General features: G+C 63.3%; 46 protein-coding genes and 1 tRNA gene (1 of these 47 cut by a window edge). 31 read left to right on the top strand and 16 right to left on the bottom strand.

What is annotated here, in order from left to right; all coding sequences use genetic code 11:
• Positions 1-76: 76 nt before the first annotated feature.
• Positions 77-838, top strand: coding sequence for a helix-turn-helix domain-containing protein (locus tag KTJ78_RS11090; RefSeq protein WP_217135739.1), 762 nt, complete (start codon positions 77-79; stop codon positions 836-838).
• 524 nt (positions 839-1362) lie between these two features.
• Positions 1363-2310, top strand: coding sequence for a helix-turn-helix transcriptional regulator (locus KTJ78_RS11085; RefSeq protein WP_217135736.1), 948 nt, complete (start codon positions 1363-1365; stop codon positions 2308-2310).
• Between the two features lie 284 nt (positions 2311-2594).
• On the opposite strand, the gene KTJ78_RS11080 is transcribed toward KTJ78_RS11085, so the two are convergent.
• The 6 genes from KTJ78_RS11080 to KTJ78_RS11055 all read right to left on the bottom strand — a co-directional run bounded on the left by KTJ78_RS11080 (position 2595) and on the right by KTJ78_RS11055 (position 9502).
• Positions 2595-3260, bottom strand: a complete 666-nt coding sequence (locus KTJ78_RS11080) for a response regulator transcription factor (RefSeq protein WP_369808077.1) — start codon at positions 3258-3260, stop codon at positions 2595-2597.
• Entirely contained in the window at positions 3257-4309 is a 1053-nt protein-coding gene (locus KTJ78_RS11075) for a sensor histidine kinase (protein ID WP_217135734.1), read from the bottom strand. Before KTJ78_RS11075 ends, KTJ78_RS11080 begins: the two co-directional genes overlap by 4 nt.
• Before the next feature lie 4 nt (positions 4310-4313).
• The gene (locus KTJ78_RS11070; RefSeq protein WP_217135732.1) at positions 4314-5498 is read right to left on the bottom strand and encodes an FtsW/RodA/SpoVE family cell cycle protein; all 1185 of its coding nucleotides are present in this window, start codon (positions 5496-5498) and stop codon (positions 4314-4316) included.
• A gap of 52 nt (positions 5499-5550) precedes the next feature.
• Positions 5551-6999, bottom strand: a complete 1449-nt coding sequence (locus KTJ78_RS11065) for an LCP family protein (protein WP_217135730.1) — start codon at positions 6997-6999, stop codon at positions 5551-5553.
• A gap of 391 nt (positions 7000-7390) precedes the next feature.
• Complete coding sequence (locus KTJ78_RS11060) at positions 7391-8287, bottom strand: DUF559 domain-containing protein (RefSeq protein ID WP_217135729.1); 897 nt, start codon at positions 8285-8287, stop codon at positions 7391-7393.
• Positions 8288-8497: 210 nt separating this feature from the next.
• Positions 8498-9502, bottom strand: a complete 1005-nt coding sequence (locus KTJ78_RS11055) for an Lrp/AsnC family transcriptional regulator (RefSeq protein ID WP_217135727.1) — start codon at positions 9500-9502, stop codon at positions 8498-8500.
• 159 nt (positions 9503-9661) lie between these two features.
• On the opposite strand from KTJ78_RS11055, the gene KTJ78_RS11050 reads away from it, so the two are divergent.
• The 7 genes from KTJ78_RS11050 to KTJ78_RS11020 all read left to right on the top strand — a co-directional run bounded on the left by KTJ78_RS11050 (position 9662) and on the right by KTJ78_RS11020 (position 17981).
• Positions 9662-11104, top strand: a complete 1443-nt coding sequence (locus KTJ78_RS11050) for an amidase (protein WP_217135725.1) — start codon at positions 9662-9664, stop codon at positions 11102-11104.
• A gap of 60 nt (positions 11105-11164) precedes the next feature.
• Positions 11165-12205 carry an ABC transporter ATP-binding protein gene (locus tag KTJ78_RS11045; protein ID WP_217135723.1) on the top strand — a complete coding sequence of 347 codons (1041 nt, stop codon included), beginning with the start codon at positions 11165-11167 and terminating at the stop codon, positions 12203-12205.
• The gene (locus KTJ78_RS11040; protein WP_217135721.1) at positions 12202-13167 is read left to right on the top strand and encodes an ABC transporter permease; all 966 of its coding nucleotides are present in this window, start codon (positions 12202-12204) and stop codon (positions 13165-13167) included. Before KTJ78_RS11045 ends, KTJ78_RS11040 begins: the two co-directional genes overlap by 4 nt.
• Positions 13164-13958 (top strand): ABC transporter permease, encoded by a 795-nt coding sequence (locus tag KTJ78_RS13650; RefSeq protein WP_217135719.1) that lies wholly within the window; start codon positions 13164-13166, stop codon positions 13956-13958. The genes KTJ78_RS11040 and KTJ78_RS13650 overlap by 4 nt, the downstream gene beginning before the upstream one ends.
• Before the next feature lie 3 nt (positions 13959-13961).
• A complete protein-coding gene (locus KTJ78_RS11030; protein ID WP_217135717.1) occupies positions 13962-15077 on the top strand; it encodes an ABC transporter substrate-binding protein in 1116 nt (371 codons plus the stop codon).
• Between the two features lie 100 nt (positions 15078-15177).
• Positions 15178-16431 (top strand): CaiB/BaiF CoA transferase family protein, encoded by a 1254-nt coding sequence (locus tag KTJ78_RS11025; RefSeq protein WP_369808076.1) that lies wholly within the window; start codon positions 15178-15180, stop codon positions 16429-16431.
• Between the two features lie 2 nt (positions 16432-16433).
• A complete protein-coding gene (locus KTJ78_RS11020; protein WP_217135715.1) occupies positions 16434-17981 on the top strand; it encodes a carboxyl transferase domain-containing protein in 1548 nt (515 codons plus the stop codon).
• Between the two features lie 108 nt (positions 17982-18089).
• On the opposite strand, the gene KTJ78_RS11015 is transcribed toward KTJ78_RS11020, so the two are convergent.
• On the bottom strand, positions 18090-19118 hold the full coding sequence (locus tag KTJ78_RS11015) for an o-succinylbenzoate synthase (protein WP_217135713.1): 1029 nt from the start codon (positions 19116-19118) through the stop codon (positions 18090-18092).
• A gap of 121 nt (positions 19119-19239) precedes the next feature.
• Positions 19240-21915, bottom strand: coding sequence for an aminotransferase class I/II-fold pyridoxal phosphate-dependent enzyme (locus KTJ78_RS11010; RefSeq protein WP_254259633.1), 2676 nt, complete (start codon positions 21913-21915; stop codon positions 19240-19242).
• A 269-nt stretch (positions 21916-22184) separates the two neighbouring features.
• On the opposite strand from KTJ78_RS11010, the gene KTJ78_RS11005 reads away from it, so the two are divergent.
• From KTJ78_RS11005 to KTJ78_RS10995, 3 genes are read left to right on the top strand one after another with little or no spacing between them, the layout of a single operon-like run.
• The gene (locus KTJ78_RS11005; protein WP_217135701.1) at positions 22185-23093 is read left to right on the top strand and encodes a 1,4-dihydroxy-2-naphthoyl-CoA synthase; all 909 of its coding nucleotides are present in this window, start codon (positions 22185-22187) and stop codon (positions 23091-23093) included.
• Positions 23094-23101: 8 nt separating this feature from the next.
• Positions 23102-24328 (top strand): AMP-binding protein, encoded by a 1227-nt coding sequence (locus KTJ78_RS11000; protein WP_217135699.1) that lies wholly within the window; start codon positions 23102-23104, stop codon positions 24326-24328.
• A complete protein-coding gene (locus KTJ78_RS10995; protein WP_369808075.1) occupies positions 24325-25278 on the top strand; it encodes a 1,4-dihydroxy-2-naphthoate polyprenyltransferase in 954 nt (317 codons plus the stop codon). Before KTJ78_RS11000 ends, KTJ78_RS10995 begins: the two co-directional genes overlap by 4 nt.
• A gap of 76 nt (positions 25279-25354) precedes the next feature.
• Here KTJ78_RS10995 and KTJ78_RS10990 read toward each other — a convergent pair whose 3' ends face one another.
• Positions 25355-25684, bottom strand: coding sequence for a DUF4229 domain-containing protein (locus KTJ78_RS10990; RefSeq protein WP_217135697.1), 330 nt, complete (start codon positions 25682-25684; stop codon positions 25355-25357).
• A gap of 74 nt (positions 25685-25758) precedes the next feature.
• Here KTJ78_RS10990 and KTJ78_RS10985 point away from each other — a divergent pair, with 74 nt between their 5' ends.
• The 5 genes from KTJ78_RS10985 to KTJ78_RS10965 all read left to right on the top strand — a co-directional run bounded on the left by KTJ78_RS10985 (position 25759) and on the right by KTJ78_RS10965 (position 31708).
• Positions 25759-26214 carry a PLD nuclease N-terminal domain-containing protein gene (locus KTJ78_RS10985; RefSeq protein ID WP_217135695.1) on the top strand — a complete coding sequence of 152 codons (456 nt, stop codon included), beginning with the start codon at positions 25759-25761 and terminating at the stop codon, positions 26212-26214.
• Positions 26211-28040 carry a 2-succinyl-5-enolpyruvyl-6-hydroxy-3-cyclohexene-1-carboxylic-acid synthase gene (gene menD / locus KTJ78_RS10980; protein WP_217135693.1) on the top strand — a complete coding sequence of 610 codons (1830 nt, stop codon included), beginning with the start codon at positions 26211-26213 and terminating at the stop codon, positions 28038-28040. Before KTJ78_RS10985 ends, menD begins: the two co-directional genes overlap by 4 nt.
• A gap of 487 nt (positions 28041-28527) precedes the next feature.
• Entirely contained in the window at positions 28528-28809 is a 282-nt protein-coding gene (locus tag KTJ78_RS10975; RefSeq protein WP_217135692.1) for a pyrophosphorylase, read from the top strand.
• A gap of 176 nt (positions 28810-28985) precedes the next feature.
• Positions 28986-30983 carry an alpha/beta hydrolase gene (locus KTJ78_RS10970; protein ID WP_217135689.1) on the top strand — a complete coding sequence of 666 codons (1998 nt, stop codon included), beginning with the start codon at positions 28986-28988 and terminating at the stop codon, positions 30981-30983.
• A complete protein-coding gene (locus KTJ78_RS10965) occupies positions 30980-31708 on the top strand; it encodes a hypothetical protein (protein ID WP_217135688.1) in 729 nt (242 codons plus the stop codon). The genes KTJ78_RS10970 and KTJ78_RS10965 overlap by 4 nt, the downstream gene beginning before the upstream one ends.
• 46 nt (positions 31709-31754) lie before the next feature.
• Here the strand turns inward: KTJ78_RS10965 and KTJ78_RS10960 are convergent, their stop codons facing one another.
• On the bottom strand, positions 31755-33059 hold the full coding sequence (locus tag KTJ78_RS10960; RefSeq protein ID WP_217135685.1) for an MFS transporter: 1305 nt from the start codon (positions 33057-33059) through the stop codon (positions 31755-31757).
• A gap of 57 nt (positions 33060-33116) precedes the next feature.
• Complete coding sequence (locus tag KTJ78_RS10955; RefSeq protein ID WP_217135683.1) at positions 33117-34439, bottom strand: isochorismate synthase; 1323 nt, start codon at positions 34437-34439, stop codon at positions 33117-33119.
• Between the two features lie 134 nt (positions 34440-34573).
• Between KTJ78_RS10955 and KTJ78_RS10950 the strand changes: the two genes are divergently transcribed.
• Positions 34574-35329: a class I SAM-dependent methyltransferase gene (locus KTJ78_RS10950; RefSeq protein ID WP_270909963.1), complete on the top strand. Its 756-nt coding sequence runs from the start codon at positions 34574-34576 to the stop codon at positions 35327-35329.
• On the top strand, positions 35326-36381 hold the full coding sequence (locus KTJ78_RS10945; RefSeq protein WP_217135681.1) for a polyprenyl synthetase family protein: 1056 nt from the start codon (positions 35326-35328) through the stop codon (positions 36379-36381). The genes KTJ78_RS10950 and KTJ78_RS10945 overlap by 4 nt, the downstream gene beginning before the upstream one ends.
• A gap of 2 nt (positions 36382-36383) precedes the next feature.
• On the opposite strand, the gene KTJ78_RS10940 is transcribed toward KTJ78_RS10945, so the two are convergent.
• Complete coding sequence (locus tag KTJ78_RS10940) at positions 36384-37175, bottom strand: alpha/beta fold hydrolase (RefSeq protein ID WP_217135679.1); 792 nt, start codon at positions 37173-37175, stop codon at positions 36384-36386.
• Positions 37176-37274: 99 nt separating this feature from the next.
• On the opposite strand from KTJ78_RS10940, the gene KTJ78_RS10935 reads away from it, so the two are divergent.
• From KTJ78_RS10935 to KTJ78_RS10920, 4 genes are all read left to right on the top strand, one after another.
• A complete protein-coding gene (locus tag KTJ78_RS10935; protein ID WP_217135677.1) occupies positions 37275-38666 on the top strand; it encodes an FAD-dependent oxidoreductase in 1392 nt (463 codons plus the stop codon).
• Positions 38667-38919: 253 nt separating this feature from the next.
• Positions 38920-39474 (top strand): orotate phosphoribosyltransferase, encoded by a 555-nt coding sequence (pyrE, locus tag KTJ78_RS10930; RefSeq protein WP_217135675.1) that lies wholly within the window; start codon positions 38920-38922, stop codon positions 39472-39474.
• Positions 39475-39482: 8 nt separating this feature from the next.
• Positions 39483-40280: a sulfite exporter TauE/SafE family protein gene (locus KTJ78_RS10925; RefSeq protein WP_217135673.1), complete on the top strand. Its 798-nt coding sequence runs from the start codon at positions 39483-39485 to the stop codon at positions 40278-40280.
• 52 nt (positions 40281-40332) lie between these two features.
• A complete protein-coding gene (locus KTJ78_RS10920) occupies positions 40333-40596 on the top strand; it encodes a hypothetical protein (RefSeq protein ID WP_217135672.1) in 264 nt (87 codons plus the stop codon).
• Between the two features lie 28 nt (positions 40597-40624).
• Here KTJ78_RS10920 and KTJ78_RS10915 read toward each other — a convergent pair whose 3' ends face one another.
• Positions 40625-41368, bottom strand: coding sequence for an HAD-IIA family hydrolase (locus tag KTJ78_RS10915; protein ID WP_254259630.1), 744 nt, complete (start codon positions 41366-41368; stop codon positions 40625-40627).
• 162 nt (positions 41369-41530) lie between these two features.
• Between KTJ78_RS10915 and KTJ78_RS10910 the strand changes: the two genes are divergently transcribed.
• Both KTJ78_RS10910 and pheA read left to right on the top strand, forming a co-directional pair.
• A complete protein-coding gene (locus KTJ78_RS10910) occupies positions 41531-43201 on the top strand; it encodes a phosphoglucomutase (RefSeq protein ID WP_217135670.1) in 1671 nt (556 codons plus the stop codon).
• Between the two features lie 34 nt (positions 43202-43235).
• A complete protein-coding gene (pheA, locus tag KTJ78_RS10905; RefSeq protein ID WP_217135669.1) occupies positions 43236-44189 on the top strand; it encodes a prephenate dehydratase in 954 nt (317 codons plus the stop codon).
• Here the strand turns inward: pheA and KTJ78_RS10900 are convergent.
• Both KTJ78_RS10900 and KTJ78_RS10895 read right to left on the bottom strand, forming a co-directional pair.
• Positions 44186-44362, bottom strand: coding sequence for a hypothetical protein (locus KTJ78_RS10900; RefSeq protein ID WP_217135667.1), 177 nt, complete (start codon positions 44360-44362; stop codon positions 44186-44188). The two genes, pheA and KTJ78_RS10900, sit on opposite strands and share 4 nt — an antisense overlap.
• A gap of 325 nt (positions 44363-44687) precedes the next feature.
• Entirely contained in the window at positions 44688-46205 is a 1518-nt protein-coding gene (locus tag KTJ78_RS10895; RefSeq protein ID WP_369808074.1) for a class I adenylate-forming enzyme family protein, read from the bottom strand.
• Positions 46206-46460: 255 nt separating this feature from the next.
• On the opposite strand from KTJ78_RS10895, the gene KTJ78_RS10890 reads away from it, so the two are divergent.
• Both KTJ78_RS10890 and KTJ78_RS10885 read left to right on the top strand, forming a co-directional pair.
• Positions 46461-47108 carry a TetR/AcrR family transcriptional regulator gene (locus KTJ78_RS10890; protein ID WP_217135666.1) on the top strand — a complete coding sequence of 216 codons (648 nt, stop codon included), beginning with the start codon at positions 46461-46463 and terminating at the stop codon, positions 47106-47108.
• The gene (locus KTJ78_RS10885) at positions 47105-48727 is read left to right on the top strand and encodes an acyl-CoA dehydrogenase family protein (protein ID WP_217135664.1); all 1623 of its coding nucleotides are present in this window, start codon (positions 47105-47107) and stop codon (positions 48725-48727) included. The genes KTJ78_RS10890 and KTJ78_RS10885 overlap by 4 nt, the downstream gene beginning before the upstream one ends.
• Positions 48728-48920: 193 nt before the next feature.
• On the opposite strand, the gene KTJ78_RS10880 is transcribed toward KTJ78_RS10885, so the two are convergent.
• On the bottom strand, positions 48921-49982 hold the full coding sequence (locus KTJ78_RS10880; protein ID WP_369808073.1) for a diacylglycerol/lipid kinase family protein: 1062 nt from the start codon (positions 49980-49982) through the stop codon (positions 48921-48923).
• A 99-nt stretch (positions 49983-50081) separates the two neighbouring features.
• On the opposite strand from KTJ78_RS10880, the gene serS reads away from it, so the two are divergent.
• The 4 genes from serS to KTJ78_RS10860 form a co-directional block, all read left to right on the top strand.
• Complete coding sequence (gene serS / locus KTJ78_RS10875) at positions 50082-51353, top strand: serine--tRNA ligase (protein WP_217135660.1); 1272 nt, start codon at positions 50082-50084, stop codon at positions 51351-51353.
• A 27-nt stretch (positions 51354-51380) separates the two neighbouring features.
• On the top strand, positions 51381-52226 hold the full coding sequence (locus tag KTJ78_RS10870) for an HAD family hydrolase (protein WP_217135658.1): 846 nt from the start codon (positions 51381-51383) through the stop codon (positions 52224-52226).
• A 60-nt stretch (positions 52227-52286) separates the two neighbouring features.
• Positions 52287-52372 (top strand) — tRNA-Ser (locus KTJ78_RS10865).
• A 225-nt stretch (positions 52373-52597) separates the two neighbouring features.
• Positions 52598-53295 carry the 5' portion of an LCP family protein gene (locus KTJ78_RS10860; protein ID WP_217135655.1) on the top strand. 580 nt of this gene lie beyond the right edge of the window, so the window shows 698 of its 1278 coding nt (coding positions 1-698); its start codon is at positions 52598-52600; the stop codon falls past the right edge of the window.

The following is a 53295-nucleotide window of genomic DNA, read 5'->3' as shown; positions in this document are numbered from 1 at the left end:
CCGGGCACGATAGACAAACCAGGGGCTCCTCTTCAATAGATGGGTGAGTGACTCACAACCAGCCTGGCAAAGAGGGATGACCGCTTTTCCGCACCTTTTCTTCTTTCACGTTTCAGAGCCACGATTTGAAGCGGAATGGGAGCGTGGTGCTATTCAACATCGCAGAGCCATTCTCGTATTGGCACTTGAGGGCGCGGTGTCTGTGAACGGTGAGCTGGTGGAACCGGGGCAGCTGTTCTTCGTGCCTCCAGAAGACGCCAAGCTTAGCGTGAGCGGTGGCAACGGTGCTAACGATTTTCTCTGCATTACTTTTGGGGTAAACACGCTCCCTGGTCTTCCCGCGCTCTCAAACATTGAGGGAGGTATCGTGCCCCATCTTGAGTCGCAGCAGCTGGCACCCTGCGTCGCTTTCATCCAAGCATTATGTACGCCAGAAAATAACGGCGACCTGACAGTTGGGCCTCTTGAAGGTGTTGCTCATGAGCTGGTGCGCGCTCTCATGCAAACGGTTGTTGATGTCCGCTCCGACGCTGACCCGCTGTATACGAAAGTGGTTCGTATTCTCGAAATGCGGTATGCAGAGCAGGGGTTGAATGCAGCACTCGTGGCGAATGAGATTGGTGTCTCTGTGCGTTCGCTACAGCTTGTTTTTGAAGAACGCGGTGAAACCGTTGCTACAACGCTGCGAGTTATTCGAGCGAGGGCCGCAACGGCGAATCGTCTGGTGAACCCCAAGATGACGAACGCTGAACTGGCGCTGCTCTCAGGATTTGGCTCTGAATCGTCAATGTATCGAGCGATGCGTGACTATCAAGCCGGGCAGTTTTGCGAAAGGTGACTGCCTGCTTTGAGAGCGTCAGTGTGTCGGGGGTTGAATCGAATCGGGTGTGACACAATCTGCGTGCGCTGAGAAAGCACTTAGGTTCGGTGCGATGCTACGTACCAACAGGGGATATTGCACGTAAATCTCCCGCAAAAGGGCTCATTTTTGCTTGAAGAAAAAGCCAAAATGCTAGCCTAGACGTAAGTTGAATTACATGCTAGGCAGGCAGTGAATGCTGGCTATCGTGAGCATGGGAGCTACTTTCTCGTTATCGCTATATTGCGATAACGCCCACGAGCCAACATGAGCGGGGAAGCAGGCGCGGGGGAGCTTTCTCGCGCCGTAAAGGGTGTGAGCGAAAAGGAGGAGAGGAGCAAAGGGAGGGCACACGGGCGCCGATATTCGCTTCGAACCGCTAGCAAATAGGGATGGTACTGGGCGGAGTTCGGAGTGTGGTTACGTTGCGTACTGCGCGACCCTGCCTAAGGCTTACCGCCGCGGTTGTGATGCCGCAAAAACCACAAGTGAGGAGTATCGACATGGCACGCACGATTCGACAGGCCCAGAAGCAAGCTTTGTTTCGTGACCGGGACGTGTTGCATACCGAGACCATTGTGACATCAGCGACTTTGCGTAAACGCCAAGGAGAGCTTTCGCATTACCTCGAAGCGAGCAACATACAGATTCGGTCGATGTCTGAGCAGGCTCCGGCACAAGTGCGTCTTACCGCGTTCCCGCATATGATGTTCATGCACTTGCGAGGGCCCGAGATGAACGCGGAATGGCCCCGCGACGCTGCCTCCGTTGGCCGTGCTGTTCTCGTTGTGGTGGCAAATGGCGCGGTTCGTATCGATGGAACCCGGGTGCAAGCTGGTGAGATTGCGCTGATAGGCCCAGGCGAAACTACGGTTGTCGCCGAGGCGTTGAACGGTCGGAACGAACTGCTTGCGGTGAGTTTCGGGGCGCACAAGCTTGAGGGGCTACCGTTCCTCGGTTCTTCGCTCGGCATCATTACGTTGGATGCGCTTGAAGGAAGCCCCCTCAAGCCGATGGTTGCCTTCATTGCTGCTCTCTGTGATCTAGATGTTGCCGAAGATGACGACACGCAAGTGCTGCAGAACACGGCGCAATCTATCGTGAGAACCTTGGCTCGCGCCATTGTCGATCAAGCGCCCGAGACTGCGCCTCTGTACGACCGAGCATGCCGTGTTCTTGAAACGCAGTACCTCGATCTCGCCCTCAACGCCAAAAGCGTTGCCCTAGGCCTAGGTGTCTCGGAGCGTACTTTGCAAACAGTATTTGCCAAGCGGGGCGAAACTTTCACTGGTGCGCTCCGTCTTATTCGAGCAAAGGCTGCAGCGAAAAACCGTGAGGCGAACCCCTTGACCGCTGCGGTCACGATTGCTCGCATGTCAGGGTTTGGTTCTGAGTCAACGATGTATCGCGCCATTCGTGAGCTTCACACTGAAGGGCGAAAAGTTGCATAGCGTGAGAGGTATGTGACGTTCAGTTTGCGCGAGATGGTCGTCAAAAACGGGCACGGGTAACTGGCGAGTAGTCTTCTGTCTACAATTGAAAGTATCCGGGCTCGTGCAGATGCCCCAGCGTCACAGCCCGGTACTGCAAAATATGCAGTGAGCGGTAGTGGCGCTTTCGTCTCTCAAGCGCCATACATGGGCGGGAAGTCTCGTGGTGACTGCGATCGATTTCCCGCCCTGCCTACCACTTGGAGGCATTCTCGTGCGAGACCACACGACCTTCCTATGCCGTATCAGAGGCGGTGTAGTGTGCCGAGCCGGTAACCGCGGCCCCGTACGGTGTGAATAAGATCGCGGTCGGTCTTTCTGCGCAGATAGTGCACGTACGTTTCGACCGTGGTCTCGCTCTCGCCCTGGGCGAATACGCGTTGCAGAAGCTGTTCTTTTGAGAAGGTGCGTGCCGGCTCGCGGGCAAAGACGGTGAGCAGCTCGGTCTCGGTCTCGGTGAGCACGATACGACCGCTGTAGGGCGACTCAATAACTCGGTCTTCGGGAGAGAACACCCAACCTCCCAGGTGAAACACCTCGGCTGATCCGAGATCGTAGCGCCGGGTGAGCGCACGCAAGCGTGCGTCAAGCTCTTCGAACTCGAAGGGTTTGACGAGGTAGTCGTTGGCGCCGGCGTCAAGGCCCTCGACCTTGTCATGGAGCTGGCTGAGTGCAGTGAGCATGAGCACCGGCATCGAGATGCGCCTGGCCCGTAGGGTGCGTACGAACTCCTCACCACTCATGCCGGGCAAACCACGATCGACGATAGCGACATCGAAAGTTGAAGCCTCGATGATGGGCAGCGCGAGTTCGGCGGTGGGCACGAGTTCGACCCGCCAGCTCGCGGCCAAAACATCACGCATGATGGGGCCGAGGCGGGCGTCGTCTTCGAGAATGAGCAGCCGTTTCACGGGTGATCCACCGGTTCATCATGGGGCGTACCGTCATGAACGAGCTCTGGCAACAGCACCTCGAACGTAGTGCCTGAAGCATCAGTTTGAGCGACCGCGATCGAACCGCCATAGCGTTCGCACAGCTCCTTTGCGAGTGCGAGCCCGATACCCCGATTGGTGCGGGCGGCGCGGCGCGGGCTTTCGGGAGCCTCGCCCGAGGCGAAACGGTCGAACACCCGCTTCGCATCAATGCCCCGAATGCCGGAGCCCTGGTCGGCAATGGTGATCCGCATGAATGGAATGTTGGCGGGGCGTGCGGGGGCAACTCGCTGCGCTTCTACGGCTATGACGCTACCGGCAGGTGCGTGGTCAAGCGCGTTATCGACGAGCGCGACCAAGCAACGGCGCAGTGCACGCTCCGGCATGGGCACAGCGGCCTGGGCAATGTCGGCGGCAAGAGCTTCGACGCGCAACGCAATACCGGCGGCTTCAGCGGCCGGGCCGATGTCTCGCGCGAGTGCGGTGAATACCTCGGTAAGCGATGCGCTGCCCTCGGGAACGGGTGCTCCGGTCGCTGCCTCGAGCATGTCGTTGACCACCTCAGACATGATGCGGGCGTCTTGCCTGAGGTCGGCGATGATCTCGCCGTGCGGGCCGTCGTCGGTCATGAGCGCCGCGAGCTGCTGGGTGCGGGCGTTCAGCACCGCCAGGGGAGTGCGCAGCTCATGGCTCGCGTCGGCCACAAAGCGGCGCTGCATCTGAAAGGCCTCGTCGAGTGGTTTGACCGCCCGGCGTGCAATGATGCGGGCCGCGAAGCCCGCGCTCAAGATCGCGCCAGTCGCGAGCAGAACAACGGCGAGCAACAGCTCACCGGGGTCGAGCCGCACCTCGATCTCGTCGGCGCGGGGCGGCTTGTTCGCCTCCCACGGTGTCGTCTGCCAGAACACGAAGGCGAGAATCACGGCGCCGCCAATGACGACGAGCGCGGCGCACACTGCCATGACCTGCCAGCCGATGGTCGCGACCGAGCGACGGTAGCCGTCTTCGTCGTACCGGTCTTGCGTCACGATGTCACCCCCTCGCCTCGAACTGAACTGTACCAGTCGCATCGGCGTTCACCTGCTCACGAATGCACGCAAACACGACGCCCATGGCGAGTAGGGCAGAGACGAGCGAGGTGCCGCCAGCCGAGATGAAGGGCAGTGGAACCCCCAGCACCGGAACAAAACCGAGCACAACCGCCACGTTGACGGTCATCTGCGCGGCGATCCAGGTGGCTGTTCCGCCGATGAGTGACCAGGCGAATGGATCATCGCAGTGGTGCATGATGCGCAGCAGCACCCACACGAGCGCAACAAACAGCCCGAGTAGTGCGACGCCGCCCAGGAGGCCCAGCTCTTCGCCGAGCACCGCAAAGATGAAGTCGTTGTCGGCCTCGGGCAACCAGAACCACTTGGCCCGAGAACCGCCGAGCCCCGTGCCCGTGACCCCGCCGTTTGCGAGCGCCCAAAAGCCGTTGAGCGACTGCCAGCACATGTCGTAGGCGTGCTCGGTGTCGACGAAACAGTCGACCTCGAGAAAGTGCATGACCCTGAACACGCGGTTCGGCTTGATGAGCGTCATGACGCCGATGCCCACGAGCGCGATGAGCGCGATCGACCCGAGAAAACGCAGCCGCACCTGCGCAAAAAAGAGGCAGCCGAACACGAGCGCCGTGATGATCATGAGGGTCCCGAGATCGCCACCCATAACGTTGATGAACATTGAGAGCGCGACCACCGGAATCACCGGAATCACCACGTGCACCCAACGCCCGAGCAGCTGCCGCTTCGTCGCGAGCACCGTCGAAACCCACACGACGAGCACAAACTTCATGAACTCGGCCGGCTGCAGCGACATCGGCCCTAGACGTAGCCAGTTGCGGTTGCCGCCAGCCTCATGCCCGAGCGGCGTGTACACGAGCAGCTGCAGCGCGAAACCGATCAAGAGCGCCACCCACGAATAGCGGCGGATCGTCGCCAGCCGCACCCGGCTCAAGATCGCCATGCCCACCAGCCCGACGACGGCAAAGCCGCCCTGCCGCATGAGCCCGCCATACGGGTTAGCGCCCGCAGCGATCGCGGTCACCTGCCCAGCCGACTGCACCATCGTGACCCCGACGATCACGAGCAATGCGACGATGCCGAGCAGCGCCCCGCGCAGCCGCGTGAGGGGCGACCGCTTTGGGGGCGCGTGCGCGACCCTGAACCGCTGCATATATGGGCGCGCGGTCTGCCGCTCTACAGTCTCGAACCCACTCACCTCCCGGCTAGTTCACGCACGGAATCGAGCCGGCCTGAATCGGCTCATCCCACGACTCGTACACCGTAAGGCCGTCATCGGGGCCCTCGCCCTCTTCAGCGCCTGCGCCACCGGCCTCGTCGGGGCGATCGGACGGGGCTGATCCGCCGGCCTCCTGACCCTCTTCGCCGGGCTCCGGGCCCCACGGGCTCTCGCTGCCCGCGGCCCCGCCTTCGCCCTGCTCACCGTTCTCTGCTTCGAGCGCTTCGAAGTAGCTGCCGTCGAAAATCGCCGAGACGACGCTCTGCACCTCATCGACGTCGACCGTGTTGACCCACGAGCCGTCGATCTTGTCGAACTCGATGATGGGCAGCGTCACGAAGCGAGCGCCGCTGCCGGCAACCTCGCGAAACACCTTGAGCAAGCTGAACACGTCGAAGTTCGAGTCGAGCGCCACGTGATCTTGCGTCACGCCCATGAGTGACGTGACCGTCTTGGGGTTCGTAAGCGTGCTCTGGTCGCGCAGCTTGTCTGCCAACGCAATGATAAACGCCTGCTGCCTGCGTGAGCGGTCAAGGTCGGTAAGCGACGGGCCATCGAAACCGGTGTCGCGGCGCTGCCTCACGAAACTGATCGCCTGCTCGGCGTCGATCTCTTGCACTCCAGCCTCAAAGTCGGCGCCCGAGTAGAAGTCTTCGGTCGCGTGGTTCAGGCACACCGTAATCGGCTGCACTGCCTGAGCCACGTGATAAAAGCCACCCATCGTCATCTCGACAAAGTGGTCGATCTTGACGTCGCCCAAGAAGTGCGAAACCGTCTCGATCTGCGCCTGGCGTCCCGCTGCCCGGGCTTCGTGGTAAGCCTCTTCGGCCGTGTAACTTTCGTCGAGGTACAGCTCGTTCATGCGCTCCTGCATCGCGAGCCCGTACGCCTCTTTGATTTTCGAGTGGCTGACCCCGAGCGGAGACCCGACGATCTCGACGTAGTCATCACGCGGAATCGAAATACCGACCGCCTGCGAGCGATCCTCGGGAATATGTAGCAGCATGAGCACGTTCGCGTTGTACCCGCCGTCGTCGGCGCCTCCCGCGTGCAGCGCGTCATACACCTCGCCAGGCAGCGGATCGCCGTTCAAATCAACACGCGTATCCATGCCCATCACGAGAATATTCTGCTCGCCCGTCTCTTCAACCGGGTTCTCGACCATGGGGAGCGAAAACTCTGACCGCACGATACTGTCGTCAAAGCTCCTGAGGCCCCAAGCCACCGCTGCGATGCCGATGATGAGCGCCGAGGCGAGTACGATCCCGATCATCGCGAACAATCGCTTGCGCCGTTTGCCGCTCATGCGCTTGCGGCTGGCGGCGTTGCTGTTTCCAGAGTCGCCGGTACTGCCGGCAGCTTGGCCGTTTACAGGGTTGCCCGTGCGACCTTGGGCGGGGAAGCGATCATGGTCAAAGCCTGAGGGACGTGGCATAGGCGACTCTTTCTGTCGGGAAGGGTTGGCCCTGGTCGCGGGCCTGGCGTAACGTGCCCGTGGGGCTGGCCCGTGCACGGTGTGCTTCGGGCTTGCGTTTTGGCTCGCGAGAAACCAGGTATCTAGCTTCTTCGGTGCACGCCAAGGAAGTTCCAAGAAAACTCAGGTTTGGTGCAGTTTTGGGCTGTTTGCGTGGTGCCCTTCGTGCTCGCTCTGCCGAGATGCCGTCGTCAAGCGCCGAAAGGTCAAAAAGTGTCGAAAAATCTGCAAATTTCGACACTTTTTGACCTTTCGACGGGCGCGTGGGCGCGTGGGCGCGTGGGCGCGTGGGCGCGTGGGCGCGTGGGCGCGTGGGCGCGTGGGCGCGTGGGCGGGTGCGCTGGCTGCGCCCCTAGCGCAAGCCAAATTGGGCGAGCTTGGCGTCGATTGCGAGCGAGCCCTCTGCGAAATCATCGAAGTGAAACCGGAGTACGCGATACCCGAGCAGACGTGCGCGGTCGAGTCGCTGCATATCAGTGATGTACTGTCGATGGTTCGTGCGATGCTGCTGCCCGTCATATTCGAAAATCGATGAATGCTTGCGGCTCACGAGGTCGAAGCGCCCCACGAAACCGGCGGCATCGTGAAGAACGAACTGCGGCTGAAGATCAGTGAACCCGCGGCGTACGAGCTCGAGTCGAAGGAGGGTCTCGTACCGGGACTCGGCGCCGAATCGAGCCTGATCGAGCGCACGCCGCAGCGTCTTAACTCCACGTGCCGATGTTGCACGAGCGAGACGTGTGAGGTGATCGAGCTTGACGGTCGTACCCCGGGTGGCCCGGTTAATGAGATGGTCTATTGCCACGATGAGCTCAAGTTCACTGAGCATTGGTGAGCTCTGCAGCAAGGCTGTGAACGGAGAAACAACCGGCAGTCCCTTGGCGGTATGTATCGAAAACTTGGCCTGTCGCCTATGCCCCACGACTCCCTGTTCGCGAGGGCGCGAGGCTTCAGCGCTGACGGTCACGTGCAGCACATCGTCGTGCAGAATAGGACACCCGTGCAGTGACAGTGCAGTCATATGGCTGAAAGCGCTGAATGGCTTTAACTTCGTGGCGAAGAACGTGGCCTGTTCGGCAAGGAGTTCGTCTCGGTGCAGATGGTCGCGCGGGCGCTCTAGAGGCATGGCCCGTAGCCCGTGAAACGGTGTCTCGATTGAACCGTGGTACATCGCGTATCGGCTGAGCCCGTACTTGCTGCGCTCACTCGCGAGAAACGCGGTGCGCGGGGTTGGGCTGTCGATAGGCATGCTCTGAGCGTATTTGCCATCCGATGGCGCCCGCATAAGTTATCCACAGTCGGTCGTCTCTCGTGGCCGGCCGTCAGGCAGCCGGTCGGCTCTCGTGCAGGCAGCCGGTCGGTCCTCCAGCCGGTCGGCCCTCGTGCAGGCAGCCGGTCTGCTCTCGATGCAGTCAGCGGATCGTGAGCCCTGTGCGCACTCGCGTCGTTCGCCGAGAGCCTATCTCGCTGGCGGGTGCGCCGGGTTCAGTACAACGTCGCTTCGTTTGTAATGGGTGAGTAGGGAGTGGGCGGTGATGCGGTGAGCCTTGTCCCCGAGGCGAGTCTCGAGAGTGCGTAGTGTGGCGTACATTTCATGCCGCGACTCAAAGGTGAGCAACGCCTGTACCTGCGAGGTCGCGGGAACCTCGGCGGCCCAGCGCACTCGCCACTCTTCTGCAACTTTGCTACCGATCCAGCTGAGGTCAGTGATTTTCGTGTCGATGGTCACAAGAACTTCGAGGGGAAGGCCGAAAAAAGCAGGGTCGATGATGGCGCGAATGCTCAGAAAGTCTGACTGCTGAAGTTGGGTGATGCGGCGACGAACCGTGGGCTTTGTGATGCCCAGCTCGGCGGCAATCGCTTCGATAGGCAGGCGTCCATCACTCGTGAGAATCTTCACGATCTCATAGTCGACGAGATCTGGGGTGTGGGCCCCGTCTCCAAGCATGTCGTTCGCTGAGGCGAGAGCACGTTCTTCGCTTTCACCGAGTTGATCGAGTTGCTCTGCGCTGAGTGCATTCGGGTGCCACCCACGCACGGTTCGGTGGTAACGATCGATGTTCGAAAACGAATAGTTGGTGACTGGAAACTCTGCGAGGTCGTGCTCAATGAAGGCGGGGCGCTGCTCGGGCTGGAAGTAGCACTCTGAAATAATGGCACTTTCACTCACGAGCGTCGCGACCCAGAGCGGCTCTGGGCGCGATGCAAACCACTGGGCAAGTGAACGTAAGTGTGACGGCGGGCAGAAGATTTTGGCGAAGTGCCCTTCGCCCCTACCTATGGGGTGCGACTGCGAAAGTGCGTGTACCCGCACTCGGCCGCTCTCGATGAGCTTGGCGCCCCTGCGTGCGACGGTGCGCTCTTGGATGCCCGTGACCGTTGAGATGAGGCGCCATGAGGCCCGCCCGTTGCGCAGTAGGGCAGCACTGATGGCACGGTCAGTCTCGTCGAAAACATCGGTCATGCGTCGTTCCTTCGTGTTGCTACATCAATCTTAGTCGCTTTTCTGATTCAGACAGATTTAATGAATTGATTGACAATTGCAGACACTCGTGCTCATAATACTTTCTAAAGAAGCTGTCGGGGGCGCATTCGCTCCCATGACTCATTCAAGGAGGAATGGGTGTCATCGAACGACGTAAGCATCGTCAGACGCAGTGCTCGTGAGCAACTTGCGATGCTCCAGGCTCATGAGCTGAGCGCCACCGAGTTACTGTCTGAAACCAAAAATCGCTATGAACGCACCAACCCTGCGGTTAACGCTGTGGTGAGCGTTGACTTCGACGCGGCTGAGCAGGCGGCAGCAGCCTCTGACATGCGCAGGGCTGAAGGCCTCCCAGCCCGCCCACTTGAAGGTTTGCCCGTCGTGGTGAAAGATCTTGAAGAAACAGCGGGGCTGCGCACCACGTACGGCTCGCTCCGGTATGCAACCGCGGTGCCTGATTATGACACGTTGCTCGTGCAGCGACTGCGTGAAGCCGGTGCCGTTATTTACGGTAAATCGAATACACCAGAATTCGGGACCGGGTCACACACGTACAATCGCGTTTTCGGTACGACGACGAATCCGTTTAACACCACGCGCAGTGCGGGCGGATCGAGCGGCGGTGCCGCGGCGGCGCTCGCGATGGGGCTGAGCTCGGTCGCCGACGGTTCAGACATGGGCGGATCTCTGCGCAACCCCGCCGCATTCTGCAACGTGGTTGGCCTGCGGCCATCGATTGGCCGGGTGCCAAACTGGCCCTCGGCGAATGGTTGGGAGACGCTCTCGACGAATGGACCTATGGCGAGAACCGTTGACGACGCAGCGTTGCTGCTCTCGGTTATCGCTGGGGCCGATCCGCGAACCCCTCTCGCTTTTCCTGATCAGATGGGGTCACAGGTGCAGCCGGTTGCGCAGCCTCTGCGCATCGGGTGGAGCAGGACGCTCGGCGGCCTCGACATTCAGCCCGAGATTACCAAGGTGCTCGACCGTGACGGGCTTGAGACGTTACGTGAGCTTGGCCACACTGTGCGCGACGTTGAACCCGATATGAGAGGCGCCGACGAAGCGTTTCGCACACTGAGGGGCTTAAACTACGCGCATACCTTCGCTTCGATGGTACGCGATCACCGTCAAGATCTGGGCTCAGAACTCATCGCGAATACCGAGGCGGGGCTCTCTCTCACGAGCAGAGATCTGTTTGCGGCTCGTGAGCAGCGTACTCGGGTGTATGACCGCATGGCTGAGCTGTTCGAGACCATCGACGTGCTTGCAGCGCCCGTCACGTCGGTCTTGCCCTTCGATATTCAAGAGACGTGGCCGCGCGAGATCAATGGGGTTCAGCAACGCGACTATCTCGAATGGATGCGGGCGAGCTGGCGCATTTCGCTCACGGGTTACGTAGCGATCAGCGTGCCCTGTGGCTTCAGCAGCGATGGCCTCCCGGTCGGTCTGCACCTCATCGCGCCCCCACGCAGCGAGGGCTTGATCCTGTCGATTGCCAAGCAATTCGAGCAGGCTCGCCCTCTCTGGCTCACCGAGCCCCCAGCTTTTTCTCTTCACCCCTCTTACCCAACCCCTTAACGAAGAATCGGAGGTAGCGTGATGGCCAATGGCGGCAGCGCAACGCTTTCTATCCATAACTTGAAGAAGGAGTTTATTACTCCTGAAGGAGATACGTTTACCGCACTCGACGGTATCAATCTCGATATTGTTCCCGGTGAGTTCTTTGTCATGCTGGGGCCCTCTGGCTGCGGCAAAACCACTCTTCTGCGATCAATTGCCGGGCTTGAACAGCCGACGAGTGGAGAGATTTGGCTCGGCAACGAGCAGATCGATCAGCTGCCTCCTTACAAACGCCGGGTCAACACGGTTTTTCAGGCCTATGCTCTCTTTCCGCACCTCACGGTGCGCCAGAACATCGCTTTTGGGCTTGAAATGCAGGGGCTTAAAGCAAAGTCTCCCGAGGTGGTTGCCCGGGTCGACGAGATGCTTGAACTCGTTGGGCTGAGCGAGTTTGGCAATCGTCACCCCGCACAGCTGTCAGGAGGCCAACAGCAACGCGTTGCGCTTGCCCGTGCGCTCGCCAAGAAACCCGATGTGCTTCTGCTCGATGAGCCGCTGTCAGCGCTCGATCTCAAGTTGCGGCGCGGCATGCAGACCGAGCTCAAGCGCATTCAGATGGAGTCAGGCATCACTTTCGTGTTTGTGACGCACGACCAGGAAGAAGCAATGAGCATGGGTGACCGAATCGCGGTATTTAACCGCGGCCAAGTTGCGCAGCTTGGGGCGCCGAGAGAGCTCTATGCCGAGCCTGCTAACCGGTTCGTGGCCGAGTTTATCGGCGAGATGAATTTTCTCTCGGTGACCGAAGAAGGCGGATCGGCGAGAACCGATGGCGGCGTACTGCTCGAACAAGCGGCTCTCGTATCGCCGCTTAAATCGGCAGAGTCGGTGACGGTCGGTATTCGGCCAGAGCATCTGCACGTTTCTCCGAATGGCTCTTTCGCCGGTGAAATCATCGCTTCTGAATACATCGGCACCGACCTGAGGCTCTGCGTGCGTCACGCGAGTGACGAGAAGCTGTGGGCGAGGGTTGACGCCGATTACGATGGGCCGCGCAATGTCGGTGATACCGTCTCGCTCGCCCTTGCTGCCAACTCAGTGAGAGCGGTGAGGTCATGACTCGCCCGGCGCACCCGACGGTTCCCATCAATCTTGAGGCAGCTGAGCAGTTTCAAAAGACGAAGTGGCGCAAGCCTGGCAGCGCTTCGCCGTGGCTCGCACTGCCAGGGGTCATTCTCGGCATCATTTTTGTTGCATTGCCGGTGGTCCTCGTCATTGGGTATTCGTTCATGAGCAAGGCTCCAGGCGGCGTGGGGGTCGCCGGCCCGGTAAACCTTGACAGCTGGGTCAAGCTTGTCTTTGAAGAAGACTTCTCAGGTAATCGAAGCTTTAACGGGCAGTACCTCGCGATCTTGTGGCGTTCGGTGTGGATGGCTGGACTCACGACGATTCTTGCAATGCTCATCGCGGTACCGACCGCGGTATGGATTGCGACGAGACGGCCGCGGGTGCGCAACCTGCTCGTTATCGCCGTGACGATTCCGTTCTGGACGAACACCCTCATTCGAACCTACGCATGGATGATCATGCTCAACGACCAGGGCATCGTCAACAAGGGCATTCAGGCCCTGGGCTTTCAGCCCATTGCGATGTTTCCGAGTCAGTTCGCAACGACGGTTGGGCTCGTGTACGTCTTTGTTCCCTTCATGATCTTGCCTATTTACACGAGCGCCGCGAAGTTCGATTTCAGCCTTGCAGAGGCTGCGTACGATCTCGGGGCGACGCGTCGCAAGGTCGTTTCTCGGGTGCTTCTCCCGAGCCTCAGGTCAGGTATTCTCGCCGGCAGCCTGCTCGTGTTTGTTCCCGCGTTGGGGGCATTCATTCAGCCAATGCTGCTCGGCGGGGCAAAGGTTGACCTCATCGGCACCGTGATTCAGCGGCAGTTCAAGGAGTCGATGAACTGGCCTTTCGGCGCGGCAATTTCTGTCGCCTTGCTGGCGCTCACACTCATCGCCCTCTTGTGCTTTGCTTTTGCTGCTCAGCGGCTCTCTCGACAGGGCCAGAAAGCGAGTTTCTTGTGAAAAAGTCATCGTTTAAGGCTCTGAACGCCTTTCCTGGCTTCGCGGGTATCGGTATTGCTCTGCTCGTTTTTCTGTACCTGCCTCTCGTGGTGATTATCTGGTATTCGTTCAACGCCAACAACATCGTGATGGTGTGGGATGGCTTTAGCGTTCACTGGTTTGCTCAGGTATTCCAGTCGGCTCAGATTCGCCAGGCGTTCATGAACTCGATCATCATCGCGGTCTGGTCTACGCTGCTGGTGCTCGTGCTCGCGGTTTTAGCCTCGGTAGGGCTCGTGAGCATGAAGCGCCGCAACTCGAGCCTGATTAACGGTCTGCTCTCGGCACCACTGATTTTGCCCGAGATCGTGCTCTCGATCGCCCTGCTCAGCCTCTTCGCATTCGTCAAGGTTCCTCTCGGGCTCCCCGCGATGATCGTTGGCCACGCCGTTGTCGGCCTTCCCTTCGCGCTTATGACGATCCGCTCAAGGCTCTCTGAGACCGACTGGACCCAGTTCGAAGCCGCTGCCGATCTCGGCGCGAACGAACGACAGATTTTTCGGCGGATCACGCTGCCGATGCTGACCCCCGCCATTATTTCGGGCGGCATGCTGAGCTTCATCGTTTCGATGGACAACTTCATCATGTCGTTCTTTACTGCTGGTCCGGGCTCAACGACACTGCCCCTCTACATTTGGGGTTCGTTGCGCGTCGGTCTCACCCCCGAGATCAACGCTCTCTCGACGATGATTCTCGTCGGCTCGATTCTTATTCTTCTTCTCTCACAGCTCATTACCCGAAAGAAAGGCTGAACCATGAAAAACTCAGTTCGCACCCCCGTTTACCGCACTGTCGCGGCAGCGGCAGCGGCAGCACTCCTGCTTGGCACCGCAGCATGCAGTGCTGGGCCGGCATCGCCAGAAAAGCCGGCTGCTGATGGCGCGTTTCCGACCGAGGGGTCTGGCGTTGTCAACCTCTTCAATTTTACGAATTACATCAACCCTGAGACGCTCGAGAAGTTCACTGAAGAGACGGGAATTAAAGTCAACGTCGACACCTTCTCGTCAGCAGAAGAAATGGTTGCAAAGATCAAGACAGGTTCAGCGACCTATGACGTCGTCACGGTTTCTGACTACGTTGCCGAAGATCTCATCTCGAGCGGCCAGCTGCTTGAAATCGATGCGCAGGCTTGGCCGAACGGCAGCAATATCGAAGACGACTTTGTCGGTGTGTACTTTGATGACGGGCGTAAATACACGACGCCCTACGCCATCATTTATGACGGAATCGGTTATGACACGAGCGTGGTCAGCGAATCGATTACCTCGTGGGCCGATTACTTTTCGGCGCCCCAAGAAGCTCGCGGCAAAATTGGTTTGCATGACGATCAGAACTTCGTGATCGATGCGGCGCTCTACGCAACGGGTGCCGAGCGTTGCAGTGTTGACGGAGCTGACTACGAGAAGGCGCTTGACCTGCTCAACGACTTCAGCCCAAACATCAAGATCATCAGCTCTGATGGCACGATTGACCGCCTCGCCGGCGGTGAGACGGTGCTCTCAAGTATGTGGAACGGTTCGTTCGCTCGGGCAAAAGCACAGAACACAGACCTGCAGTACGTGTTGCCGACCGATGGCTTCTCAGTTGCCGGTGACAACCTGTCGATTCTGAAGAACGCGCAGAACCCTGATAACGCGAAGATCTTTATGAACTGGATGCTCGACCCGGCAAACGCTGCGATGAACTCCAACTACATCAAGTACTCGGTGCCGGTGAAGGGCATTGAAGAGGAACTCGCGAAGCTTGACGACGGTGGCGCGACCGTGATTGTGCCAACCGCCGACGAGTCGAAGAACGCAGTGATTCAGGAGCCCTGCTCGCCAGAGGTGAAAGAGCAGTACGACAAGCTCTGGACCATGTTTAAAGGCTAGTCATTAGCGCAGGGCCCGGCCGAGAAGCCGGGCCCTGCCCACACACTTACTCACCGATGAGGGTGCCTAGCGTGCTCTCGAAGACCATTGGGGAACCATTGTGACTACGACACTGCGTGACGCTGCGAGCGTCGCTGACTCTTCTGGCGAGGCCGACACGGCCGACGCTCAAGGCCCTGTACACGGTATCTTGGTCGTTGATCTCTCACGGGCTCTCGCCGGGCCGCATGCCGGGCAGATGCTTGGTGATCTCGGCGCACGAGTGATCAAGATCGAAGCGCCGGGTAGTGGTGATGACACCCGTTCGTGGGGCCCACCGTTTGTCGAGGGCTACGACGGTGAACAGTATTCGAGCTACTTCTTATCGTGCAACCGTAATAAAGAATCTATTGCGCTCGATTTGAAATCAGCAGACGGAGTGCAGACGCTGCGTGAGCTTGTGCAGCGGGCTGACGTGCTGATTGAAAACTTTCGTACGGGAGTGATGGATCGCCTTGGCTTTTCAACTCGTGAGCTTGCAGCCCTGAACCCTCGCCTGATCCAGCTCTCGATTACTGGGTTTGGGCACGATGGGCCAGAGGGCGGCCGCCCTGGGTACGACCAGATCGTGCAGGGCGAGGCCGGCATCATGTCGTTGACCGGGGCGGGCCCTGACGATCAGCAACGTGTTGGCACTCCCATCGCCGATGTGCTCGGGGGCATACACGGGGTTGTCGGGGTTCTCGCTGCGCTCTATGAGCGAGAGCAAACTGGCCATGGGCGAGTGGTGCGCACGTCACTGCTGTCGTCGCTCGTTGGTATTCATGCGTTCCAAGGCACGCGAGTGACCGTTGCAGGTGAAACTCCCACGGCGCAGGGAAACCATCACCCCTCGATAGCTCCTTACGGGCTATTCCACTGTGCCGATGGTGCGGTGCAAATGAGTGTCGCCAACGACCGACTCTGGCGATCATTCTGCGAGGCGTTTGATCTTGACCCTGACACCGAGGGGCTCCAGTCAAATGCTGAGCGAGTGGCTCACCGAGCAACAACGATTGCCTTTGTGGAGCAGGCCTTTCAAGGGCACTCGGTCGAAACACTGCTGCGCAGCCTTACTGAGGCCGGCGTGCCCGCCGGGCGGGTACGTAACCTTGCTCAGGTGTATGAGTGGGAGCAGGTGCACGCCCAGGGGCTTGTTGTTGAGGTCGACCATCAGCAACTGGGCAACATTCGGCTTCCTGGCCCGGCCATTCGTTTCTTTGACGTGAATGAAGATCGTGAGACCGAGCGGGCAAGGGCACTGCACTCGGCGCCCCCAACGCTTGATGAGCACGGCGCTGCGATTCGTGAGTGGCTTGCAGCGAGTGAGGGATAGTGATGAACAAGATAATTGCTGAGAAGCTTCCTGCTTCCCACGCGGCCAAACGCCGCTTCACAGCGCACCAGCTCATTGAGCTCATTGCCGACGAGAAGAGTTACCGTTCGTGGGATTCGACCCCTACGCAACGGCACATGAGCGAGAGCTACCGCGAAGAGCTTGCAGCGGCGAGTGAGAAGAGCGGCGTTGACGAGGCCATCGTGACGGGCGAGGCAACCATAGAGGGGCGCCGGGTAGCGCTGATCGCCTGCGAATTCTCTTTTCTTGCGGGCTCAGTCGGTACAGCAGCAGCTGAACGTTTTGTCGCTGCGATGGAGCGGGCTACGGCCGAGGGCTTGCCAGTTCTTGCGTCGACAGCCTCTGGCGGCACACGGATGCAAGAGGGAACCGTTGCTTTTGTTGCGATGGTGAAAATTGCTGCTGCGGTCGCATCTCATCAACGCGCTGGTCTCCCGTATCTCACATATCTTCGTCACCCTTCAACGGGTGGAGCACTCGCATCGTTCGGGTCGCTCGGTCAGGTCGTTGTTGCCGAGCCTCAGGCGCTCATCGGTTTTCTGGGGCCGCGTGTCTATGAGGCACTGTACGGCGAGCGTTTTCCCCGGGGCGTCCAATCGTCAGAGAACCTTGCCTCCCGCGGCGTTATTGACGGGGTGCTGCGGCCCGAAGAGCTTCGTGAGATGATCGCACGAACCCTCACGGTGCTTGAAAAACCCGGCTACGACGAACTCGTCGAGCTCACTCAGCGAGACACTTCGCACCATGACGATCCAGAAGGGTCAGCCGATGCTTGGGCATCGATTGTGCGCAGCAGAAAAGAAGAACGCCCAGGGCTGCGTGAGCTTTTGCGCTACTCAGCGACCGATGTGGTGCCGCTCTCGGGCACGGGGCAGGGTGAGCGCGACCCGGGCCTCGAACTGTGCCTTGCACGCTTTGAGGGTATTCCCGTGGTCGTTGTCGGTCAAGACCGACGTGCCCAGCGTTCTCGCTCTCCCTTTGGCCCTGGAGCTTTGAGAGCTGCGAGGCGAGCAATGCGGTTGGCGGCAGAGCTGCGGTTGCCACTCGTCTCGGTCATCGACACCCCTGGAGCAGCACTCTCGCAAGCGGCAGAAGAGGGCGCGCTCGCCTCTGAAATTGCGCACTGCTTGAAAGACCTCACGGCCCACGAGGGGGCTACGCTGTCGGTGCTCTTGGGTGAAGGAACCGGTGGCGGTGCTCTCGCACTCCTGCCGGCCGACAGAACGGTCGCGGCCCGTCACGCTTGGCTTTCACCACTACCGCCAGAGGGTGCCTCAGCGATCTTGTTTCGAGATACGCATCACGCCGCCGAGATCGCAAGCGACCAGGGCGTCAACACGGCTTCGCTCTTGCGCGAGGGCATTGTTGACCGCGTCGTGTGTGAAAGCCCCGATGCTGCCGAAGAGCCCGAAGCCTTTAGCCGCCGCATGGGCATGATCATCGGCCAAGAGGTCGCGAGCCTCATGCTTCGTCCCGCCGAACAGCGTCGCGTCGAGCGGCAGCATCGGTACCGGCGCCTGGGGCGGTGAAACGGTGGCTGTTGTATCGGCTGATGCGGCGTAGGCACGCGAAGGCGAGAGCGCGCGACGATGCGAGGCTGTGAGGCTTGTAGCGTGAGCCGGGCTCGGTGCTCGTTTTCACCCGAGCAACGCGTGGCAGCGTTCGAGCCGGGCGATCCACCAGGCTTCGCGCTCGGTCGACGCAGCGAAGCGGTCGACGAGCTCGGCTTCAACGACGGGGGTGTGAATGGAGATCGATCCGCCGGAGGGAACGAGTGACTCACGCACGACGTCGCCCGCGAGCAGCGAGACGGTCGCGAGTCCGCACGGGCCATCGAGCACGCCGTCGGGCAGGGAGGCTGCGAGGTGGGCGCCCATGGAGATTCCGATGGAGGTGTCAAGCGCACTCGACACGACGACCGGCAGGCCGGCCTCGAGAATGATCTCGCGGGCGCGGGTGATTCCGCCGAGCGGCTGCGCTTTGACAACGAGCAGATCGGCGGCCCCGGCCCTCGCAACAGCCAGCGGATCGTCAGCCTTGCGCACACTCTCGTCAGCCGCGATGCGCACGTGAGGCGTGGGGCCTGCAGAGAGCGCCTCGCGCAGCCGGGCAAGGTCAGCGACCTGGGCGCAGGGCTGCTCTGCGTAGTCGAGGTCGAAGGGTGCGAGCGCGCGTAGGGCGGTGATGGCCTCGTCGTAGCACCAGCCGGCATTCGCGTCGATGCGCACGCGCGCCTCGGGGCCCATGAGCTCTCGCACTCGGCGCACACGGGCCACGTCGTCGGCGAGGTTCTGGCCGCGCTCGGCGACCTTGACCTTGACGGTCGTGCAGCCGTCGAACGACGCGAGAAGCGGGGCCACGGCATCGGGATCGATCGCGGGAATCGTCGCGTTCACCTCGACCCGTTCACGCAGCGCCACCGGCAACCCGGCCGACCAGCCGTACTCGAGCGCGGCCGCGAGCCAAGTTGCTGCCTCGGGGTCGGCGTACTCGGGAAACGGCGAGAACTCGCTGAACCGCTCGGGCCCCTCGATGATGAGCGCCTCGCGCTCGGTCACCCCGCGAAAGCGCGTGCGCGTCGGGATCGAGACGACGCGCACCCGCTCCCGAACTTCGTCGAACGAGGGGCGGGGCAGGGGCTGAGTCTCGGGGCGTTCGGCGATCATGCGACCAGTCTAGAACTTCGGGGTGCCGGGCCGCTTTCGGCCGGCACCCCGAGTCGGGCGGATCGCCCAAGCCTCAGACCGCGCAAGCAGTCCCCGGGCTAAGAGCGCCCGCCAGCGCACCCTACACGTCTGCGCCCGGCAGCGCCTCCGTGCCCACGATCACGCGGTAGCCGCGCGTGGCGTCGTAGCCGTGAATCTCACGGGTGTCGAGCGCGCTCATAAACTCGAGCACGTCGCGCGTGATGATCTGGCCGGGAACGAGCACCGGGAACCCGGGTGGGTAGGGGGTGACGAAGCCGGCCGAGACGGGCGAGCGGCCAGCTTCGATTTCGGCGAGCAGCTCGGGGCCCTTACGGTACTGGACCTGGCGGTTGTCCTGGCCCTTGAAGAAGGCGGTGCGCAGGTCGCCGTCGGGCAGGTCGCCGGCACCGCGGTACTCGGGCGCGAAGGCGCTGAAGTCGGGCAGCGGCGGGATCTCCTCGTCGGCCGCAACGCCGTGGCCGTTCTCGAGCTGCTCCTCGGCGAAGAGATCGGCGAGCTTGAGCAGTACCTCGATGAGGTAGGCGACGCCTGAACGGGTGGTGCCGATGTTCGTCATGAAGAGCACCGTGTTGCGGCTCGTTTTGTTGACCTGAATACCGTAGCGGTCCATGAGGTGCGTGTGCTTGAACGTGTCACCGTCGACGCCCGTGCGGCTAATCTCGATGGTGATGCGGCTCGGGTCGACGACGAACTCTTCGGTGTCCCACGCCTCCCACATGTCGGCAAGACTGTCGCTGTGGGGCAGCGGGCGCTGCGATCCGCGGTATTCACCGGGAATGAGGTCGTAGGCGGTGAGCACTTTGAAGGTGTTGCGCAGCACGGGGTTGCGGGTGATGGCCTGCGAGAGGCTTGTCGCGAGATCGAGCTGGCGCTGTACGAGCTCGAAGCCTTCGAGCTCAACCTGGCGGCGGCCGAGGTCGAGCGACGCGAGAATCTGATAGTTGGGCGAGGTCGAGGTGTGTGTCATATATGCCTCGTTGAACGCGGCCTCGCTCAGACGCACGAAGTCCTGATCGTAGACGTGCACCATCGAGCCCTGGCGCAGCGCCGTGAGCGTCTTGTGCGTCGAGTGGGTCGCGTATACGCGCACTCGGGCATCGGGTGAAGGAATGAGCCGTTCGTTCATCCACACCTCGTCGCTCAGCGGCTCGCCATTCGTGTCGAACAGGCGCGAGCGCTGCTCTTCGTACCGCTCGGCGTATGCCGGGTCTTTGAGGTGACCCTCAAGGTGCTGTGCAGCCGCCATGGCGGTGCGGCGGCGCGTGACCGGGTGAAAAGCTGCGAACGCGAACCAGGCCTCGTCCCACAGAAACACGAGGTCAGGCTTGATCGCGAGGCACTCCTGCATCACGCGAATGGGGTCATAGACGATGCCGTCGAACGTGCAGTTTGTGAGCGTGATCATCTTGACCTGGTCGAGACGGCCCTGCGCGCGGTAGTCAAGCAGAATCTGCTTGATGCGGTCGAGCGGCACGGCTCCGTAGAACGCGAAATCGTTGAGCGGGTAGGCGTCGAGGTACGAGACCTGCGCGCCAGAGAGCATGAGCGCGTGGTGGTGCGACTTGTGGCAGTTGCGGTCGACAAGCACGACGTCGCCAGGCGCAACGAGCGCCTGGTGCACGATCTTGTTGGCGGTCGAGGTGCCGTTCGTGACGAAGTAGGTGCGCTTCGCCCCGAAGGCGCGCGCGGCGAGGGCCTGGGCCTTCTTAATGGCGCCGACGGGCGAGAGCAGCGAATCAAGGCCACCCGAGGTTGCGCTTGTCTCGGCGAGTAGGAGGTTCAGGCCGTAGAAGTCGACCAGGTCGGTGATCCACTTTGAGTCGACGACTGATCCGCCTCGAGAAATCGGCAGCGCGTGGAACACGCCTGCCGGGCGGCGTGCGTGCTCCTGAATCGCGTTGAAGAAGGGGGTGTCGTAGAGGTGCGCGATGCGGCGCAGCAGTGAGAGGTGCAGCTCGAGCTGGTCTTCGCGGCGGAAGACGCGGCGAAAGCGGCGGGTGAGCTGGCCTGCGAGGTCTTCGATGTGCGCGCCGGCAACGAGGTACAGGTCGAGCTCAGGGCGCACGCGCTTTAGCGTGTTTGCGAGGGTGAGCACGCGCTGCACCGAGCCGAGGTCGCTGCTTTGTGCGAGCGGATCATCGCTCACCTGCGACTGGACGTACTCGATCGTCTCTTTCAAGTCGCGGCTGAGCGGCTGCTTCGTGTGGTCGCTGAAGCCGGGGCGCATGATGACCGCGAGAATGTTGGGGTTCGTGAGCACGGCCGCCACGGCGTCTTCGGCCGAGGGCACGATAACGACGTCGTAAATGAACGCGTCGCCCGGGGTGCGAAGTGCTCGCACCTCTTGCTCGTAGATCTCTTTGTCGTTCTCAGACATCTGGTCGATGACGAGCACCTCGAACTTCTTGCGCGAGGGGTCGCCATGCTGGGGCGCATCTTCTTCGGCGAGCGGTGGGAGGTCGTGGTCTTCGAAGTCGCTGTTGATGTAGCCCTTCATGCCCTGCATCGCGCTGCGCACGTGGTCGAGGGCGAGCGAGAACTGGCCCTGCTCGATCTGCTCGCGAATCTCGCGCACCTGGCGCTGGCCGATGCCCGCCCAGTAGAACTCGATGGTCTCGAGGGCGCGGAGCGAGCGAAACAGCTCGGTGATGGTGGTCTGGTCGCTCACGTCGGCACCGCCCAGCGCGAGCAGTTTCACGAAGTATCGCGTGTACTCCCACGCATCGCTTCTTGCCCGCCAGGGGCTCGAGGGCATTCCTGAGTAGGGGCCGAGCCACTGCTCTTCGTCTGTTGGCACGGTGATCACGCCCTCGCTTGAGTGTCCGATTGAACGTACGAGGTTGGTTTGATCGTCTAACATGCCTAGAAAACCTTTCCAGCGTTGGAAGTGAGAAGCGCCACTGGCGCGACCGATGCGGCACCGCATAAGTTGTAGCAAAGTTTAGCGACATTCTGTGCCCGAACCCGTATACGGTGCGCATCGTGCCAACAATATGACGCGCTGTGACGGGTAGAGTGAAGGGTATGACGGTCGTATCTGAACTCTTTGACGCATCGGTATGGCAGCTGGCCGAGGGGGCCGAGCGGTATACCGACATCACCTCGCACGTTTCGCTCGATTCACGCATCGCGCGTATCGCTTTTAACCGGCCCGAGGTGCGCAACGCGTTTCGACCCCACACGGTCGACGAACTGTACGACGCGCTCGAGCGTGCTCGCGTCAACCCGCGCATCGGCGTGGTGCTGCTCACCGGTAACGGCCCGAGCCCTAAAGACGGCGGCTGGGCGTTTTGCTCGGGTGGCGATCAGCGCATTCGGGGCCGTGACGGCTACCGCTACTCTGACTCTGAGCAGGCGAGCGATATCGACCAGGCTCGTTCGGGTCGGCTGCACATTCTCGAGGTGCAGCGCCTCATTCGCTTCATGCCCAAGGTCGTGATCGCCCTCGTTCCAGGCTGGGCGGCGGGCGGCGGGCACTCGCTCAATGTCGTGTGCGATCTCTCGATCGCGTCAGAGGAGCACGCGAAGTTCAAGCAGACCGACGCCGATGTTGGCTCGTTCGACGCGGGCTACGGCAGTGCCTACTTCGCGAAGCAGATCGGCCAGAAGAATGCCCGCGAGATCTTCTTCCTCGCCCGCGAGTACTCGGCGCAGCGCGCCTACGAGATGGGCGCCGTGAACGCGGTTGTGCCGCACGCCGAGCTCGAAACGACCGGCATCGAGTGGGCGCGCGAGATTCTTGGCAAGTCACCCACCGCCATTCGCATGCTCAAGTACGCCTTCAACGCGGTTGACGACGGGCTCGTGGGGCAGCAGCTCTTCGCCGGTGAGGCCACGCGCCTCGCCTATGGCACCGACGAGGCCGTTGAAGGCCGCGACTCGTTCCTCGAAAAGCGCGATCCCGACTGGTCGCCCTTCCCGTACCACTTCTAGGGGCCGTGATGAGTGAACTGCGCCGCATTCCCGCGCACGACCACCTCTGGCTCATGGCCTCGCTCGCCGAGGCACTCGCAGGCGGCCCGGCTGTGCAGCCCACTGCGAGCGACGAGACGCCTTCGCCCGAGCACGTTCCTGAGGGTTGCGCGCTCGTCATACACACCTCTGGCTCGAGCGGATCGCCCAAGTTCGTCGCCCACTCGGCCGAGTCGATTCGGGCGAGCGCCGAGGCGACCAACGCGATTCTCGGTGGGCCGGGGCAGTGGATCATTGCCCTGCCCACCCACCTCATCGCGGGCGTGCAGATGCTCACGCGGTCGATTCTTGCCGGCACCGATCCACTCGTGGTGAGCGGTAAGTTCAGCCCCGAGAAGCTCGTGCGGCTCGCATCGCAGCTCGAGGCCGAGAGGCGTTACGTCTCGCTCGTGCCGGTGCAGCTGCGCGCCGTGATCGAGCTCGCCGAGCGCGACGAGGCGGCGCTTCGCGTGCTGCAGCGCTTCGACGCCATGCTCGTTGGCGGCCAGGCCGTGTCGCTCGAGATGCGAGCCGCGGCCCACCGCCTCGGCCTGAAGCTTGTGCGCACCTACGGCATGACCGAGACGGGCGGCGGCGTCGTCTACGACGGGGTCGAGATCGGCGAGACCGAGATGCGCATTCGGGGCGGCGAGATTCAGCTCTCGGGCCCCTCGCTCGCGCTCGGCTATCTCGATAACGACGGGCTCACCGCCGAAACGTTCATTGAAGAAGACGGTGTGCGCTGGTACCGCACGGGCGACGCAGGTTCGCTGCTCGGCGGAATGCTGCAGGTCACCGGACGTCTCGACCGCGTGCTCATCTCGGGAGGCGTGAACGTCTCGCTCGACCGAGTCGAGGCCCTCGTGCACGAGATGCCTGGCTGGGCCGAGAGCGCCGCGCTCGAAGAGCGCAACGACACGTGGGGCGCGCAGGTGACGATCGTAGCGGCGCCTGGCCGCAACGCTGAGGACGGCGCGGGCAAAGACGCCGGCGGTGGCGACACACTGCGCGATGGTTTCGAGGCGCTCGCAGACGCGGTGAAGGCCGAACTCGGCCCTGCCGCGGTACCCCGCCGTCTCGTTGTCGTCGACGAGCTGCCGAGACTCGCAAACGGAAAAAACGATTATCAGCGCCTCGCCGCGATGCTCACAGAGCCTCAGCGCGACGGCGCGACGGGCAGTGATGTGCCACGGGCTGAGAGTAAGGAAACGAAGTGAGCCGAAAAGATCCGCGTCGGTCAGGAAACCCGGCCAAGCGTGCCGTCGCAGAGCAACGCGTCGAGATGGGCATCTCGCCAGCGATCACCTGGCGTGACTGGGTCGGTGGCGCTCGCATTCGTACCCTGCCACTCGCGGTCGCGCCGGTCGCGGCGGGCGCCGGTGTCGCGCACATGGTGCAGGCGTTCTCGCTGACCCTCACGCTGCTCGCGCTCGCCGTTGCGGTCATGCTACAAATCGGCGTGAACTTCTCGAACGACTACTCCGACGGCATTCGCGGCACCGACGAGTTTCGGGTCGGCCCCTCGAGGCTCACCGCCTCGGGGCTCGTGAACCCGAAGCATGTGCTCACGACAGCGCTCGTGTTCTTCGCGCTCGCCGCAGTCGCCGGGGCCGTTGCGGTGGTGCTCAGTGAGCGCTGGTGGTTCTTGCTCGTTGGCGTGCTTGCGATTGCCGCCGCCTGGTTCTACACGGGCGGCAAGCGCCCGTACGGCTACGCCGGCCTCGGCGAGGTGTTTGTGTTCACCTTCTTCGGCCTCGTCGCTACCGTCGGAACCGTGTGGTTGCAAACCGACCTGCTCACCGAAGAAGCGTGGGTCGCGGGCATCGGCGTTGGCCTCTTCGCGGTTGCCGTACTCATGGCTAACAACATTCGCGATATTCCGACCGACCGCCTCGCGGGCAAGAAGACCCTCGCGGTGCGACTCGGTGAACGAGGCGCCAAGATCTTCTACAGCGTGTGCGTCGTGTTGCCCTTCGTCGTTCCCGCCGTCTGGGGAATCTTTCACACGAACCTCGTCTACACGTGGTTCGTGCTCGTGCTCGTGATTCCTGCCTTGCTCATCATGTGGCTCGGCAAGACCGCAAAAGATCTCATTCTCGTGCTCGTGCTCACGAGTTACTCCGGCCTCGCTTACGGCGTGTGCCTGGGGCTCGGCTTCGGGTTTTAAGCGTTCGCGAGGGCGGTGCCGAGCTGGGGCTCGCCCGGCTCGTCGAAGCGGCACTTCGGCGGTGGATCAGCCCCGGCTAAGCCCGGTCTTCGTCGTTCTCGGGCGCCTCGGCCTCATGGCTTTCGACGGGCTCTGAGCGGTCAAGCAGCGACGGATCCTCGTCAACCATCTCGTCTTCGAGCACCGAGTCTTCGGTACGATCACGATCGCGCCAGTCTTGCAGGCCCTCTGCTGCCCGCTGACGCACGGGGTCAAGCACGATGATCGAGATGGCCATTGAGATGAGTGCGGCGAGAACCGCGGCGAGCCACCAGCGCGCGCCAAGCATCCACACGAGGGCAAACACACCCGCGAAGAGGGCCAGACGAATTGTGGAATATAGCCACCAGGCTTTACGAGTACTCATCGTTCCCCATGTTAGCGACGCATCGCTGTGAGCAAGCCAGAAACCGAAACCTCGCATCGGGGTAGCATAGGGTCATGGCACGGTTCATCATTTTGGCAGTGGTACTCGCGATTGCGTTTACGCTGTATTCACTCGTTGATGCCTCTATGACAGAAGCGCGTCGGGCGCGTGGTGTACCGAAACCTGTATGGGTCGTGATCTGCGTTGTGCTGCCGGTGATCGGCGGAATTCTCTGGCTCATGGTGGGCAAGGGCGACGGGCGTGAGCCTGCCAAGCAGGTGGCTCCCGACGATGATCCGCGATATGGCGCGCTGTCGACCGAACATGTCGACCAGCGCATCGCCGACCTCGAATCGCAACTGCGCGCGCTCGACGACGAAGTGTTTCCGGGCGAAGGCTCGGGCGGTGGCGAGGGCGCTGCCGACGCCGCCGGTGATGGCAAGCCCGACGCTTCAACTGGCCCCGAGATCGACGCGGGCAAGGACGCCCCTGCCGAGACCAACAAGCCCGACGAAGACACCGAGCGGTGAGCGCCGCAGGGGCCGCCGCGACCCTCTCATCGCAGCTCGCAACGACCATCGTCGCCGAACTCATCGTGCAGGGCGTGCGCGACTTTGTCGTGTGCCCGGGCTCGCGCTCGCAAGCCCTCGCGCTCGCGGTCGCCGAAGCCGAAGCGCTCGGCGAGGCTCGCCTGCACGTGCGCATCGATGAGCGCTCGGCCGCATTCTTCGCGCTCGGCATCGCCCGCGAGAGCGGCCTGCCAGCGCCCGTCATCGTCACCAGCGGATCAGCCGTCGCAAACCTCATGCCCGCCGTGCTCGAGGGGCATAGCGCGAGGGTTCCGATGCTGCTGCTCACCGCTGACCGGCCCGAAGAGCTGCACGGTGTGCGCGCGAGCCAGACGGTTTGGGACAACATGTATACCTTCAACTTCAGCCGTTTCAACGCTGAGGTTCCGCCGGCAGAAGACGAAGACCTCGACGAATACCTGGGTTCAGAAATTCCCGAGGTCGTCGCAGAGGCGTTCGTCAACGCGATCCGCTCGCCGAATGGCGCCGGGCCAACGCACCTGAATATCGCCTTCCGCGATCCGCTCTCTGGGCCCTCGGGGCTGCTCGAAGGCGCGCTCGAACGCGCCCGCGAACGCGGCCCCGCTCGCGTTGTCGAGAAGCGCCCCACACTCGCCGAGCGAAGGGCCGACGTCGAGTGTGAATGGTGCGGTGAGCTGCCAGGCGACTGCGACCACAAGCGACCGACCGAGCTTGAAGTGTACGTGCACGGTGCGGGTAAGGCCCGGCCAAACACCATCGTCATTGCCGGTGCCGACGCCGGTGCCGACGCCGAGGCATTCGCGCACGCCGCGGGGGTTCCGCTGCTAGCCGAACCCTCGAGCGGTGCCCGATTTGGGCGCGAGGCGATTCAGCACTGGCAGGCGCTGCTGAACGACGAGGAGCTCGCCTCACGCATCGAGGTCGCCGTCATCTTCGGCCACCCGGGGCTCACCCGCGAGGTGGCGCGGGTCGTCGCCGCGGCCCGAACCGTCGTCGTCGACGGCGCCGGGCCCGACGGCCCCGCACTCGGCATCGAACGCTTCAACCCAGGCCGTAACGTGAAACAGTTCGCCTTCGCGGCCCGAGTCTCTGAGAAGTACGACCCCGCCGAGGCCAAAGCGTGGCTTGGTGAGTGGATCGTGCGCGACCGATCACTGCGCGACGAACACACGACCGTGCACGAAACCGACCTCGAGGCCGCCCGCGCGACCGGCTACCAGGAACGCAACGCCTTCGCCCGCGCCGAGGTGGCCCGCATGCGCGAGCCCGTGAGCCGTGAGCACCTCACCGAAATGGTCTGGCGCGCCACCTGGCCACACGACCGCCTCGTGCTCGCAGCCTCCCGCCTCATTCGCGTGCTCAACCGCATGGCCACGCCCCGCAACATTCGCGTGCACTCGAACCGTGGCCTCGCCGGAATCGACGGAACAATCGCGACCGCCATGGGCATCGCCCAGGCCAGCGACGGGGCCGGCATCACCCGCGTGCTCATCGGCGACCTAGCCCTCTTTCACGACGTCGGATCGCTCGCCCTGCCACCCGAACGCGAGGGCTCGCCGCGCATGCAGCTCATCGTCGGCAACGACGGCGGCGGCACGATCTTCGACACCCTCGAAGTCGCCGCCACGAGCGACCCCGAGGCCTTCGACCGGGTCATGCTGACGCCGCAGCGCATAGACATCGCGCAGCTCGCCGCCGCCTACGGCTGGTCGTACCGGCTCGTCACGACGCAGGGCGAGCTCGAAGAGGTGCTGACGGCGCAGGCCGAGACCCCGGGCATCGTCGAGGTGGCGCTCGCGCGGTAGGGGTGTGGCGCGACGGCTGTGGTTGTTGCGCGCTTCCGTTTCGTTCCGGCTTCGGGCCTGGGCTCCGGGCTCCGGGCTCTCGGCCCCTGGCCCCCCGTTGTCGTTCCCGGTTCCCGCTCCCGCAGCTTGCTGGCCGGTTTCGGGACTGTTCGCGCTCTCGCGGCGTCTACTTGACGAAAAGCAGGGTGTTATCGCGAAATAACCCTGCTTTTCGTCAAGTAGATGCGAAATCCACCGGAAACGCGCCCCGACCGCAGCACAGAGACACCGGCCACCGTACCAAGCCCCCTTCAGCCGCACGAAGGGTCCCGCTGCTGCATGAAATCCTCGACTGACCCTGTGAACGGCAAACCCAGCACCCCAAAAATGGGTTATCCACAGATCATGCGCAGCCCGATTGCAGGCGGATCGCTACCCCCAATACGCTTCAACTGGGGGCTACGGAACCCCCGTGGTCCCGAGCTACGAGCCTTGGAGGTCACCAGTCATGTCACGCGTTCTCTCAACCGAAGAAGCCCGGGTCGCCATTCGCCAGATTCAGTCGATCGTGAGCGGTGGGTTCACCGAACAAATCAGCCACCTTGACGCGCAGGGAAGAGCACTCTCTGACCCCAACATTTGGGACGGTCCGCTTGCCTCGCAATTTCGCTCGATCACATGGCCAGAGACGAAGGTCGCGCTCGATAACGTAAAGCACGAACTTGAGCGCTTGCGAACGCAACTTGAGGCGATTGCTCAGAACATCTTTACGGCGGGCGGTGGCGCCTAAATGGGGGCGCAGCGCTCCGCTCACCAACCACACGCGCTCGCTCCTCGCGCCGCAGAGGCCGCATCCGCATCCGCAGAAATCGCAGCAGCCGTTACCTCGGCCGCAGCAGCCGTTGCCTTGGCTGCAGTAGCTGCATCCGCCGCCGCCGCAGTCTCGATCGCAGAGAGCGCAGCCGCATGACCGTGCACTTTGACGATCTTGCGGCGCAACGCCTTGAATTCGCGGCGAGGTCGGCGGCAGAGCAATTGCGCCTGCAGGCCGCCGAACGTCACCGCAGTGCGAGCCGTGCTCTCGAATCATTTCGCGGTGGGTATGCACGGCGGTTTGAGCAGGTGGTGTGCATCGAAGCCGAAGATCGGGCGCGGCTTGCCTCGATCCTTGATGAGCTCGCTGAGAGCGTCTCGCTCACCGCTGCCGCGGCAGTGCGTGAACGAACGCGGCAGCACGACATCGCCGAGTGGCAAAAATACGAGTCCGGCGTCAACGCACACGGCAACCTTGTGAACGCCGCAGGCATAGCAGAGGGCGGTCGTCTCGTGGCGACGGGGGCCGGGACGGGCAGGCTCTGGAGGGCAAGGCCTGACTCGCGGGCGGTGGTGGCGGCGCCGATCCGCGTGGGGTTTCAGGCGAGGCCCAGGCCCCGCGGTTTCGTGCCCGGCGGGCAGAGCCGGGGAACGACCTCGGCGAGGCCCGCCCAGTTGAGGGGTTTTGCTGGCCGGGCGCGCGCCATGAATCGCGACCTTGAGCACGAAGCAGATCGGCTGAGCGAGGCCTGGCGCGGGTTCGTGCAACGGTGCGGGTGGGCTCGCATCGAGGGCGCAACGTTTGAGAGCGGCTTTCGTCGACTCCTTTCAGAGAGCGACGACGATGCGCGGTGGATCGAGCGAGTCGCCACGGCGTTCGAGCAGGCCGGGGCAGGTACCCTCCCGACGCACAGCGTGAGCCTTGCCGTCGCTGGAGGAAGCCCGAAGATGCTTGCCCGGCTACTCTTCACTGGGGCAGGACGTCCTGCGCAGGTCTCGACGACGTGGCGGGCGCTGATGGCGCGGGCACCACAGGCGGCTGATGCGCTCATTGAGCAGTATGCCCATGAACTTGCTGGGCTCGACGGCGTTCCGCTTGAGGTGCGCGATATTGCGGCACGGGCGGTGCTTGACGATATCTTCGATCCGCCCGATGACGGGAGTGTGCACTCGGGCGAGAGCGAGACACAGCGCTTGCAGCGGGCGTATGAGCGCATGGGCTTTGCGCCCGGCGAGCGCTCGTTGAAGGATTTTCGGGCTGACCTCGATGCGCTCAGGAACGAAGTGTTGAACGCCGAGCGGATGAGTCGTGGCGAGCCGGTGATGCTCGTTGGGCTTGGCCGGCACGACGGGGCCGTGACCGCAGCAATCGCGGTGGGCGATCTTGCAACTGCGCCGAAAGTCGGGGTGTTCGTTTCGGGTATGAACTCGAATGTGCGGGGCATCGGCGAGGCGCTGCCGGCCTTTCACTCGATGAAGCAGAACGGTGAAGACATGGCGTTTGTGACCTGGATCGGGTACCGGTCGCCAGGCATTGGCGGCGTGATATCGCAGCAGCGGGCTGATGCGGGCTCGGTGAGGCTCGTCGACTTTCTCGAGGGAATCACCGAGAGCCGTGATGCGCCGGTCGACCGGCTCGTGGTGATGGGGCACTCGTATGGTACGAACGTTGCTGCAGAAGCGCTCACGAAAGCGACGGTTCCGGTGAGCGCTTATGTCGCCATCGGCTCGGCGGGGCTGAAGCCCGGCACCGAACCCGGTGATTTACGCGTGGCAGAACGGTACGCGACCCATGCGAAGCGAGACAACATTGCGCAGATCGGCGTGCGTTCAACGGCGCTGCAGTATGACTACGGCACTCCGCCTGTGACCGATGAGTCGAAACGTCTGCTCGACGCGGCAGTGCCGAGGCAAGACCCGAGAGAGCTGCCCGGCTTTCAGGTATTCAGTTCTGAAAAGACGAAGAAAGGAGAACAGGTGACGATGCACAATCTCCTGAAGCCCATCGACTGGCAGGGCTCGCTCGGTAAACCGGCGCAGTACCTCGCCGATACCCTCGACGGCACCACAGCTACCGACGAGGTGGGCTACTTGCACCCGGGGTCAAGCACGGTTGCCTCGTTGCTCGACATTATGAACGGAGCACTATGACGTGGCTCATTCGAACGGTAGCCCTCGCGCTCGCGCTCATGCTTGTTGCCTGCTCTGGACGGGGCGAACAACAAGACGCGGCGGGAGTGACCGAGAAAGCGATGGTAGCGATGACGCTTGAAGAACAGTACGAGCGGGCGGGCAAAAACTATGATGCGTTTCAAACGCTAGTAGCCGAGGTGCAGACGACGCTCGACGATGGCGAGTGGTACACCACGCTCACCTCTGAGCCGATGCCGCTACCGGGTAAGGCGAGGGGCGGCGACCTCGTGGGCGACTCAGACGACAACAGCTACTACTTCATGATCGCGAGAAAGAAAGACGTGCAGGTCTCAAAGCGTCCCGAACTCGGCCGCCTCGAAGCCTCGTGGAACGAGCGGGGCTGGCCGGCTGGCGCAGAAGAGCGCATTTACGGCGGGTCCCGGCTCGCGGTCGTCACTCCCGACGGTTATCGCATCGCCGTCTCCAGTAACGCCGAAGGCAAGGCGCTCGAACTCCTCGCGTTCTCGCCCGTGTACTGGGGAGACGTGAGTGATCTCATGGCCGAAATGTACGACCGTCTCGAAACCGAAGATGCACTCGGTTCGCCCTGGGGCCTCGACAAGCGAGACGAAGACGGGCACTACACGATGAAGCCCGGCGTGTATCGCCCGTTTCCCGGGTGGGCGTACACGCCTCTCGACGATGACGAAGAAAACGAGAATGAAGAGAGCGAAGGTGACTAAGGAAGCGAGGGCGGCAAAGGTGACGAAGAAGAACAGACGCCGAGGGCTAGTCTTCGGGAGACGACGATCCGCCATATCGAAACGGCAGGAGGTCGCCCATGGGCACACGATGCACCCGAGTGACGATGAAGCCGATAATGAGGGCGGCGGTGAGGGGAACCGCGCCCGAGATCATGAGACCTGCGCGCGCGCCGAAGTGGTCGACGAGCATGCCGAGCAGGGGGCCACCGAGGGCCTGGCCGCCGACCGCGATGAGCAGATAAATCGACATGACGCGGCCGCGAATGAGCATGTTCGACGAAGTTTGGATGAGCGCGTTAGCCGCGGTCCACATAAGCACCGACCAGAGGCCAGCGAGAGCGATCGTCGCCATGAATGCCCACTCGTGCGGCATGAAGGCCGAGGCGAATTTGAGCGAGGTGTATCCGAGCACCGAGCCGTAGAACGTGCGTAACCTTACGCCCATACGGCGCATTGAAAGGATTGCGCCGATGAGCGCTCCGGCGGCGATCGCTGAGTTGTAACTGCCATAGCCGCGAGCATCAGAGTCAAACACGTGCTCAGCCATCGGCGCGAGCAGCACCGACCAGTTCATGCCAATGCCAGAGACAAAGACGAGCAAGATGAGCGTCCAGAAGATGACGGGCTTGCGGCGAACATAGGCGAGGGCCTCGCGTGCCTGGCCCTTCTCACGCGGTGCCGTGGGAAACTTCGTGAGCTCGGCGGTGTTGATGAAGAAGAGCAGCACGAGCGAGAGCGAGGCGCCGATGGCGGTGACAAGAAAAGCCCAGCCGCCGCCCCAGTTCGCGAGCATGAGGCCCGCGACTGCGGGGCCAATGAGTGCAGAGGTCTGGAAGATCGCCGAGTTGGTGCTCACCGCGTTCGAGAGCAGTTGCCGGCCGACAAGCTCAGAGACGAACACCTGACGCGCCGGCTGGTCGATGACTGAGAAGAGGCCGACGAGGCCAGCGAGCGCAAAAATGTGCCAGGCTTCGAGCGCGCCGGTAAAAGCAAGGGCCGCGAGTGACGCACCAGAGACGATCACCACGGTTTGCGAGATGATGATGAGGGTGCGTTTTGAATACCGGTCGACGATCACCCCGCCGAGCATGCCAAACAGCAGCACCGGGCCAAACTGCATGACGACGAGAAAGCCGACCGTGCTCACATTGCCGGTGAGCTGAAAGAGAATCCAATCCTGGGCGACGCGCTGGGTCCACACCGCAGTGAGCGCGAGAATCTGCGCGATTGCGTAAATGCGGTAGTTGCGAATGGTGAGCGCGCTCACCATGTCGCGAAGCGTGGGCTTTCGTTGTGGAAGGGGAATGACGCCTGTCGAAGCATCCTCCACGATGATCTTCCCCTCTCGTCGTTTGCGCGTCTCTTCACTTCTGAGCGCAAGCGACGACTAGCTACATGCCTCCATCAGCGGTCGAAACTTCGCGACCGTTTCGCTGAGTTCATGCTCGGGGTCGGCCCCTACAACGAGACCCCCTCCAGCAAAAGCGGTGATGGTGGCAGGGCTATGGCTGTGGTCGACCTGCGCACTCCGTAGTGCGATGGCCCAGTCACCGTTGCCGCCTGCTCCTACCCAGCCTACGGCACCCGCGTAGCGACCGCGGTCAAATGGCTCAAGTTCGTCAATCGTGTCCATCGCGAGTGGGGTCGGGGTTCCGGCAACCGCGGCCGTCGGGTGCACCGCTTCAGCGAGCTCGAACGCGTCGGCCCCGTCGGCGAGCTGCGCCGTCACCCGGGTCGCGAGGTGCCATACATTTGGCAGCTGCAAGAGCGAAGGTTCGGCGTCGTGCTGCAGGTCGGTGACGTGCGGTGAGAGCGTCTCGACGAGGCTCTCGATCGCGAAACGGTGCTCGAGCTGTTCCTTCTCGCTCGCAACGAGTTCGCGAGAGAGCTCCTCGTCGCGTGCCTCGTTCTCGTCGCGCCTGCGGGTGCCAGCGAGCACGCGCGCCGAGACCTTCGCGTGAATTGACCGAATGAGCGTCTCTGGGCTTGCCCCGATCATGCCGTCGACCGCAAAGGTCCAGCAGTCGAGGTAGCGGTGCGCGAGCCTGCCAAGCGGGACCCGCAAATCGGCGCCCTCAGCGAGCGGCGCCTGGAGCCTGCGCGCGAGAACCACCTTTTCGATGGCTGCGGCATCAAGCCTGCGGCCCGCTTCGGCGACGCCGGCCCTGTAAGCCTCGGTCTCGCCCTCGGGAGTCTGCCACTGCAGGGGTTGCCATGTCGAAGTTTCGGGCACGGTACCCTTCACACCGGCAAGCGCGAGAAAATCGTCGAGCTGAGCGACGTCGAAGACGTCGGCGCTCGCGAGGGAAGCTGCCGCGGGGTGCGGATCGGCCGAGTCATCGCCCACGTATGTGATCCACGCCTCTCCATCTTTCTTCCCGACGACGATGCGCGGCACGATGAGGGTTGATGGAGTTTGGCTGTTGCTGGCGAACGAGAACGTTCCGAGGGCGATAAGGCCCGTCGCTGGGCCGGCGATCGGGTCGTCGACGATGGCGTTCTCTTGAAGCGTTGCCCAGGTGCGTGAAGCGTCTGCGAAGCGCTCGCCGCCGTGCGTGTCGAGACGGTACGCAACCCCGAGGCCCACGAAGCCGCGCTGTTTGCGCACCCACAGCAGTGGGTTTTCGGAGTCGGCGAGTCGAACGAGGTCGGGCACCCGGCTGAGCGGCCGAGAGACGACGCGAAAGCGGGGTAGAGAAGCGGTGTTCACGGTTCCAATCTACCCGCTGCGGGGTTGGTGAGCGTGGTCTGATTCACAGGTGACTGCGGTGCGCTGCGCGGGGAGAAACAGGTAAAAACATGACTCATGAGGGTAACGTCAGCCGTTGCGGGTAGCATGGAGGGGTGATTCGCCCCAATGCAAACGAAAAACCAGCGAGCGACGTTTCGAGCATGTTCGACGAGGTCTCCCCTCGCTACGACATTATTAACGACGTGCTCTCTGCGTACCAGTCGCGTCTGTGGCGAATCGCCACGGTGAAGGCCGTCGCCCCGCGCAAGGGAATGAGGGTGCTCGACCTCGCAGCAGGTACCGGCACGTCGAGTGCGGCCTTCGCGGCCCAGGGTGCTCACGTGACCGCGGCCGACTTCTCGCGCGGCATGCTCGCTGAGGGCGAGAAACGTCAGGCCGGCAATGAGCTCATTGATTTTGTGTGGGCTGATGCAACAGACCTGCCGTTTGAAGACAACAGCTTTGATGCCTCGTCGATTTCGTTCGGCCTGCGCAATGTCAACGACCCTAAGAAGGCGCTTCGCGAGATGCTACGCGTCACGAAGCCTGGCGGGCGACTCGTTATCTGTGAGTTCTCGCAGCCACCGCTTGCGCTCATTCGCGGACCGTACTCGTGGTATTCGAAAAATGTGCTGCCAAAGCTTGCGAGCCTCGTTGGTGGTCCAGGTGAAGCCTACGACTATTTGACTGAATCAATTGAGAAGTGGCCGCTGCAGGCCGAGCTCGCGTCATGGATGACCGAGGCCGGTTTCGAGCAGGTCGGCTATCGCAACCTCACCGCCGGTATCGTGGCCCTGCACCGCGGCTTCGTGCCAGGCGAGAAAGCCGTTCAGAACTTAGACATCATTGAGGGTGAGACCAAAAAATGAGCCTTCCCATCGCTGAAGACACCGCGACGCAGATGCTCCCAACGAACCTCTTCAAGGGGGCTCGCGACAAGCTGCACGCGAAAAAACTTGAGAAAGAGATGGCGCACGTTGAAGCGCAGCTCGTCGAGCAGCTTTCGTTTGCCTCGCCGGTTGCTGATGCTCCGGCGCGCTACCTCGCTGAGGCCGGCGGCAAACGCATTCGCCCGCTGCTCACGCTGCTTGCGAGTCAGCTTGGCGACGGCCCAAATGAGCTCGTACACCGCGCTGCCGTTTCGGTCGAGCTGACCCACCTCGCGTCGCTGTACCACGACGATGTCATGGACGAGGCGACGCTGCGCCGCGGGGTTCCCGCGGCCCACACCGTGTGGTCGAACTCGGTCGCGATTCTTGCGGGCGACCTGCTCTTTGCGCGTGCCTCATCGCTCGTGTCGGGCATGGGTGAAGAAGCGATCGTGCTCCAGGCGAAAACCTTCGAGCGCCTGTGCCTCGGCCAGCTGCACGAGACGGTCGGCCCCCAGGAGGGCGACGACCGTATCGAACACTACATGCAGGTGTTGGCCGACAAGACGGGTGCGCTCATTGCGACCGCCGCACGCATGGGTGTCATGTTTGGCGGAGCCAAGGCCGAATACGCCGACATGGTGCAGGAGTACGGTGAGCGTATCGGTGTCGCCTTCCAGCTCATCGATGACGTGCTCGACCTCTCTGAAGATAAAGAGCAGACGGGCAAGCTCGCTGGCACCGACCTGCGCGCTGGTGTGCAGACGCTTCCGGTGCTGCTGCTGCAAAAGCGTGCCGAGACCGACCGTGCAGCAAAGGATCTTCTTGTTCGCATCGAAGAGGGCGCCGCGCGTATTCAGGCAGGCGAACCCGCGACGCTGCTCGACCGCGAGGTCGCTGAGCTGCGCGAACACGAGGTGACCGCAGAGACGCTCGCGACCGCGAAGCAGTGGGCATCAGACGCGGTAACCGCGATCGCCCCGCTACCAAACTCGACCGTGAAAGACGCGTTCGAGCGCCTCGCCGACTCGATCGTCACCCGCGAGGGCTAGCGCTAGGCGCGCGGCGGCAGCTGCGAGAGCCAGCGCTCGATGCCCTGTACCGCGGGTTCACCGTGCGCGATGATGGCCTCGTGCCCGTGACCTTCGAGTTCCAGGAGTGAGGCCTCAGGAACAAGACCCGTGATTTGCCGTGCCCACACGGCAGGGCTCACGCGGTCGAGTGACCCCCTGATGACAAGCGTCGGCTGCTCGATGCGTGGCAGTGTGCGCTCGATCTGGTGCTCGAGCGTGGGCTTCAGCTTCTCGATAAACCACCGCGGCCCTGCCTGCGCGTAGGCGAGGGCTCCTCTGGCGAGCACGCCGATGCTCTCGGTTCCAAGGTCTTGCAGCATACGTTTGGCCTGCTGATGCACAGAGCGCTCTGCGGGATTGACGGTCGTCGCGACCAACACGAGCGCGTCGACGAGTTGTGGGTGTCGGGCGGCAAGCTCGGCCGCGACCTGCGAGCCCATTGAGTGGCCGACAACGATGAGCGGGCTCGGCGCCTCATGCGCGGTGAGTGAGAGTGCCACGAGGTCAGCTGTGTGTTCCATCGAGAGGGCGTGCTGTGGCTTCGGGGCATCACCGAAGCCCGGCAGATCGACCGCAGTGACGTCGAACGGGGTGTCACCGTTGAGGAGCGCAGTGATGAACGATTCGTACACCCAGTGACCCATGCCGATCCCGTGAATGAGCAAGACCCGCGGCCTGTCGTTCACCGGCCAACGGTAGCTGAATAGCTCGTTGCCCTCGTGCACGAACGAGGTGCGTTCGGGTTCAGGAAGTGCCATTTCTGGGGTCGTCATAGTGACTCAGAATAACAGGGTTCTCAGAGGTCACACGGGCTTGTTCGCTACCGTTAGACGCGTGCGCCGCGCCCATTTCGCGCGCCAGGAAAAGGAAGCATGACCAAGAAGACTCTTCGCCTCGCAATTGTTGGTGCCGGCCCGGCGGGTATTTTTGCCGCTGACCTGCTGCGAAAAGCCGAACGCGACTTTGACATTTCGATCGATCTCTTCGAAAAACTCCCTGCCCCCTATGGCCTCGTGCGCTATGGCGTCGCCCCCGACCACCCGCGCATCAAGGGCATCGTGACCTCGCTGCGTGAGGTGCTCGACAACGGCACCGTTCGCTTCTTCGGCAACGTCGAGTACGGCAAAGACCTCACGCTCGACGACCTCAAGCACCACTACAACGCCGTCATCTTCTCGACCGGCGCGGCCCGCGACGCATCACTCGACATCGAGGGCGTTGACGCGCCCGCTTCATACGGAGCCGCCGACTTCGTGAGCTGGTTCGACGGCCACCCCGACGTTCCCCGCACCTGGCCCCTTGAGGCCGAGTCGGTCGCGGTGATCGGCAACGGCAACGTCGCGCTCGACATCTCGCGCATGCTCATTAAGCACCCCGAAGACCTACTCACGACCGAGATCGCCGACAACGTCTACGAGGGCCTCAAACAGAGCCCCATTCGCGAACTGCACCTCTTCGGTCGCCGCGGTCCAGCCTCGGTGAAGTTCACACCGCTCGAACTGCGCGAACTCGGCGAGCAACGCGACGTCGACATCGTGCTGAACGAAGCAGACTTTCTCGTCGAAGATCCACACGCTGAAGAACTCGCGGCCGCCAACAAGCAGAGCAAGGTTATCAACCGCGTGTTTGATACCTGGCGCAAAAACCAGACCGAAGAACGCGAGCCGGCATCGCGCAAGCTCGTCATGCACTTCTGGTCGAAACCACTCGCTCTCGTCACCGAGGGGGAGGGCGATGAGCGGCGCATCACCGCGATCCGCATCGAACGTACGAAACCAGACGGCCAGGGCGGCATCATCGGCACCGGCGAGATCAGCGAGATTCCCGTGCAGGCCTTCTACCGCGCCGTTGGCTACTTCGGTTCGGCGGTCGACGAGATTCCGTTTGACGCTGCTCGCGGCGTGATCCCGAACGTCAAGGGCCGCGTACTCGACGAAGCCGGCGAGCATATCGGCGGCGTGTACGCGACCGGGTGGATCAAGCGCGGCCCAGTCGGCCTCATCGGCCACACGAAGAGCGATGCGATGGAGACCCTCGAACAGCTCATCGCCGACGAAGCGACGCCCGGCAGCCTGTGGCAGCCCGAGAACGCCGACGAGGCCGCGATTACCGCGTTGCTCGACGAGCGCGGCGTCGAGTACACGACCGTCGATGGCTGGCACCTGCTTGACGAGCACGAGCGCTCGCTCGGCGAGGCGGCGGGGCGCGAACGCATGAAGGTTGTGCCGCGCGACGAGATGACGCAGATTTCGCGGGGCGCGTAGGGCGGTTACGGCCGGGGTCTCGGCTGTGTTTGCCGATTTGGCGTTTACTTGACGAAAAGCAGGGTGTTTTCGCCGAAACACCCTGCTTTTTGTCAAGTGGATCGCTGGGCGTGCCGCGTGCTTGCGGCGGGTGACCGACCGCCTCGCGCCGGGCGATCGGCAGCCTCGCGCCGCGGCGGATCGGCGGCCCTCCAACCCCACTTACCCACAGCCCCGCCACCAGCGGCCCCGCACACCCGGTAACATAGAGCCCATGTCAGCAGCGCGCGAACAACTCATTGAGCTCATCAAGAACGAGGCCGTGTTTCACGGTGACTTTACCCTCACCAGTGGAAAGAAGGCGACGTACTACATCGATCTTCGTCGCCTGAGTCTCGACCACCGTGCGGCTCCGCTCATCGGGCAGGTCATGCTCGACCTCATTGACGACATCGACGGGGTTGTTGCGGTTGGTGGCCTCACGATGGGGGCCGACCCGATCGCCTCGGCGATCATGCACCAGGGGGTCGCGCGCGGCAAGGTCTACGACTCGTTCGTCGTGCGCAAAGAACCCAAAGACCACGGCCGCGGCCGTCAGGTCGAGGGCCCAGACCTTGAGGGCAAGCGCGTCGTCGTGGTTGAAGACACCTCAACAACGGGCGGATCGCCCCTCACCGCCATCGAGGCCCTGAAGCGCGTTGGCGCCGAGGTTGTCGCGGTCGCCGTTGTCGTTGACCGCCAGGCTCCCGCGAAGGCGCGCATCGAAGAGGCGGGGTACGAATACCGTTACGCGATCGGTCTCAGCGACCTCGGGCTCGACCCCCAGTAACGCGCTGTATGCAGCAGCCAGTCAGCCAGACCCGCGTGCGCCCGGCAGCCCCCTCACTCATGCTCATCGGCGTTGCCGGCGGAACTCTCTCAGGGCTCTTCGGCATCGGCGGTGGAACGATCATCGTTCCGGCCCTCGCGCTGTGGCTTCTCATGCCGCAAAAGCTCTCGGCCGGCACCTCGGTCGCCGCCATCTTGCCCACGGCGATCGTCGGTGCGACGACTTACGCGATCCACTCGAACGTCGACTGGGCTGCCGCGATTGCGCTCGCGGTCGGCATCATCATCGGTGCGCAGGTGGGCAGCTGGCTGCTGAGCCGGGTGCCCGTGCACGTTGTGCGTTGGGTGTTCATGGGCTTTCTCGCGGTGGTGATCGTGAGCCTGTGGTTTGTGGTTCCGCAACGTGAGGACACGATTTCGTTGACGGTTTTGACGGCACTGCTACTCGTTGTGACCGGCTTCATCACCGGGATTCTCTCGGGGCTTCTGGGCGTTGGCGGCGGAGTGGTTGTGGTGCCCGTGCTCATGTTCTTCTTCGGGGCGAGTGACCTCGTGGCGAAGGGAACCTCGCTGCTCATGATGATTCCCGGCTCGATTTCGGGCACGCTCGGCAACATGCGCCGGGGCAACGTCGACCTTCGCGCTGCTGCCTTCGTTGGCGTCGCAGCGGCGGCCTTCGTGCCCGTCGGCGCGACGCTCGCAGGGGTACTCGACCCGTTTTGGGGCAACCTTGCCTTCTCTGCGTATCTTTTCTTCCTGCTTTGCCAGATGCTCGTGCGCGAGCTGCGCATGCGGCGCAACGCATAGTGAGATTCTCGATGTCAGTGGCCCCCGCTACGGTTGAGGGCAAGGAGGCACTATGACACCACCATCAAGTCCAGAGCGCAGGGCAGTTCCCGGCGCGGGCATCATCATTTTCGTGACGAGCGTCGTGCTCACGATTGTGGCGCTGCTCGTTCCGATGGTGTCCTGGCTCGCGATTCCGTTCGTGCTGGGAGCGGCCGCGCTGCACATTCGGGCTGCGGCACGCACCGCGGGCTCGCCGACACCCTTTATGGTTCTCGTGGGCCTCGATATCGCGATGCTCATCGCCGTCGCAGGAAGCCTCATCGTCGGCTTCTGAGCACCGCGTTTTGCCGGGGTGGTGCCCGCTAGCGCTTCTTCTCGAGCAGCGAAGCGATCGAGGGCAGCTTCTCGTTCGGCCTGAACGGGTACTTCTCGATCTCGGCGTTATCGGCGATGCCCGTCATAACGAGAATCGTGTGCAGGCCGGCCTCCATGCCCGCGACAATGTCGGTGTCCATGCGGTCGCCAATCATTGCGGTGTTGTGAGAGTGCGCGCCCAGGCGGTTGAGCGCCGAGCGGAACATCATCGGGTTTGGCTTACCCACGACGTACGGGGTGCGGCCCGTCGCCTTCGAGATGAGCGCCGTAACCGCGCCGGTCGCGGGCAGCGGGCCCTCGGGGCTCGGCCCGGTCGCGTCGGGGTTCGTCGCGATAAATCGTGCTCCGCCGTTGATGAGGCGAATCGCCTTCGTCATCGCGTCGAACGAGTAGTTGCGGGTCTCGCCAATCACCACAAAGTCGGGGTCGGTTTCGGTCATCACGTACCCCGCATCGTGCATGGCCGTGAGAATTCCGGCCTCGCCGAGCACGAACGCTGATCCGCCGGGCTTCTGCTGTTTTAAGAAAGCAGCGGTCGCGAGCGCACTCGTCCAAATGCGTTCTTCGGGAACCGTAAGGCCCGCATCGGCAAGCCGGGCGCTCAGGTCGCGCGCGGTGAAGATCGAGTTGTTCGTGAGCACGAGGTACGGCTGATCGTTGGCCTGCCACTGAGCGATGACCTCGGCGGCACCGGGAATGGCGTGGTTTTCGTGCACCAAGACGCCATCCATGTCGGTGAGCCAGCACTCAATCGCGTCTCGGCCCACCGGTGAAGCTCCGGCCTCGCTGGCCGGCTGATTTTTCAGTTGTTCTGTATTTTTCATTGGTGCCCTTACTTTACCTCGACAGCGTAAACGCAAGGTTAACGGACCGAGATGCGGCAGACTAGGGGTATGCATGAACGCGCAGGCCTCGCTGCCACCCCCGAAGACCTCATTGACGTTGCGGCGGTCATCGCTGCGTACCACGGGGCCCGGCCAGATCTCAGTAACCCAGCCCAACGTGTAGCCTTCGGTACCTCGGGGCACCGCGGAACCTCGCTCAACGCTTCATTCACCGAGGCGCACATCGCGGCAATCTCGCTCGCGATCGCCGAGTACCGCGCGGGGCAGGGCTTCACCGGCCCGCTCTTCATCGGGGCCGACTCGCATCCCCTTTCAGCCCCGGCCCTCGCGACTGCCGTCGAGGTGCTGCTCGCCGCGGGCGTCGAGGTTCGTGCGAGCGCTGGAGACGCGCTGGTGCCAACGCCCGCGCTCAGCCATGCGATTCTCAGCTACAACGAAGCGATTCCTGCCGTAGCGGATCGCGCAGCCGCCGGCCCCTCAGCCGATGGCCTCGCCGACGGCATCGTCGTCACCCCGAGCCACAACCCGCCACAGGATGGCGGCTTCAAGTACAACCCTCCCCACGGTGGCCCCGCCGACACCGACGCGACCGACTGGATCGCTGCCCGGGCGAACGAACTACTCGAACAGGGAGCCGACATTGCCCGCGCCGTCGGAGCGGAGCCCGCACGCCATGACTTCATGGGCCCCTACGTCGCCGCGCTCGGCGAGATTGTGAACGTCGAAGCGATTCGGGAGGCGGGGGTGCGCATCGGCGCCCACCCGCTCGGCGGTGCAGCCGTCGAGTACTGGGCCGAGATCGCCCGCGTGCACGAGCTCGACCTCACCGTGCTCGGGCCCGGAATCGACCCCACCTGGTCGTTCATGACGCTCGACTGGGACGGGAAGATTCGCATGGATCCCTCGTCGCCCCACGCCATGGCGGGCGCCCTTGCCGAGCGCGAGCACTACGACCTGCTCGTCGCGAACGACGCCGACGCCGACCGCTTCGGTGTGATCACGCGCGGGGCAGGGCTGCAGCAGCCGAACCACGTGCTCGCGGTTGCGATCGACTACCTGCTCGCGCACCGTGCCGGGGCGGGGAGTGCGGAAGGATCCGCCTGGAAAAATGCGGCCATCGGCAAAACGCTCGTGTCATCGGCGATCATCGATCGAGTGGTCGCAGGCCACGGCCGCGAACTGCTCGAGGTGCCCGTCGGATTCAAATGGTTCGTGCCCGGGCTGCACGAGGGCAGTGTCGCGTTCGGCGGCGAAGAGAGCGCGGGCGCCTCGTTTTTGCGCACCGACGGGCGCCCCTGGTCGACCGACAAAGACGGGATCATCATGTGCCTGCTCGCCGCCGAGATCACGGCGGTGACGGGCGAGAGTATCGACGAACGCTACCAAGCGCTCACGCGCGAGCACGGCACCCCCGTGTACCGCCGTGTTGACGCCGCCGCGACCCCCGACGAGAAGGCGCGCCTCAAGAAGCTCACCGCCGCCGATATCACCGCTGGTGAGTTCGCCGGCGAGGCGATCACTGCCGTGCTCACCGAGGCTCCGGGCAACGGGGCAGCCATCGGCGGGCTCAAAGTCATGACCAAGAACGCCTGGTTCGCGGCCCGACCCTCTGGCACCGAAGACGTGTACAAGGTCTATGCCGAGTCGTTCCTCGGCGAGCAGCACCTTGAACAGGTGCTCGCCGAAGCGCAGGCTCTGGTTGCACGGGCGCTCGCGTAACTCTGTTGCGTTTGCCCTCGCGTAGAATGGGCGCATGACTGCTTCTGAAACGCCCCTGCGTCGGTACTCCTATCTTGGGCCCGCGGGAACGTTTACCGAGGCGGCCCTTAAACTCGCGCCCGAGGCCGCCGGTCAAGAGTGGAACCCCGTCGCTAACATTGGCGAGGCGCTTGCCGACGTGGTCGCCGGGCGCAGCAACGCCGCCATGATCGCGATCGAGAACTCGGTCGACGGCGGAGTCACCGTCGCGCAAGACGCCCTCGCCACGACGCAGGGGCTGCACATCATCGGCGAGTACCTCGTTCCCGTCGATTTCGTGCTCGTCGTGCGAAACGGTGCGCGCCTCGACGACATTCGCACGGTCGCGGCGCACCCCGTCGCTTATGGTCAGTGCCGCGAGTGGCTCGATGAGCGGCTGCCGGGGCACGTGCACTTTCCGGCTGCCTCGAACGTGCAGGCCGCCGCTGACCTGCTCGAGCGTGAGCAGATTGACGCGGCGATCGCCCCGCCGAGCATCACCGAACACTACGATGTGACCGTGCTCGCCGAGCACCTCGCCTCGAACCGTGACGCCGTCACCCGCTTCGTGCTGGTCGCGCCCGCGGGCCCGCTGCCCGCCCGCACCGGGGCCGACAAGACGAGCCTCATCGTCGAGCTGCCCCGCGACGAGTCGGGTTCGCTGCTCGAATTGCTCGAGCAGTTCGCAACCCGCGGAGTCAACCTCACCCTCATCGCTTCACGCCCCATCGGCGACCGCATGGGCCGCTACCGCTTCGTCATCGATGCCGAGGGCCACGTGCTCGACGAACGGGTGGCCGACGCCCTGCTCGGCGTGAAACGCTTCAGCCCCCGCGTCGTGTTCTTGGGCTCGTACCCCCGCGCCGACGGCATTCGCGCCATCGCCCAGCCGAGCACTGACGACGCGTCGTTTCGTGATGCGCGCGCGTGGCTCGACGGCGTGCTAGGGGCGGGCTCGGCGCGCGCCTAGGCGGTGCTCTCGCCCCGCCGCTGTTCCAGCTTCGCCGCGCCGCTGCTGCCGCTGTCGCGCTTCAGTGCCACTTTACGCAAGCTGGCGGCTGTTTCGTTGCGCGCGATGACACTGGCGATGCTGGCTTGACGAAAAGCAGGGTGTTTCGCCGAAAACACCCTGCTTTTCGTCAAGTAAACGCCGAGGCGGGGTTGCGTGATGCCGAAACGTGCAGGTCGGGTGCCAGTGCGCGCCACGGAATGTCAGGGCACGCGGGGCGAGTGCCAGCGCACGCAGCTACAAACCGAAGCGGCGGATCAAGCGCGAGTCGACGCGGGGCGAGGCACCCAAGGGCGCGGATCGGGCGCCAGCCCACGCAAGCGAGTGCCGCAGCGCGCCCTCGCAGGTAGTGCGCCGCGCAGGTAGCGCGCCCCGTGGGCAGCGCCCGCCAACGCAGGCGCCCACGCAGGCGCCCACGCCGGCGCCCACGCCCTGTCAGCGCCCAGCCCCGCGCCGCCGCTACGCCGTCAGCTCAGCCCGCAGCACGTGCTTCATGATCTTGCCCGACGGGTTGCGCGGCAGCTGGGCGCTGAACACGAGCTCTCGCGGCATCTTGTACTTCGCGAGCTGGGTGCTCAAGAACTCGCGCACCTCTTCGATGGTGAGTGAGGCGCCGGCTTCGGTCGCTTCGATGACGGCGACGAGGGTCTCGCCCCACTCTTCGTGGGGGCGCCCGACCGCCGCGGCGTCGATGATCTCGGGGTGCTGGCGCAGCGCCTCTTCGACCTCGGGTGAGTAGACGTTCTCACCGCCCGTGATGACAACGTCTTTGAGACGGTCGACGATGGTGAGATAGCCGTCTTCGTCGATGCGCGCGAGGTCGCCCGAGAGGTACCAGTCGCCGTCGAAGACGTCGGCGGTGGCCTCGGGGTTGTTGAGGTAGCCCTGCATGCGAGTGCTCGAGCGAATCCAGATCTCGCCGACCTCGCCGGCTGAGGCGGGCTCGCCGTCTTCTTTCACGACGCGAATGTCGACACCCGGCATGCCGCCGGCTCCGATCGCGCCGGCCTTCTGTACCTGCTCCTCGGGGTAGAGGGCTGAGCCGACGGGGCCCATCTCGCTCATGCCGTAGACCTGGTAGAAGTTGTCGGTGTTGTAGGCCTGCTGCAGCATCTGCACGGTCTGAGCGCCCATCGGGGCTCCGCCGTATGCCCACAGACGCATGCTCGTCAGGTCGAAGTCGCTCAGCTGCTTGTCGATGGTTGGCAGCACCTTGAGCGGTGCGAGGTACGCGATGGGCGCGCCGAAGAAGGCGGTCGCACGGTGCTTCTCGACGGTCGCGAGAAAGTGCACAGGGTGGTATTCCTTGAGCAACACGATGGTGCCCGCGAGGTAGACCATCGAGAGCATCCAGTTGTTGAGGGGTGAGGCGTGCCAGATGGGCATCGCGATCAAAAAGCGGTCTTCGCGGCGCAGCCCAACGGCCGCGGTCGTGTAGGCGGGAACGCCCGAGAGGCCCGCGTGAGTGTGCAGGCAGCCCTTGGGGCTGCTCGTTGTTCCCGAGGTGTACAGCACCTGGGCGATCATGTCGCCGGTAACCTCGACGCCATCCCACGGCTTGGCCGCGGCGACGAGCGTGTCGAACTCGCCGCTCGCGTCGTCGGTTGTCGTGAGGAGGCGTGCGTTCGGCGCACCCTTCGTGATCTGCGCCTCGAAGTCGGCGTCGCCCACGATGAGGCCAAGCGATGCGTGCTCGGCCACGTACTTCACCTCGGTTGCGGTGAACTTGTGGTTGATGGGCACGAGGGCCGCGCCAGCACGCCAGAGGCCGAACGCCGCGATGATGAAGGCGGGAGTGTTGTAGGTCATGACTCCCACGCGATCGCCGGGGGCAACCCCAAGATCGCGAAACACCTGCGCCGCGCGCTTCGTCGTGTCAAGCAATTCTCGGTAGCTGAGCGTTTGTAGATCGCTCACGATCGCTTCTTTCTCGGGGAAGGTACGCGCAGCGCGTTCGAGCATCCAATTGAGATTCACGGTTTCCTCACTTCACTGTGGCGGGGCTTGTTTCACGACTTGAATCGTGGTTCAATGCCTATTGAATCACAATTCAATGTGAGAATCTAGACACATGTCATTTCTCAGAGGCGGCGCCCCAATGGGTAGCTCGACCACACCGCCCAACGCGAACCAGAACACTGCACCGCCAAGCACTGCGCAGCCCACCACCACACACCGAAGCATCGCAACACCAGCAACCGTGAGCACACCGACCAGCGAAGGGAGAACGGCATGAGCACCCCCGTGCAGCACGACCGCCGCTCTGCGCTCGTGAAGGCCGCAACCGAGATCGTGAGCGAAGCGGGCTTTCGCGGCGCCTCGGTCAAAGCGATCACCGGGCGAGCTGGCATGAGCGCTGGGCTGCTCTACAGCTACGCAACCGACGCCGACGAGCTGCTCACCGAGGTTTTCCGCCGCTGCGCTGGCCAGGAACTCGCGCACGTCGCCGAGGCGGTTGAAGAGGCAGGCCCAGGCGGATCCTCCGCGCAACTCACCGCGCTCATCGACGCCTTCACGGGCCGCGCGCTCAGGGGGCGCCGGCTTGCGTGGTCGCTGCTCGTCGAGCCCGTCGGCAAAGCGATCGAGGCCGAGCGCCTCACCTACCGGCTCAGCTACGCGAGCCTGCTCATCGACATCGTCGAACGGGGCATCGCCGAGGGCGATTTCCCCGAGCAAGACGCGAGAGTCACCGCCGCCGGCATCGTCGGGGCTATCAGTGAGGCGCTCACAGGCCCCCTTTCGCCGCTGCCGCCCATCGATACCCACGACGCGAATATCGGGCGTGACGAAACGAGGCTCGTTTCGTCGATCCACACCCTCTGCATGAGGGCGGTCGGCGCAGGCGCCGCGCACACCACACAGCAAAGGAGCGAAGAGTGAACACTCACACCGTCACCAACCAGTCACCCGAGCGGGTAGGCCTCGACGAATACGAGGCCAACGTTGCGCTGCGCGAGGCCGTCGAACGCTACGACGCGGGCTGGGCAACCGAGGCTCTGCACGAGACCGGAACCCACGTCGGCAACGCCGAGTTCCAGGCCGATGCTCGCCGCGCGAACCGCAACGAGCCGGTACTGCACTCGCACGACCGCTGGGGCAACCGCATCGACGAGGTCGAGTACGACCCCTCGTACCACCGGGTTATCGGGGCGGCGGTCAAGGCGGGTGCGCACACGAGTGCTTTCGCCGATCCGCGGCCAGGCGCAGGCGTCGCTCGCGCGGCCCACTTTATGCTTTTCGCGCAGATCGAACCCGGCCACGCGTGCCCCGTCTCGATGACCCACGCCTCGGCGCCCGTCATCGCGCAGCACCCCGAGCTCGCCAAGCAGTGGATGCCGCGGCTGCTCTCGACCGAGTACGACGGCGCGCTTCGCCCGGGCAAACCCGGCGCGATCTTTGGCATGGCCATGACCGAGAAGCAGGGCGGATCAGACGTGCGCGCGAACACGACGCACGCCGAGCCCGCGGGTGATGGCAGCTACCGGCTCACGGGCCACAAGTGGTTCTGCTCGGCTCCGATGAGCGACGGATTTCTCGTGCTTGCCCAGGCGCCCGGCGGCCTCTCATGCTTCCTCGTGCCTCGCGTGCTCGACGATGGCAGCCGCAACACGCTGCACATCATGCGCCTCAAAGACAAGCTCGGCAACCGCGCCAACGCCTCGAGCGAGATCGAGTACGAGAACACCGTCGGCTTCCTCATCGGCGAAGAGGGTCGCGGCGTGCGCACCATCATCGACATGGTCACCCGCACCCGCCTCGACTCAATGCTGGGGTCGCTCGCGGGCATGCGCCAGGCCACCGCTGAAGCCGCCTGGCACGTGCGGAACCGCGCCGCCTTCGGCAAAACCCTCATCGACCAGCCGGCCATGACCGCCGTGATCGCCGACCTGCAGCTCGAGACCGAGGCCGCCACCTCACTCGCCATGCGCGTCGCCCGCGCCTACGACGACGATGCCCCGGCCGAAGACGTCGCGTTTCGCCGCCTCGCCACCGCGGTGGGCAAGTACTGGGTGTGCAAGCGCGCCACGAGCCACGCGGGCGAAGCGCTCGAGTGCCTTGGCGGCAACGGCGCGATCGAAGACTTCCCGCTCGCGATGCGCTACCGCGAGCAGCCCGTCATGGCCATCTGGGAGGGCTCAGGCAACGTCATCGCCCTCGACGTGCTGCGCGCCATCGCCCGCGAGCCCGAGTCGCTCGAGGCCTTCGACGCCGAGGTCGCGCTTGCCGCAGGCGTGAACCCCGTCTTCGACGAGCACCTCGCGCGCACGCGTTCACTCGCCCGTGACGTCGCGGCCGATGCGCAACCCGATGCCCGTGCTCGACAGCTCGTCGGCGCGCTCGCCACCTCGCTTGAAGCGTCGCTGCTCTTGCGCACGGCCCCCGATGCAGTGGCTGACGCCTTCGTGGCTTCGCGCCTTGGCGAGGGTGCCGGGTTCGGGCACCTCTACGGTGCGCTGCCTCGTGGCGTCGATGCGGCGGCGGTGGCGGCTCGCGCGTAGGCTGCTGCTTGCCGGTGGTGCGGCGCTGCCTGCTGGTGGTGCGGCGCTGCCTGCCGTTTTAAGGTTTACTTGACGAAAAGCAGGGTGTTTTCAGCGGAACACCCTGCTTTTCGTCAAGTGGACGCGGAAAAGCCGCACAAGACGGTCGGCATCACCGGTCTACTGGCCGGACTCACCTACCACTCGCCATGCCTCACCGGCCCGCCGGAGCCGCCTTTGGCGCCGAAACGGCAGCCGCCCGAGCGCCAGGCTCAGCAGCCGACGCCCCAGCACCCGCCGCACCGGCATCAGCCCCAAACGCCGTCGTGCTCCAGTGCTCGGCGACGCGCAGCACGAGCGCGCCCGGGTCGACAGCGCCCTTAACCGCGATTGCGAGCCCGAGGTCGTCGCCGTCGAGCTGCACGGGTTCGAGGCCCGGCACGGTGAGCGCGAACTTCTTGGCGCGCAGGTATACCACGTTCTTGGTGTCGTGCACGAGGTCGATGATGCGGCGGCCGGTGCGGGTTTTGCGCAGCACGCCGTTTTCCCAGCCGATTTTGTTCCAGATCTTGAGCCATGCGAAGGCGCCCTGGGGGCGAAGCGCGACGACGTCGAGCTCGCCGTCGTCGATGCGCGCGTCGGGAATGAGCAGTACGCCGCCGGGCAGCAGGCCGCAGTTGCCGATCATGACGGTGTACACCTCGAGCTCGCGTGCCGAGTGCCTATCGTACGAATAGTGAATGCGCAGCGGTTTATCGCGGATCATCGTTCGCAGCCCACCATCGATATAGGCGAGCCACCCGACGGCCTTTTTCCATGAGCTGCGGGTTGCGCGAATGGCGCGGGCGTCGAGGCCCATGCCGGCGAGCACGAGGAAGACGTGCTCGTCTTCGCTCTCGTCCTGGCGCACGATTGTTGCGATTCCGAGGTCGATGGGGCGGTCGACGCCCTCGAAGCCTGCACGCACGGCCTCGTCGGTGCGGCCTGGGGCGAGGCCGACGTTGCGGGCCAGGATGTTGCCCGTGCCCTGCGGAATGATCGCGAGGGGAACCCCCGTGCCCCGCAGCGCTTCGGCGGCCGCGCGCACGGTTCCGTCGCCGCCCGAGGCAAAGACGAGGTGAGGTTTGCGGGAAAGTGCCTGTCTGAGCGCTTCCGATCCGCCGTCTTCGGGAGTGGTCTCGATCCACTCGCTCGGAGCCCAGCCAGCACGCTCTTCTTCGACGCGCATGAGTGCCCTGAGTGCCGGGAGATCGGTTTTCAGGGGGTGAAAAAGCACCGTCGCTCGGTGCCTCGAAGAGGGCGGGTCGGCCAAATCACGCATGTGGTCAACGTTACCCTCTCGCTCCTGTCAGATGCGACGGGTAGACTGGCGTGTGTGATTGATCTTCAGCTGCTGCGCAATACCCCAGAAGTTATTCAGGCGTCTCAGGCAGCTCGCGGTGCCGATCCGGCAATCGTCGAGCAGGCCCAGGCCGCCGACGTGTCGAGGCGAGAGGCGCTGACCGCGTTCGAGTCGCTTCGATCGCAGCAGAAGGCGGCTGGCGACCTCGTGAAGAAGGCCACGCCAGAAGAGCGCCCGGCCGCGATTGCCGCGGCGAGCGAGCTCGCAGCACGGGTGAAAGAGGCCGAGGCGCTCTCGAAGCAACGCGCGGCCGAGCTTGATGAGCTGCTCATGAAGATCGACAACGTCATCATCGACGGCATTCCCGCCGGGGGCGAAGAGAACTTTGTGACGCTGCGCACGCACGGCGAGGTTCCGCAGTATGACTTTGAGCCACGCGATCACCTTGAACTCGGCGAGATGCTCGGTGCAATCGATATGGAGCGCGGCACGAAGGTCTCGGGCGCACGCTTCTACTTCCTGCGCGGCGTTGGCGCTCGCCTCGAGCTCGCGCTCATGAATCTCGCGCTCGACAAGGCAATGTCGAACAGCTTCGTGCCGCTCATCACGCCGACGCTCGTGCGCCCCGAGATCATGAGCGGCACCGGCTTTCTCGGCGAGCACTCTGACGAGGTGTACCACCTGCCCGCCGATGACCTCTTCCTAACCGGCACGAGCGAGGTCGCACTCGCGGGCTACCACTCGGGCGAGATTCTCGACCTGGGTGAGGGGCCGCTGCGCTACGCCGGCTGGTCGACCTGCTACCGTCGCGAGGCCGGTTCGCACGGTAAAGACACCCGCGGCATCATTCGCGTGCACCAGTTCAACAAGCTCGAGATGTTCGTGTACACGAGCCCTGAAGAAGCCGAGGCAGAGCACGACCGTCTCGTCGGCTGGCAGGAAGACATGCTGCAGGCCCTCGGCCTCAGCTACCGCGTGATCGATGTAGCCGCTGGCGACCTCGGTTCGAGCGCCGCCCGCAAGTTCGACATCGAGGCCTGGGTGCCCACCCAAGAGGCGTTTCGCGAGCTCACCTCGACCTCGAACTGCACGACCTACCAGTCGCGCCGCCTCAAGACGCGTTTTCGCGGCGAGAACGGCAAGACCGAGCCGGTTGCAACGCTCAACGGCACACTCGCAACAACGCGGTGGATCGTCGCGCTGCTCGAAACCCACCAACAGGCCGACGGCAGCGTGATCGTTCCCGAGGCCCTTCGCCCGTACATGGGCGGGCTCGAAGTGCTGCAGCCGATCACGAAGAAGTAACCGACCGCCAAGCGATTCAAGGAAACCGTGACCAAACACCTCGTTGCTCTTGACCTCGACGGAACCGTCCTAAACCACGGCTCGCTCGGCCAAAACAGCCATGAGCAGCTTGAGATCGACGCGGAGCTGGCGAGAGCCATTCGCGAGCTTCACGATTCAGAGCACGAGGTGGTCATCGCAACAGGGCGTTCGGTCGACGCGACGCTGCCCGTTGTTGAGGCACTCAAGATCGACCCGACCTGGGTCGTTGCCGCAAACGGGGCGGTCACGCTGAAACGCGATGCCCTCGCGCACCGTGCCTACCGTCGCGAGCACGTCGAGTCGTTCGACCCGCGTAAGCTCCTCTCAACCATCAGCCCGCAGCTCACCGGTGCGCGCTACGCGGTCGAGAGCGCCGAGGGCACGTTCTACTACACCGAGCCGATTCCCGCGGGAACGCTGCCCTCGAAACAGCTGCGCGTTACCTTCGACGAGTTGCTCGAAGTACCAGCCTCACGCGTGATCGTTGTGTCGCCAAATCATCGCCTCGAAGAGTTCATTGACGCCGCGAGCACCGCCGGCCTCAAGAACGTGAGCTACTCGGTGGGCACTGCGACCTGGCTCGACATCGCCCCCGTCGGCGTCTCGAAGGCCAGCGCGCTCGAGCGTATACGCGGCATCGAGGAGGTTTCGCTCTCGCATGTTTTCGCCGCGGGTGACGGCTCGAACGATATCGAGATGCTCGACTGGGCGGGCCGTTATGGCACCGCCATCGTCATGGGTCAGGCCGATGAGCGGGTCAAGTCGCACGCAACGCGGGTGACCGGAACGATCGACGAGAACGGGCTATTCACCGCGCTCAGCGAGTCGTTCCCCTGGCTTGCCGAGAGCTAAGGCGTTTCGCGACACGGGTGAATTATGCGTGTGAGCCGCAAACCCACTAAGATTGTTCGCGGAGGGTTGTCCGAGCGGCCGAAGGAACTAGTCTTGAAAACTAGCAGGTGAAAGCCTCAAGGGTTCAAATCCCTTACCCTCCGCCACAAGCCCCCGACCGGTGTTCAGCCGGGCGGGGGCTTTCTCGTTTGCCGGGCACTCCGCGATCCGCCACAATGATGCGGGCAAGAGCGGGAGATCACGCAATCTCGGTGATATGTTGGCCACGCAAACGCCTGTGAAATGGCCGAAGCGCGGCGAGATCTCAGCACCTTCATAGGCGAACAGGGTACCTTTACGAAGGTTATCTATACATAAGCCCAGGAAGAAGTATGAAGAAAACCAAGAAAGCTCCGAGTTTTTTCGGGGCGAGACACGGTGAGCTGCGAAGCTCGAGTGCCGTGCGCAATGTTTTCAAGGGGATCCTTACTGGCGTGCTCGTTCTCGGTTTGAGCGGCGTTGGGGTTGCTGCCTATGCGTGGTGGGATATGGCAGGCAGGCTCGAAACCGTCTCGCTCGCGAATGGTCCCGACGGCCAAGCCCGCATCGATGGCTCGGCGATCGACGGGGACTTTGCTATCGCACTCGTGGGCTCTGACACTCGTGATGGTCAGGAGTCTGTGCAAGACGACAACGAGGGCGAACTCAATGACGTGAACCTCGTGCTGTATGTCGACGAAGCGCACAAGAACGCGACCGTGATTAGCGTTCCGCGTGACCTTATGGTGCCAACGCCCACCTGTCCAGGGCCTAACGGCGAGGCAGACTACTATCCGGCCGCGAGTGAGCGACAGATTAACTCGACGCTCGAAACTGGCGGGCTTGCCTGCGTCGTGCGCACCCTCCAAGACCTGCTCGATCTTGAGATCGAGTTTGCCGGCGAAGTGACGTTCGATGGCGTGATCAACATGTCGAACGCCATCGGTGGCGTCGATGTGTGCCTCACCGAACCGATTGTTGACCCAAAGGCCGACCTTGACCTTCCCGCGGGCGACGTGACGCTCGTGGGTACCGACGCTCTGCAGTTCTT

This window comes from Leucobacter chinensis, from assembly GCF_019049105.1.
GTDB classification, from domain to species: domain Bacteria; phylum Actinomycetota; class Actinomycetes; order Actinomycetales; family Microbacteriaceae; genus Leucobacter_A; species Leucobacter_A chinensis.
This window is presented reverse-complemented; position numbering and strand designations above follow the sequence as displayed.

What these genes read in the sequence shown, in the direction of transcription:
- KTJ78_RS11090 (WP_217135739.1), top strand. Translation starts at nt 77, where the DNA reads ATGACCGCTTTTCCGCACCTTTTCTTCTTTCACGTTTCAGAGCCACGA.
- KTJ78_RS11085 (WP_217135736.1), top strand. Translation starts at nt 1,363, where the DNA reads ATGGCACGCACGATTCGACAGGCCCAGAAGCAAGCTTTGTTTCGTGAC.
- KTJ78_RS11070 (WP_217135732.1), bottom strand. Translation starts at nt 5,498, where the DNA reads ATGCAGCGGTTCAGGGTCGCGCACGCGCCCCCAAAGCGGTCGCCCCTC.
- KTJ78_RS11065 (WP_217135730.1), bottom strand. Translation starts at nt 6,999, where the DNA reads ATGCCACGTCCCTCAGGCTTTGACCATGATCGCTTCCCCGCCCAAGGT.
- KTJ78_RS11060 (WP_217135729.1), bottom strand. Translation starts at nt 8,287, where the DNA reads ATGCCTATCGACAGCCCAACCCCGCGCACCGCGTTTCTCGCGAGTGAG.
- KTJ78_RS11055 (WP_217135727.1), bottom strand. Translation starts at nt 9,502, where the DNA reads ATGACCGATGTTTTCGACGAGACTGACCGTGCCATCAGTGCTGCCCTA.
- KTJ78_RS11040 (WP_217135721.1), top strand. Translation starts at nt 12,202, where the DNA reads ATGACTCGCCCGGCGCACCCGACGGTTCCCATCAATCTTGAGGCAGCT.
- KTJ78_RS11030 (WP_217135717.1), top strand. Translation starts at nt 13,962, where the DNA reads ATGAAAAACTCAGTTCGCACCCCCGTTTACCGCACTGTCGCGGCAGCG.
- KTJ78_RS11020 (WP_217135715.1), top strand. Translation starts at nt 16,434, where the DNA reads ATGAACAAGATAATTGCTGAGAAGCTTCCTGCTTCCCACGCGGCCAAA.
- KTJ78_RS11015 (WP_217135713.1), bottom strand. Translation starts at nt 19,118, where the DNA reads ATGATCGCCGAACGCCCCGAGACTCAGCCCCTGCCCCGCCCCTCGTTC.
- KTJ78_RS11010 (WP_254259633.1), bottom strand. Translation starts at nt 21,915, where the DNA reads ATGCCCTCGAGCCCCTGGCGGGCAAGAAGCGATGCGTGGGAGTACACG.
- KTJ78_RS11005 (WP_217135701.1), top strand. Translation starts at nt 22,185, where the DNA reads ATGACGGTCGTATCTGAACTCTTTGACGCATCGGTATGGCAGCTGGCC.
- KTJ78_RS11000 (WP_217135699.1), top strand. Translation starts at nt 23,102, where the DNA reads ATGAGTGAACTGCGCCGCATTCCCGCGCACGACCACCTCTGGCTCATG.
- KTJ78_RS10990 (WP_217135697.1), bottom strand. Translation starts at nt 25,684, where the DNA reads ATGAGTACTCGTAAAGCCTGGTGGCTATATTCCACAATTCGTCTGGCC.
- KTJ78_RS10985 (WP_217135695.1), top strand. Translation starts at nt 25,759, where the DNA reads ATGGCACGGTTCATCATTTTGGCAGTGGTACTCGCGATTGCGTTTACG.
- KTJ78_RS10975 (WP_217135692.1), top strand. Translation starts at nt 28,528, where the DNA reads ATGTCACGCGTTCTCTCAACCGAAGAAGCCCGGGTCGCCATTCGCCAG.
- KTJ78_RS10970 (WP_217135689.1), top strand. Translation starts at nt 28,986, where the DNA reads ATGACCGTGCACTTTGACGATCTTGCGGCGCAACGCCTTGAATTCGCG.
- KTJ78_RS10965 (WP_217135688.1), top strand. Translation starts at nt 30,980, where the DNA reads ATGACGTGGCTCATTCGAACGGTAGCCCTCGCGCTCGCGCTCATGCTT.
- KTJ78_RS10945 (WP_217135681.1), top strand. Translation starts at nt 35,326, where the DNA reads ATGAGCCTTCCCATCGCTGAAGACACCGCGACGCAGATGCTCCCAACG.
- KTJ78_RS10940 (WP_217135679.1), bottom strand. Translation starts at nt 37,175, where the DNA reads ATGACGACCCCAGAAATGGCACTTCCTGAACCCGAACGCACCTCGTTC.
- KTJ78_RS10935 (WP_217135677.1), top strand. Translation starts at nt 37,275, where the DNA reads ATGACCAAGAAGACTCTTCGCCTCGCAATTGTTGGTGCCGGCCCGGCG.
- pyrE (WP_217135675.1), top strand. Translation starts at nt 38,920, where the DNA reads ATGTCAGCAGCGCGCGAACAACTCATTGAGCTCATCAAGAACGAGGCC.
- KTJ78_RS10925 (WP_217135673.1), top strand. Translation starts at nt 39,483, where the DNA reads ATGCAGCAGCCAGTCAGCCAGACCCGCGTGCGCCCGGCAGCCCCCTCA.
- KTJ78_RS10920 (WP_217135672.1), top strand. Translation starts at nt 40,333, where the DNA reads ATGACACCACCATCAAGTCCAGAGCGCAGGGCAGTTCCCGGCGCGGGC.
- KTJ78_RS10915 (WP_254259630.1), bottom strand. Translation starts at nt 41,368, where the DNA reads ATGGATGGCGTCTTGGTGCACGAAAACCACGCCATTCCCGGTGCCGCC.
- KTJ78_RS10910 (WP_217135670.1), top strand. Translation starts at nt 41,531, where the DNA reads ATGCATGAACGCGCAGGCCTCGCTGCCACCCCCGAAGACCTCATTGAC.
- pheA (WP_217135669.1), top strand. Translation starts at nt 43,236, where the DNA reads ATGACTGCTTCTGAAACGCCCCTGCGTCGGTACTCCTATCTTGGGCCC.
- KTJ78_RS10890 (WP_217135666.1), top strand. Translation starts at nt 46,461, where the DNA reads ATGAGCACCCCCGTGCAGCACGACCGCCGCTCTGCGCTCGTGAAGGCC.